This is a genomic window from Ornithinicoccus halotolerans (genome assembly GCF_009602535.1).
Lineage (GTDB): Bacteria > Actinomycetota > Actinomycetes > Actinomycetales > Dermatophilaceae > Ornithinicoccus > Ornithinicoccus halotolerans.
This window is the reverse complement of sequence record NZ_WIQI01000006.1, coordinates 1-55,270: the sequence shown is the minus strand read 5'-3', so window position 1 is coordinate 55,270 and position 55,270 is coordinate 1. Positions and strand designations below refer to the sequence as shown.

Here is a 55,270-nt window from a genome sequence, read left to right as displayed (position 1 = left end):
TACCGCGCCGGGTCCACCCACAGCCCGACGGTGCGGCCCTGGTCGATCGGGCCGACGGGGACGATCGACAGCCCCGTGGTCTCCGCCGTGCGCATCGCCAGCGCGTTGGACAGCCCGATGCCCATCCCGGCCTTGACCAGGTTGGCGAGCGTCTGCGGCTGCTCGGTCCGCCACGACACCTCGGGAGCCACCCCCCACCGGTCGAAGACCGCTCGGGTGTCGGGGTCGATGTCGGCTCCGGGCTGCCCGATGGCGATGAACGGGTCGTCCAGCAGGTCGTGGGGGCCGAGGTGGTCCAGGGCGGCCAGGGGGTGGTCGGCGGGCAGGACGGCGACGTAGGGCTCGGTCCACAGCGGGCGCCAGTGCAGGCCCGGCGGGGGCACCCCGGCCGTGGTCGAGCGCAGCGCCAGATGCACTCGGCCGGAGAGCAGCGCATCGGCCATGCCCGCCGTCGTCCCCTCGGTGATCTCGACCGAGACCTGCGGGTGCCGCTGGCAGAAGTCGCGCAGCACCTCGGGCAGGAAGCCCGCGCTGATGCTGGGGTGGGCCCCGACCACGATGCTGCCGCGCAGCACTCCGGTCAGCGCGTCGACGCGGGCGGTGCCCTCCTCCAGCCGGGCCAGCACGTCCCGGGCGTAGGGCAGGAACGCCTCCCCGGCGTCGGTCAGCTCCACCGGGCGGTGCCGGCGGTCGAAGAGCGGCCGCCCGAGGGCTGCCTCGAGGGCGGCGATGTGGGCGCTGACGCGGGACTGCGAGCGGTGCACCGCGCGGGCGGCCCGACTGAAGGTCCCGTGGTCGGCGACCGCCACGAACGTGGTCAGCCACTCCAGGTTCTCGATCCGGCTCACGCGGGGGCGCCCTTCGGTCCCGGGTAACGGAACAGTAACTATCCGACTTACGGATAGAGGGTAGTCGACGTACGCGGACGTCCGATGATTGCTTTGGCGGATCGGGCGTGCTCCTCTGGGTGCAGCACCCGCCGTTCCGCTGCTCGCGGACGGCACACGACGACGTGGGAGTGATGGACATGGCGCGCAGCACGGCACTGGCAGGAAACGGCAGCGGCACCCGCTCCCGACCGTGGGCGCGCACCGTAGCGGCCGTCGGGGTCGCCGGCCTGGTGCTGGCCGCCTGCGGCGGTGAGGACGGTGACGGCGAGGGGTCCAGCGACGGGGACGGGGGCACCGCGGGCGCTGGCTCGGGCGGGGACTGCGACCTCGCTGCGGACTACCCGAGCGGGCCGATCGAGATGATCGTGCCGTGGGCCGCCGGCGGCGGCACCGACAGCGTCGCCCGCCTGGTCGGCGAGCAGCTGTCCACCGCGCTCGACACCCAGGTCAACGTCGTCAACCGCACCGGTGGTAGCGGCGTGGTCGGGCACCAGGCGATCGCCGATGCCGAGCCCGACGGGCAGACGCTGGGCCTGATCACCGTGGAGATCGGGATGATGCACCACCAGGGACTGACCGACCTCACCCACGAGGACCTCAGCCCGATCGCCCAGGTCAACTTCGACCCGGCCGGGCTGACCGTGGCCGCGGACGCGCCGTGGGACGACGCGCAGGCGCTGCTGGACCACATCGAGGCCAACCCCGGGACGCTGACCGCCTCGGGCACCGGGCAGGGCGGCATCTGGCACGTCGCCCTCATCGGCATGCTGCTCGAGGCCGGCCTGGAGCCGGACGCGGTGACCTTCGTGCCCTCCGATGGCGCCGCACCGGCGCTGCAGGAGCTGGTGGCCGGCGGCATCGACCTGTCGCCGTCCTCGCTGGGCGAGAACTACACGATGCTCGAGGCCGGCCGGGTCAAGGCGCTCGCGGCGATGGCCGCCGAGGGCGACCCGAACTTCCCCGACGTGCCCCCGCTGGCGGAGGAGACCGGCATCGAGTTCGAGATGGGGGCCTGGCGCGGCGTCGCCGGCCCGGCAGGCCTGGACGAGAACATCGTGGCCGAGGTGGAGTGCCACCTGGAGGGCATCGTGCAGGGCGAGGAGTACGCCAGCTTCATGGCGGACAGCCGGCTGGGCGTGCAGTGGCGCAACGCCGAGGAGTTCGCCCAGTTCATGGCCGAGGACGACGCGGCCAAGGGCGAGATCATGGAGCGAGCGGGCCTGGCGCAGTGACGCCGGAGGCCTCCAGCACCGGGACTCCCGATGCCGGTCCGAGCCGCTCCCCGCGACGGGTCAACCGTACCGACCTGATCGCGGGAGCGGCCTCGGCCGTGCTGGGGGTCGCGGTCCTGCCCGCAGCCGTCGGGATGCCCAGGATCGCCCAGGGCATGCCGGGCCCCGGGCTGTTCCCCGGCATCATCGGTGTCTTCCTGGTCCTGTTCGGGCTGGTGCTGGTGGTCGGCGCGCTGCGCGGGCGCCGCGTGGACGTCGAGGAGGAGGCCCCGGCCGTCGCCGGCCCCACCGTGTCGACCGGGCGCCGCTGGCTCAACGGCGGCGTCGTGCTGGCCGGTATCGCCTTCTACATCGTGGCGGCCGAGACGCTCGGCTTCCTCGTCACCATCACCCTGGTCGTCCTCGCCGTGATGATCACGCTCGGGGCCCGCTGGTGGGTCGCCCTGATCACCGCGGTGGCGGTGGCGTTCGCGCTGCTGCTGGTCTTCGAGGAAGGACTGCTGGTGCAGCTTCCGGACGGGCTGGTGGGCTGACCCGTGGCCGCCGACATCCAGGCCGGCCTGGAGCTGGTGCTCGACCCGACGACGCTGCTCGTCGTCGTGCTCGCCGGGATCTTCGGGCTGTTCATCGGTGCGCTGCCCGGCATGACCGCCACGCTCGCGGCTGCGCTGCTGATCCCGTTCACCTTCTTCCTCGACCCGGTGCCGGCGATCGCCTCCATCATCACGATGTCGGCGATGGCGATCTTCGCCGGCGACGTGCCCGGCGCGTTGCTGCGCATCCCTGGGACCCCCTCCAGCGCGGCCTACACCGAGGACGCCTTCCGGATGACGCAGGACGGCAAGGGCCCGGTCGCGCTCGGCGTCTCCCTCGTCGCCTCGGTCCTGGGCGGCCTGTTCGGGTCGGTCGTGCTGATCTTCGTGGCGCCGGTCCTCGGGGAGTTCGCGCTCCGGTTCACCTCCTACGAGTACTTCTGGGTGGCCGTCCTCGGCCTCACCGCGGCGGTGATCATCTCGCGCGGCTCGCAGATCAAGGGCGGCATCGCGCTGATGCTCGGTCTGCTGATCTCCACCATCGGGCTGGACGTCTCGATCGGCTATCCCCGGTTCACGTTCGGGGAGTCGGAGCTCTACCGGGGCGTGGACTTCATCCCCGCGATGATCGGCCTGTTCGGTGTCTCGGAGGTGCTGCGCAACGCCACCTCACCGATCCACCTGGGGCCGGTCCCGAAGGTGAGCAGCCGAGGCTCGATCCGGGAGTCGCTGCGGACGGTGTGGCGCTACAAGCACCGGGTCGGCTCGGGCAGCGTGATCGGCGGTGCGGTCGGCTCACTGCCGGGTGCCGGCGCGGACATCGCCGCGTGGGTCTCCTACGCGGTGACCAAGAACACCTCGCGCAACGCTCACCTGTTCGGCCGCGGCAAGGGCCACCCGGAGCCCATCGCCGGGGCGGCGGCGGCCAACAACGCCGGACTCGGCTCCGCGTTCATCCCGACGCTGGCCTTCGGCATCCCGGGCGACACCATCACCGCCATCCTCATCGGGGTGCTGCTGGTCAAGGGCGTCACGCCCGGGCCCCAGCTGTTCACGATGAACACCGACATGCTCTACGCCATCTACATCGTGTTCATCGTGGCGAACCTGCTGCTGCTGCCGCTGGGCTTCCTGCTCATCCGGGCCAGCTCGCTCGTGCTGCAGGTCCCGCGGGCCACGCTGCTGGCGATCATCGTGGCGATCTCGATCGTGGGCTCGTTCGCCATCAACAACGGCTACCTCGAGATCACGATCATGCTGCTGATGGGCGTGCTCGGGTTCCTGCTGGAACGGGCCAAGATCCCGCTGGCGCCGGTGGTGCTGGGGATCGTGCTGGGCCCGATCGTGGAGCGCAACTTCATCCAGAGCGTCATCAAGACCAACTGGGACCTGGGCCAGTTCTTCACCCGGCCCATCAGTGCGGGGCTGATCGTGCTCACGGCGATCCTGCTGTTCGCCCCGCCGGTGATCGCCACGCTCAAGCGACGAATGCGCGACTGATACCCCCCATCGGTAGCGGCACGGTGAGCACGCCGTTGCGGTGAGTCCCGCGGCGGGTGCTGTGGCAGGCTGACCGGATGGAGCGTGAGCAGGTCGAGGTCGCCGGGGAGGGGCTGGACCGCCCCGGCACGGTGATCCGGTACGGCCACTACGGCCGCCCGGTCCTGGCGTTCCCCTCCGAGGCCGGGCACGCCGGCGACTACGAGTCGCACGGCATGGTCGACGCGCTGGCACCGCTCATCGACGCCGGGCGGGTCAAGCTCTACTGCGTCGACTCCTTCGACCACCAGTCCTGGAGCGACTACGGCCTGCCGAGCGAGGAGCGCGCGCGGCGGCACGTCGCCTACGAGCAGTGGGTCGTCCGCCAGGTCGTGCCGCTCATTGACGGTGACTCCCCGGGCCACCCGGGGATCATCACGACCGGCTGCTCGCTCGGCGGCTACCACGCGGTCAACTTCGCGCTGAAGCGCGCTGACCTGTTCCCGGTCGCGATCTCGCTGTCGGGCAACTTCGACCCCTCGACCTGGCGCGGCTGGGGCGAGCTGGGCGACGCGACCTACTTCGCCAACCCGGTCGCCTACGTCGCCGGCATGGGCGGCGAGCATCTGGAGTGGCTGCGCCATCACGTGCAGGTGGTGCTCGTCGTGGGGCAGGGCGCGTTCGAGGTGCACCCGACCGGGTCGCTCCCCGGGGCGCACACGCTGGCGCGGCTGCTGGCGGAGAAGCAGATCCCGCACGAGCTGGACGTGTGGGGCCACGACGTGGCGCACGACTGGCCGTGGTGGCGGCAGCAGATCGCCCACCACCTGCCTCGGTTCTGCTGACGCCGTGACTCGGGCCGTACCGGCCCCATACGCTGGGCCCATGACCGAGGGCACGCAGCGCAACGACCAGGTCGACCCCCGGGTGGTGCAGCTCGCCCAGGACTGCCTGGACCTGGCGCGCGAGGGCCGCACCGAGGAGCTGGCCGCCTACGTCGACGCGGGCGTGCCCGTCGACCTCACCGACGCCAACGGCAACACCGTCCTGATGCTGGCCGCCTACCACGGCCACGCCGGCACGGTCCGTGCGCTGGCCCAGCGCGGCGCCGACCCGAACCGGCTCAACGACCGCGGCCAGTCCCCGCTGGCCGGGGCGGTCTTCAAGGCCGAGGACACGGTCGTGGCGGCGCTGCTGGAGGCCGGGGCCGACCCCGACCTGGGTCAGCCGAGCGCCCGCGTCACCGCGGAGATGTTCCACCGGGGCGACCTGTTCGGCTGAGGGCTCACCCCCAGGGCGGTGGCGCCGGTAGCGGCTCGCCACCGGCCACCTGCAACCCCTCGGCGTCGCCCCGTGCCAGCCAGAGCAGCAGTGCGGGTTCGGTCCCGGAGACGACCGGGCCGCCCGCGCCGAGCACCCACTGCTCATCCGGCGCGCGCAGCACCAGGTCGGGCGCGTCGTCCCGGGCGGCCCACCGACGGAGGCCGCGGGTCAGGGTGCGCCGGACCCAGCCGGGGTCGGCGTCCGCCAGCGAGTAACCGGTGCGCAGGTCGACGTGGTGCAGCACCAGCTCCTGCAGCCGCATCGCCGGCAGCTGCGTGCCGCGCACCGTGGTGCCGGCGCGGGTGGTGACCTCGGCGTCACCGGCGGGGCCGTGCAGCGACTCGAAGGCACGGTCCAGCCGCGCGGCGCTCTCCACGACGTCCGCCAGCAGCTCGGAGCGGCTGCGGGTGGCCCCCTCCTCGATGTCGCGCTCGCGCGCCTCGGGGGAGCGGTAGGCCGGTGTCTCCACCCCGGTGCGGGCCCAGGTGGCCAGGTTGACCAGCGAGTCGGCGTTGCGGGCCAGGTGCGCCAGCACGTGCGCCCGGCTCCAGCGAGCGCACCGGCTGGGGACGGCGAGGTCCGCGGGGGTGAGACGCTTCGCGTCGGCCACCAGCGCCTCGGTCTCGGCGGTGACCTGCGCGAGGGTGTCGGTCAGGTGCGGGTGCGGCACGGGCTCGTCCTCCTCGGGTCGGGCGTCCGCTCGGTCGGCCCGGGTCAGCCCGGGTCCGGGTGGTCGCGCAGCAGCGCGACGTCGGAGACCAGGGTGATGTGGTCCTCCATCGCCCGCGCCGCGGCACGCGGGTCCTGGGCACGGATGGCCTCGGCGATCTCCCGGTGCGAGGCCAGCGAGTCCTGCGGGCGGCCCGGCGTGGACAGCGACTCGATCCGGGTCTCCCGGATCAGCGCGGCGATCTCGCGCATCAGCCGGGCCAGCACGCCGGAGCGGGCCGCCTCGGTGACCGCCTCGTGGAAGGCCTGGTCGCCCTCCAGGCCGCGCTCGCCCTCCTGGACCTGGGCGGCCATCAGCGTCAGCGCGTCGTCGATCCGGCGCAGGTCCTCCTCGGTGCGCCGCTCGGCGGCCAGCGCCGCGATCCTGGTCTCCAGGGCGGAGCGGGCGTCGATGATGTCCGGCATCGTGCTGCGGTGCTCGCGGACCGCGCGCACCAGCGCGTCGTCGTCGGGGCTGGTGACCCTGGTGACGATGACCGCGCCCTCCCCGTGCCGGACCGAGATGGTGCCGAGCACCTCCAGGGCGACGAGGGCCTGCGCCAGCGTCGCCCGGCTCACGCCCAGCGAGGCGGCCAGCTCGCGCTCCGGGGGCAGCCGGTCGCCGGGCCCGAGCCCGGCGGCGCGGATGTGCTGGACCAGCTGCTGGACGATCTGCTCGTACAGCCGGGTGCGGGTCACCCGGCCGACGGGGGCGGGCCCGGCAGCGCTGCTCATGGGTCCCAGTCTATTGACACCTGCCCCAGTTGCCTATTGGCTAGGCCACTGAGCCCGAGGAGAGGATGACCATGGAGCCGCAGCCGCAGCAGTCCCCGCCCGACCAGCCGCCCGGCCCGCTGAGCGGCTACCTGGTGGTGGACCTGTCGCGGGCGCTGGCCGGCCCGCACGCGGGGATGATGCTGGGCGACCTGGGAGCGCGGGTGATCAAGATCGAGAACCCGCAGGGCGGGGACGAGACCCGCGGCTGGGGGCCGCCGTACGTGGAGCCACAGGGTGTCGGAGGACCCGGCGCCGAGGCCGACGGGGCGGCCGGGCCCGAGCGGGTGGCGACCTACTTCCTGTCGTGCAACCGCAACAAGCAGTCGGTCGCCCTCGACCTCAAGGACGCCGCTGACCTGCGGGTGCTGGAGGCGCTGGTGGCCCGGGCCGACGTGCTGGTCGAGAACTTCCGGCCGGGGGTGCTCGACCGGCTGGGGCTGTCGACCTCCCGGCTGGAGGAGCTCAACCCGCAGCTGGTCGTGCTCTCGATCAGCGGGTTCGGCCACGACGGGCCGGAGGGCGGTCGACCCGGCTACGACCAGATCGCCCAGGGTGAGGGCGGCCTGATGTCGCTGACCGGCTCCGGCCCCGAGGACCCGCAGCGGGTCGGTGTGCCGATCGGGGACCTGCTGGCGGGGATGTACGGCGCCTACGGGGTGCTGGCCGCGCTGCTGGAGCGGGAGCGCACCGGCCGCGGCCAGGTGGTGCGGACCAGCCTGCTGGCCGCGATCGTGGGGGTGCACGCCTTCCAGGGCACCCGGTGGACCGTGGCCGGGCAGCTGCCCGCCGCTCAGGGCAACCACCACCCGTCGCTGGCGCCCTACGGGCTGTTCGGCTGCGCCGACGGTGCGGTGCAGGTGGCCTGCGGCAACGAGTCGCTGTGGCGGCGGTTCTGCGCGGCGTTCGGGCTGGACCCGGCGGCCGAGGGGATGGCCAGCAACGCCGAGCGGGTCGCCAACCGCCCGCAGCTCATCGAGCTGCTCGAGGGCGCATTCGCGAGCAGCACCATGGAGCAGGTGCTGGCGCGGCTCGCCGAGGCCGGCGTCCCCGGTGGCCGGGTGCGTGACCTGCGGCAGGTCTACGAGTGGGAGCAGACCCGCTCCCAGGGGCTGCTCGTCGACGTCGAGCACCCCGGCTACGGCCGGGTCAGCCTGCCCGGGCCGCCGCTGCGGTTCTTCCGCCCCGGTGGCGACGGGACCGGCGAGGTGGAGACCACCTTCACCAGGCACACCGCGCCGCCGGCGCTGGACGAGGACGGCGCCCGGGTCCGGCGGTGGCTGGCGGAGGGGTGACGCCCGCGCCGGGGCCGCACGTGTCGCTGGTCGGTGCCCGGGCGCTGCTGGCCCGGACCCCGGGCGAGGGGTGCCGCCCTGGCCGTGGGAACGGTAGCGTCTGGCCATGGCTGGCTCGCGTACGTCGCTGATCGGTCTGCTGCTCGGTGCCGAGGAGGACTGGCCGCGCGCCTTCGAGCACGTGCTGGGCCTGGTCGGGCCGCTGTCGCTGGAGGGCGGCCGGTTCGAGGTCAGCTGCCAGCGGCTGCGGATCACCCCCTTCGACCTGAGCGACCCGGTGCGCTCGGACCTGGTCATCGACCGGCTGGCGCACTGGTACTACCACCCGCGGGAGTGGCTGAAGAAGGCCGCCCTGATGAACGACACCTACCTGCTGAACAGCCCGTTCACGTTCCAGTCGATGGAGAAGCACAGCGCCTACTGCGCGATGCTCCGGCTGGGCATGAAGATCCCGCGCACGGTGCTGGTGCCCTACAAGAACCCGGTGGACAACGTGCGCTGGGCCTACACCTCCGCGCGCTACAACGACCCGTTCGACCTCGACGAGATCGCCGACGACCTCGGGTACCCGATGTACATGAAGCCCTTCGACGGCGGGGGCTGGCGGGGCGTCTCCCGCATCGACAACCGGGAGGCGCTGCACCGCTCCTACGACGCCTCCGGTGAGATGCTCATGCACCTGCAGGCCACCATCGACTACGAGCACTTCGCCCGGGCGCTGTCGATCGGCCCGGAGACGATGGTCATGGACTTCCGGCCCGAGAAGCCGATGCACGACCGGTACGCCGTCTCCTACGAGTTCCTCAGCGAGCAGGCCGGGTGGGAGGCCGAGACCGTCAGCAAGGTGGTCAACGCCTTCTTCGGCTGGGAGTTCAACTCCGCCGAGATGCTGGTCACCGGTGACGACGTGCACCCGATCGACTACGCGAACGCGTGCCCGGACGTGGCGCTGACCTCGCTGCACTACTACTTCCCGTGGGCGATCACCGCGCTGGTGCGCTGGTCGGTGTTCGCGCTCGCGACCGGCCGGGAGGCCTCGGTCGACCTGGAGACGCGACGCTACTTCGCCATCGCCGACCGGGAGGACCTCAGCTACGAGGAGAAGATGCGCGGTTACCGCGAGCTGGCCGACGCGCACTTCCAGACCGACCGCTACTGGGAGTTCTGCGACCGGCACCTGGCGCACCTGCCCGAGGCGGTGCTGGAGTGGGTGGACTCGCACACCTTCGACGACCTGCTCATCGACACCGTGATCAGCACCTACCCGGCGCACGAGCACGAGCGGTTCATCGCCCACCTGCGCGGGCTGGTCGGGCTGTGGGTGCGCGACCAGCGGTCGGTGACGGCCTCCGCCGGCTGAGGGTGGGTCCGGGAGGTCGCTGCGCCGGAAGGTGACCGCGGCGCGTCAGGGAGCTCTCGCAGCGGTCGCCTGTCGTACCACGTTGGTGAGCATGGTCGCGAGCACACCACTGGCGATCAGGACCCAGCCGGCGAGCTCCAGCGCCTCCTCCACCCCGCCCTGCACCGTGTGCACGAGGTTGGTCCCCGTGGACCAGGGGGCCGTCAGGACCTCGAGCGCGATGGCGGCCACCAGCAGACAGAGTCCCGCGACGACGTGCCGGAAGGCCGTCGGGGTGCCCACCCGGGTCAGCCGGAGGATGAGGACCGCTGTCAGGACGAGCAACGGGAGGTAGACGAGCGGCCAGATGACGCTGTCCCACGTGGGAGAGACCTCGGCCACGGTGACCATCTTGGCGCTGATCCGTTCGTGCAGCTCGGTCATGTCGTCCAGCGAGAGGAACGCGGCGGCGCAGGCGAGGACGACGTACGGGACGCGCGGACCGGTCATGACCGCGGCGACGACGGCCGCGACCGCCACTGCCGCGGTGGCCACGGCGCTGGCCCAGGTCAGGGCGGTCCCCTCGGCGTTGGCGTCCAGATCGGTGAACTCGTGACCGAGGACGAAGGCGTTGGTGAAGTGGACGACCAGGAGCAGGCCGGCCGCGACGGCGGCCAGCGCCCGTCCTGCGCGGAGGGTGGCCGCGATCCGGACCGCCGACAGCTCCTCGACGGGCGGGCGCGTGCCAGAGCCGGCGAGCCGGTCCAGCAGGTTTCGCAGGCTACCCGTTGAAGCAGTCACATCTCTCACCTGCTAGCGTCAGCCGGCTGACGCCCTCACGGAACTATCCTGATTCCCTGCTGTCGTGGCCAGCGCTCCTGCTCTACCGTCCGGGTCCCTCGAGCCGGGGCCGCGGGATTCCCCACAACCTACCGCACCCTGTGCGAGGTCGTCGTCCGGGCCCGAGCGACCGTGGGCGGCAGGAGCGAACCTCCTACACTTCCGCCATGAAGGTGCTCCTGACGCATTCCTCGGCGGACCTGTACGGCAGTGACCGGATGGCCGCCGAAGCGGCGGGCGCCCTGGTGGACCGAGGGCATGAGGTCTGCGTCGTGCTTCCCTCGGAGGGGCCCCTCACAGCTAGGATGCGACAGACGGGGGCGCAGGTCCGTGAGCTTGCCGTGCCAGTGCTACGCAAGGCCAACCTGCGTCCGCGCGGTTTCATCACTCTGCTCGGCGAGCTGGTGCGGACGGCGCCGGGGATGTGGGGGGTCATGCGGGACGTCCAACCTGACGTGGTCTACGTCAACACGGTCACCCAGCCCTGGTGGCTGGTGCTCTCCCGGCTGCGACGGCTGCCTTCGATCACGCACGTGCGGGAGGCGGAGCCACAGCTGCCCCGGGCAGTCGGCACGGCGCTCATGCTGCCTCTGCTGCTGAGCGACCTGGTCATCTGCAACTCCCGCTCGACGCAGCAGGAGGTCCGACGGGCCGTGCCGGCACCGTCCCGACGGGTCAGGGTCATCTACAACGGCAAGGACTGGAGCCGGTACGCACTCGAGGAGCAGCCACAGGCCCGCTCCGCCCCGAGTGGTGTCCTCACCATCGTGGTCGTGGGGCGGCTGAGCCCTCGGAAGGGCCAGGACGTCGTCGTGCGAGCCCTCGGCGAGATGGTCACTGCGGGGCTCGATGCGAGGCTACGGCTGGTCGGCGACGTCTTCCCGGGGTACGAGTGGTACGAGGAGGAGCTGAGGGACCTTGCGCGGTCGCTGGGAGTCGCCGACAGGGTCGAGCTCGTCGGCTTCCTGGACGACATCCTGCCCGAGCTCGGTGCGGCTGACATCGCGGTCGTCCCGTCAAGGATCGAGCCGTTCGGCACGGTGGCCGCCGAGTCCATGGCCGCGGGGGTGCTGACCATCGTCTCCGAGGTGCAGGGCCTGACCGAGATCGTCACGGACGGGCACACCGGGCTGACCTTCCCCAGCGAGGACGCCGGCGCCCTCGCGAAGCACTGCCTCTGGGCGGCGCGGAACGTCCGGGACGCGAGCCGGATCAGCCAGGCCGGGCGCGAGTCCGTGCGACGACGGTTCACGCTCCAGCTGTACCGCACCCAGATCGTCGAGGCCCTCGAAGGCGTCGCGTCCCCCCATCGTCCTGAGGAGTCATGATGCAGCCCGACCACGACCTGGAGCCGATCGCCATCTGCCTGGTGACCTACAACTCGGGTCGACTCATGCGCGAGTGCCTGCTGCCGTTCGAGGGCCGCGGCGCCGACGTCACGGTGAAGGTCTGGGACAACGGCTCTGACGACGGGGTCACGCCACGGCTGCTGGTCGCGCTCAAGGAGCGAGGACTGATCGACGAGCTGCACCTGAGCCCGGACGACCCAGGCTTCGCGGTCGGCGCCAACCATCTCATCCGGCGCTCCGCGGGGCAGGCGGTGCTGCTGCTCAACCCCGACGCCCGGCTCGAGCTGGAGGACCTGGCTCGTCTGCGACGCGCCGCGCACGACGACCCCACGGTCGGTGTGGTCTCGCCGGTCGTCAGCGGGGACGGGGACATTCAGGTGATGTCCGCCGGTCGTCAGCCACGGCTGTGGCCCTTGTTCACCCACTACTCCGGTCTGAGCAAGGTCTTTCCCAGGGTGAGGTTCCTCCGCGGGCGTCATCTCTTCCTCGCCAGTCACGGCGACGAGGACCAGGACGTGGAATGGACCTCGGGGGCGTGCCTACTCATCCCCCGGGCCACACTCGACGCGGTGGGACTGCTGTCGGAGCGGTGGTTCATGTACGGCGAGGACGTGGAGTACTGCCAGCGCGTCCTGGACGCGGGACTGAAGGTCAGGGTGCTCGCGTCGGCGAAGGCCTACCACGCGGTGGGTGCCTCCACCGTTGATGACGTCGACGACCTGCTGACGCAGGCGAACGCCTACGAGGTGGCCTACACCGAGGAAGGGGCAGGACACGGCGAGCCGCCGGACATCACCGGCATGTGGGCCCGGAACACCTACGACTACTACCTGAACCAGTTCGAGCCGAACGTCGTCGCGCGGCTGGCCTGGCGAGCCATCTTCTCCGGAGGGCTGGCCGGACGGGCGGTGCTCCGGATGGTGCGCGACCGCGACGACCGGATGGCCAGGAAGATGCTCCAGAACGCCGCGGCTGTGTGGTGAGGCAGCCGATGGGGGCACCTCAGCGCGTGCACGGCCGCACCTGGTGGTACTCCGACCGCGCACAGGAGGCGACACCGGGACCTGTGCCGCCCCGGATGCTGTCTCCCCTGTTGTACCTCGGCTTCGTCGCGGTGACCGCGGGGCTCGCGGTGGCCCAGTTCTACTTCCTCCCGCGCAACCTCGGTCCCGCCCAGTTCGCGCTGGCGGCGCTGGCGCTCTCAGTCATCCAGGGAGCTCAGCAGTTCGGGGACCTCGGGGCCCACAACGCCTCGTTGCGGGTGAGCCTTCCCCGTGAGGAGCGGGTCCGGCTGCGTGAGTCCGCTCTGCTGCTGAGCACTGTCGTGTGCCTGGCCGGTGTCGTGGTGGGGCTGGGGCTGGGCGTCGCAGGGGTGGGCTTCGGCTACCTCGCGGCGTGCGCCTGCGCGACGGCCTGGTTCCTGACGCCCGACAAGGTGCACTCCTCCGGTGCCGTCCAGCTGGGTGACGAACGGGCGGCGACCCGGCACAACCTCGTGTGGCAGAACGCCCCCAAGGTCGGCTCCGTCGTCGGCAGCTTCGGCGGGACGGCGTTGTCCACGGTCCTCGGTGCTCTGGCCAACGCACTGCTCTTCTACCGGCCGGCACTACCCCGCCTCGGGGCCGGACGCTTGCTGCTGTCCCAGGCGCACCTGATCCTTCCCGGTCTGGCCCTGTCGGTCAGCGCCTTCCTGATGATGTGGACCGACACCTATGCGCTGTCGGCTGTGGCCGGCCTGGCCGACGCGGGGCAGTACCAGGCTGTCGTCCGTCCCCTGACGGGCATCACCTACCTCTACCTTCCGGTGATCTCCCTGATCCAGGCGGCACACAACGCGGGTCTCGTGCGTCGGGAGCGACGCCTCATGATGATGGGTGCGCTGATGGGCGTGGGGGGCAGTCTCGGTGTCGGCCTCGGCCTCTACCTGTTCGGGCAGTCGATCTGGCCCGCGTTCACCTTCCCGGCGGACGTCGTGCTGGCCTGCGGCGCGGCGGCGGCGCTGGCCTGCGCATCCGCGGTGGTCGGCGGACAGCTCACTCTCCGGGGCCGGCAAGGAGTGGCTGCGGTGAACACCCTGCTCGGGGCCGGGCTGCTGCTCGTGCTGTCCCTGGTGCTGATCCCAGGCCTTGGCGCGGTTGGCGCCGGACTGGCGTCGGCCTCGGCATGGGCGCTCGTGGTGGTGTGCCATTCAGCGGCTCTACTGTGGACCCCACGTCCCCACGTTCCAGGGTTGAGCTGAGGAGGGCAACGTGCGCGGCACCATCCAGCGAGTCGTCCGGGCGGCGGGGCGCGAGTACGAGGTGGACCCTGCTCTGCCCCGCACGTTCGTCGTCGGCGAGTGCGTGCGTCGCGGGGTGCAGGCGGCCCGAGGCCTGGCGACGTGGCGGCGGCTCAGCTTCCGCGGGGCCGGCGTACGGGTGCGCTGTGCCGAGCGGCTGGTCGTCGGGCCCTTCGCGGCGATCGGGGAGGGGAGCCTGGTCGACGCCAGCGGGCGCCGGGGCGTCCGCCTGGGCCGAGGGGCCAAGCTGGGTCGGCGCGTCATCGTCACGACGACCAGCCAGCTGGGGAAACAGGGCGTGGGCCTCACGCTCGGGGACTTCACCGGCATCGGCGACTACGCCCACCTCGGCTGCAGCGGTGGCGTGACGTTCGGCACGAACGTGATCGCAGGGCCTTACCTGACCTGTCACTCGCAGGAGCACCTCACCGACGACCTGCACACCCCGATCCGGCTGCAGGGCACCAGAGAGGCGGAGGTCGTCGTGGGTGACGACGTCTGGATCGGTGCACGGGTCACCCTGCTGGCGGGCTCCCGGGTGGGTGACGGGTGCATCATCGCCGCCGGCAGCGTCGTCCGCGGCGAGTTCCCCCCGCGGTCGGTCATCGGCGGCGTCCCGGCCCGGGTGCTGAAGACACGGGATGGCGCCTGATGTGGCGAAGGCGGCTGCGCAGCACCGCCGCTGCAACGGCTCTCGCCGGCTTCGCCGCCTTGTTGCTGGCGGTGTCGGTCGGCGTTCTCGTCGCCTCGAGGCCGCAGGCCGATACGCGCACGTCCGCGAGCACCGTTCGAGTTCAACTCGGCGAGGACGAGGTGGCGCAGGTCACCTATGTGGGGGACTCCCTGGCAGCCGGTCTCTTCGCGAGCACGGAGGAGCGCACCTTCCGCGCGTTGACCACGGCCGCCGTGGCGGCGGGTGGTCCCTCCGAGGAGCAGGGCACGGCCATCGTGGGCGGGACGGTGCAGAGCAAGCTGGAGCTCAACGAGCAGCTGCCCCAGGACCAGCACCTCTACGTCGTCGAGCTGGGCACCAACGACGTCACGCAGGTGGACTACCAAACCTTCGCGGTGCAGTACGAGACGCTGCTGGAGCGGGTGCGGGAGGCCGCGCCCGAGGCCGCTCTGGTGTGCCTGGGCACCTGGCGTCCGCCGGCTCAGGGCGCCAACTTCGACCTCGTCATCCGGCAGCTGTGCGAGGAGTACGACGGCGTCTACCGGCAGCTGTCTGACCTGCAGGCGGAGCCGTCCTACCGAGGACCTGAGGGCGTGGACACCTTCGAGGGGACCTCCGACGACTTCCACCCCAACGATGCTGGTCACCAAGCCATCCACGAGCGTCTCATGAGCGCCATCACCGTCAGCAGGCAAGGGCAGCCGTGATGGTCACGACGGGGGTCAGCGGCAGCCGGCAGAGTCTCGGTGACAGCGACGGGCCTCCGGCAGCCCACCCGGTCCACGTGGAGCTGTACGGGCTCGCCGCGCTGCTGGGGCTGGCCATCCTCATCGGCGAGGGCAACGTCGCAGGTCCGATGGTTGCTTCCTTCCTGGCAGTGCTGACCGCATCCGGCGCGCTGGTGGTGTGGCTGGTCCGGCCGGGTCCGTCACCGGTGCCCGTGGGCCTCGCGTGGCTCCTGGCGATGCTGACGATCGGGAGCATGGCCGCGGTCGTGGCCACCGCCCACGGACGAGCAGGTGACCGGACAGACCTGGTGCGTGACGTCGCCATCGTGCTCTCCTACCTCGGCTTCATCGCTGCTGGCCACTCCTTCACGCGCGAGCGTCGTGCCCTGCGCGCGCTGTGGTGGCTCCTGCTGATCCTCGGTGGCGTGAGATCCGTGCACCACCTGTGGCTGTTCACCGGTCAGGTGAGCGCCGGCGTGTCGGACCTCTACCTCCTGCGTCTGGAGGCGGGCAGGGGAGAGCAGGTCCAGCTCGTCGCCGTCGTCGCTACCTACCTGCTGGTGCGGGGACGTCCGAGGAGAGGATGGTGGCAGAGGCTGGCGATCGGGGCGGCCGTCCTGTGCGCTCTGTCCATGACGCTCGCCATGTCGCGGATCCTGCTGCTGCAGCTCCTCATCGTCGCCATGGTCTTCGCGGCCACCCGCGTCGCCGCAGGGACCGGCACCCTACGGCTCGTCCTCGTCCGGGCCGTCACGGTGGTGGGCGGCGGGCTCGCGCTGCTCACCATCGTCTTCTTCTCGCTGCGGTTCGTGTCGGAACCGGCCTACACGGTCGCCTACGAGGGCTTCGTCGAGAAGCTGTTCAACTCCTGGAACGAGGTCGCCTCGACGTCGCAGCAGTCCGCCCAGGACATCGACCAGAACTACCGGGCCTTCGAGTCCGAACGTGGGGTCCGCCTCTTCTCGGACGCGGGGTGGTTCGAGCAGTGGTTCGGTCTGGGGTGGGGCACGGCGGTGCCGCTCGGGCTGGACACAGCGTCAACCAGGTCCGAGTTCGTGCGAACCGAGGCAGCTTTCCTGCACAACGGATACATCAACTACCTGGTCAAGACAGGCATGATCGGTCTCGCGTGCTATGTCGGCTTCATGCTGAGGCTGCTGTACCTCGCCGTCTTCCAGTCCAGCGCAGCGGTGGAGGACAGGCAGGACACGGCGAGGCGTCAGGCCCTGCTGGCCCTCGTGCTCTGCCTGGCGGCCGCCACTGTCGCCACCGGAGGCCTCGGCTTTCCTGCCGGGTTCCTCTCGCTGGCCCTGCTGCTGGGGACGTGCCTGTACACTCCTTTCGACCGGCCGCGTAGGGGCGGCGATCGACGGGGACTGCGGCTGGGCCAGGAGGTTCCATGCAGATCGATCGGCGGAGCATCTTCAGGGGTGGAGTCGTCGTCGGAGCGCTGACCGTGACTGCCGGTTGCACCAGCTGTCCGCCTCCGGAGGAGGCCGACCGGCCCGAGGCCGACCCGGTGATGGTGACGGGGGACCACGACGTGGGATGGCTGCTCAACGTCGAGGAGTTCGGGGTCACCAGCGGAGAAGCCGACCAGACCGAGAACTTTCAGCGCGCCATCGACGCCGCGCACGCCAGCGACCGGACGCTTTTCATCCCGGGTGGCCGCTACACCGCGGACGGGCTCGTGCTGCGCAACGGGTCCCGCCTCCTGGGTGCCGGCGCGGAGACCTCGGTCATCCACGCGGTACCCGGCAGCGAGAACGAAGCCCTGCTGCGGATCGGCCAGGGCGTCCTGCAGCACGTCCGGGTGGAGGGGCTCGGCCTGACGGGCGCGGGCAACCGAGGCCAGCACGGGCTCCTCATCAGGGCCGAGCGGGGCGAGGAGGGCGTGTCGGGACTCTGGCACTCCAGCTTCGCCAACATGCGGATCTATGACTTCGATGCCGCTCAGATCTGGCTCGCCGGCGGCGGCACGGAGGCTCGAGACCCGATCCAGTTCCTGGACCTGTACAACATGGTGGTCGAGCGAAAGCCCGGGACGGCCGAGTCCATCTGTGTGCTGATGTCCGGACAGGTCAACCAGACGACCTGGATCGGAGGGCGGATCGACGCCTTCGGCGCGGAGTCGGAGGGCTCCCCCGGGGTGAACCTCAAGATCTGTCCGCAGCTCGAGCGTTATACGCCGGGCCTGGAGCCGGCGGCCTACCTGTCGAACAAGGTGGGGCACACCCACGTCTTCTCGGGAACCACCTTCCAGCAGGCGCAGGTGGCTGTCTTCCTCGACGGTGCCGAGTCCGTCACCTTCGACACCTGTCACTTCGAGGGGCTGGGGAGCGCGATCCTCCTCCGCGGCGCCGAAGGCATTCGGGTCGACCGCTGCCACTTCGCGAACGCCACGGTCGCGAGCGCAGGGAGTGGGTACTGCGTGCGGGCCGAGGAGGATGCTCACGCGGTCGGGTACGGCAACATGTTCATCGGTCAGTTCGGAGACATGGCGGCGACCGATGGTAGCGGTGCCACGGTGCAGATGCACGGTTCGCAGGGCACCCAGGTGGCCGTCACCGCAGGTCTGACCCGATCGCTGGAGGCAACGAGCGTCCTCGGGATCGGGGCCGCGACCACGGTCGTGCTCACGGGCGCCGGCCAGGTCAGCACGATCGAGGGCAGCCACTTCCCCGGGGCAAGTATCCACATCAGGGCTGCCGGTGGTGAGGTCGTCTTCGAGGGCGGCGGCAACCTGCACCTCGGCGGGGGCGACTCACTTCGCCTGGCGGACGGCGGCACAGCCAGCTTCGTCCGGTTCGACGATGGACCGCAGTGGACCCTGACCTCGGTCGTCGGCGCGTTGTAAGGTGACGCGCACCCATACCGGTCATGGCTAGGAGATCGCATGGTACTCCCCACCCCCCCAGCTGGTCGAGTGACTGACGGACCGTCGATAGCGATCATCGGCAGCCGGGGGTACCCCAGCTTCTACGGTGGCTTCGAGACGCTGGTCCGGCACCTGGCTCCCCACCTCGTCGACCAGGGTTGGGACGTGGACGTCTACTGCCGTCGCGAGGCGGTCGTCACCGACCACCCGGGACACGACCCGCGCGTGCGGCAGGTCTTCACGCCGGGGTGGGAGGCCAAGTCCTTCAGCACCCTGAGCTACGGGCTGACGTCGGTCGGGCACACCGCCCGTCGGCGGCACGACGTGGCGTTCGTCATGAACGTCGCCAACGGCTACTGGCTGCCGCTTCTGCGTGCCCGCACCATTCCGAGCGTCGTCAACGTCGACGGGATCGAGTGGGAGCGGGAGAAGTGGAGCGCGGCAGGTCGGAAGATCTTCTTCTACGGCGCCAGGGCGACGGCCCGGTTCGCCGACCACATCGTCACCGACAGTCGCGCCATCGCCGACCGGTGGCGCGAGGAGTTCGGTCGTGAGGGCACCACCATCCCCTACGGCGGCACCGCCGTCGCTGCCCTACCACTCGTGGAGGACCTCACACCTGGCCGGTACGCCCTTCTCGTCGCGCGCCTGGTGCCGGAGAACTCGATCGGCGAGTTCCTCAGCGCTGCCGAGGCGCTCAGCGAGAAGTGGGACGTCGTCATCGTCGGCTCCTCCGGCTACGGCGGAGAGCTCGAGGAGCGGGTACGCCGGCTCGCGGCCACCAGGCCGAGGGTGCACTGGCTCGGCCACATCAGTGACGACGACCGGCTGTTCGCCCTGTGGCAGCACGCCGGCGTGTACTTCCACGGCCACTCCGTCGGGGGTACCAATCCTGCCCTGGTGCAGGCGATGGCCTGCGGGACGCCCGTCGTGGCGCGGGACACCGTGTACAACCGAGAAGTTCTCGGCACCACCGGTGCCTTCGTCCCACCCGAACCGGCTGCGATCCACCGCGCTCTGGACCGCGTCCTCGCCGACCCTGCCCTCCAGGACCAGATGCGGCAGGCTGCGCGGGCCCGGCAGCAGCGTCTCCTCACCTGGGAGCAGGTGGTGCGGGACTACGAACGCGTCTTCCGGGAGGCGCTGGCCAAGCGGTCTGCCGAGCTGCATATGGGGACGATGTGATCAGGAGGCTGCTGCAGGACGGCGTGACGCTGCGGCGCGGGCTCGTGGTCCTGGCGTGCGCGCTCCTGGGGATGGCGCTCGCCGCTCTGTACGCCGCCCAGATGCCGTTGACCTACCAGGCGTCCGCCACCGTGCTGGTCTCCTCGGTGACACGCGACGGCGAGAACAACCCGTTGACGGAGACCAATGACGCCCAGCAGAAGGTGCTGACGCTGGCGCAGCTGGCTACCTCGAACGTCGTCGTCTCGCGCGTCATCGACTCGATGGGCCTGGACCAGGTGCCGGAGTCGCTCCAGGCGAGCCTGCAGGCAGAGGCGGTTCCGCAGACGGTCCTCGTGGAGATCACGGCCCAGGACCCGGATCCCAGTCGTGCCCGGGAGATCGTCAACTTCGTCGCCCTCGAGCTCGACGGCTATGTCCAGGAGCTCAACGAGCTGAACCCCGGTGCAGCCGCGGAGACCTCGGTGCAGCTGGTGGATCCGGCACTGACGCCGACTGAGCCGGAGTCGCCCCAGCCGGCCATCATGCTGGCCCTCGGGCTTTTCGCGGGCCTGGGCGCAGGCATGACGCTCGTGCTCGCGCTGGCGCGCCGGGACGACTCCCCGCGGACGGAGGCCGCCGTCGAGCAGCTGACCGGACATCCCAGCATCGGGTCGGTGCCCTTCGTGCGGGGACGTCGTGTCGTCCCGCTGGAGGTCGCCACGCATCGCGCCACGGCCCAGAGCTTCAGCCGCATCCGCAACAACCTCCTGCAGCGCCTGCCCACGAGCCGTCCCGTGCTCGCGGTGGTCGGGCTGGAGGCCGGCGACGGCAAGACATCGGTGTCCGCCGGACTTGCTCGCGCGCTCGCGCAGCACGGCTATCACGTCCTCCTCGTCGACGCTGATCCGCGCGACCATCACCTGACGTCGGGTCTGGCGCTGGAGGACCAGCTGGGGTGGCTGAACTGGCCCGAGGACGTGAGCTCCGTCTCGGATCTCGTCGTGAAGGGTGTGTCGGACGGTCTGGACGTGGTCCCGGTCGGTGTGCCCGAGCCGCGCTCCCGGTACGAGGACGACCACCTCGCTCGCGCCAACACGGCGCTGCGGCCGGTTCTCGAGAAGCTGAGCCCCGACTACGACGTCGTGATCGTCGACACGGCCGACCTACGGACCCACGCGGACAGCGCACTGATCGCCCGGTACGCCGATGGAACAGTGCTGGTCGTCCCGGCCGGCCAGCTGCGCCAGCACCAGGTCGCGCTCGCGCTGGACACGGTCAGCAAGGCCGGCGGGGTGCTCCTGGGCAGCGTCCTGAACTTCTCGTCCGGACCCCTACGCTGACGGCGCCGCTGACCGTATGCTGTGACGCACCACAACGATGGGGGCACACCTGTGAAGGCTGTCATTCTGGCAGGGGGGCTTGGAACCCGGCTGAGTGAGGAGACCGCGCTCCGACCCAAGCCGATGGTCGAGATCGGCGGCCTGCCGGTGCTCTGGCACATCATGAAGACCTATGCCGCGCACGGCATCGACGACTTCATCGTGTGCTGCGGCTACAAGGGCACGGTCATCAAGGAGTGGTTCGTCACCTACCGCACCCGCATGTCCGACCTGACCATCGACCTGGGTCGCGACGAGGTCGTGGTGCACACCCCGCACACCGAGCCCTGGCGCGTCACCCTCGTGGACACCGGCGCCGACACGATGACTGGTGGCCGGTTGGCGCGGGTGCGGGATCACATCGGGGATGAGACCTTCTGCCTGACCTACGGCGACGGTGTCAGCGACGTGGACGTCACCGCCGAGATCGCCTTCCACCGGAGGGCCGGGCTGATGGCCACGATGCTGGCCGTGCAACCGCCCGGACGGTTCGGCGCGCTGGTCCTGGGACAGGACGAGACGCGGGTGACCCAGTTCCAGGAGAAACCCGACGGGGACGGTGCCTGGATCAACGGCGGCTATTTCGTGCTCGAGCCCGCCGCCATCGACTTCGTCGACGGTGACGAGACGGTGTGGGAGCAAGGGCCACTTCGTGCCCTCGCGCACGCCGGCCAGCTCAACGCCTTCAAGCACACGGGCTTCTGGCAGCCCATGGACACCCTGCGGGACAAGAACCTGCTCGAAGAGCTCTGGACCTCGGGACAAGCCCCCTGGAGGGTGTGGTGAGATGAAGATCCTCGTCACCGGTACGGACGGTTACCTCGGCTGCCTGCTGGCGCCGACCCTCGTCGCCGACGGCCACGAGGTAGTGGGCCTCGACACCGGCTTCTACAAGAACGGCTGGCTGTACAACGGGGTGTCCACCTCACCTCGCACCCTCAACAAGGACATGCGAGACCTGACGGCCACTGATCTCGAGGGCGTCGACGCGGTCGTGGCGATGGCCGAGCTGTCCAACGACCCGACCGGTGACCTGGTGGGGCCGATCACCTTCGACATCAACCACAAGGGATCTGCGCACGTGGCCCGGGTGGCCAAGGAGGCGGGTGTAAGTCGGTTCGTCTACATGAGCAGCTGCTCGGTCTACGGCGTGGCAGACGGCTGGGTCGACGAGACCTCTGCGGTCGACCCGCAGACGGCGTACGCCGAGTGCAAGGCGCTCACCGAGGCCGACCTGCACGAGCTGGCCGACGAGAGCTTCCATCCCACCTCGCTGCGCAACGCGACGGCCTTCGGGGCCTCTCCCCGCCAGCGGTTCGACATCGTGCTCAACAACCTCTGCGGGCTCGCGTGGGTGGAGGGGCAGATCGCGATGACCTCCGACGGGACGCCCTGGCGTCCCATGGTCCACGCGTTGGACATCGCCAAGGCGATCCGCATCGTGCTGGCCGCAGACGTGGCGAAGGTGCACGACCGGATATTCAACGTCGGCAGCAACGACAACAACTACACCGTCCGCCAGATCGCGGAGACGGTGGCCCAGGAGTTCCCCGGCTGCGGGCTGAGCTTCGGTGACCCCGGGCAGGACAACCGGTCCTACCGGGTCAACTTCGACCGGATCCACGAGGAGCTCGGCTTCGCGTGCGACTGGGACCTGGCACGTGGCGCCCGGCAGCTGCACGAGGTGTTCGAGCTGACCAAGCTGGACCGCGAGACCTTCTACGGCCGCGGACACACCAGGCTCAAGCAGATCCAGTACCTGCTGGACACCGAGCAGGTCGACGCGTCGCTCTTCTGGAAGGTGCCGGCTGTATGAGATTCCTGCCCACAGAGGTGGAGGGATGCATGGTCGTCGAGCTGGAGGCGCGTAGCGACGACCGTGGCTTCTTTGCCCGAACCTTCTGCACCGACGAGTTCGCGGCTGCTGGCCTCGACACGCAGGTTGTCCAGGCCAACATGTCGTTCAACCACCGGGCCGGCACTCTGCGCGGTATGCACCGACAGGTCCCGCCCCACGCCGAGGGCAAACTGGTCCGGTGCGTCCGTGGCGCGATTGTCGACGTCGCCCTGGACCTGCGGGAGGACAGCCCCACCTTCGGCCGGCACGCGATGGTGGAGCTGAGCGCCGACAACCGGCGCGCCCTATGGGTCCCGCCCTACGTGGCGCACGGCTACCAGACGCTCGTCGACGAGACCGAGGTGACCTACCAGGTCTCGGGTCCGTACGCGCCCGAGGGTGAGCGCGGCCAGCGGTACGACGACCCCGCGTTCGGCATCCGGTGGCCGCTCGAGGTGACGGTCATCTCCGAGAAGGACCGCAGCTGGCCGGACTGGGACGGGCGGCCGCTGCCGTGATCGTGACCGACAGCCTGCTGGCCCGGCGCGCCGAGGAGGGCGACCCGCTGCGCGTGGGCATCGTCGGGGCCGGGTTCATGGCCACCGGGCTGATCAACCACATCGTCAACACCGTGCCCGGGATGGAGGTGGCCGCCGTCTACGCTCGCCGCCCCGAGCAGGCCGTGACGGCCCTGGCAAAGGCGGGGGTCACCGGTGACCGGCTGGTCCGCGTCGAGCGGGCAGGGGACGTGGACCGGGCGGCCGCCACGGGCGCCGCCGCGGTGACGACCGACGTCGAGTCCCTCACCGAAGCGGCACGGGTGGACGTCGTGGTCGACTGCACGGGCGCGGTCGAGTTCGGGTGCCACCTCGCTCTGTCCGCGCTCGCGGGCGGCAAGCACTTGGTGCTGATGAACGCCGAGGTCGACGCGACGGTGGGGCCCGTCCTCAGCTCACGGTTCGAGGCTGCGGGGCTGGTCTACACCGGTTGTGACGGTGACCAGCCGGGCGTCCAGATGAACCTGGTGCGTTTCGTGCGCGGCCTGGGCCTGCGCCCACTCGTCGCCGGCAACGTCAAGGGGCTGCAGGATCCTTACCGCACGCCCACCACCCAGGAGGCCTTCGCCCGGCGCTGGGGGCAGGACCCTCACATGGTCACCAGCTTCGCCGACGGCACCAAGGTGTCCGTGGAGCAGGCGCTGGTGGCCAACGCCGCGGGCTTCTCGGTGCACCGCCGAGGCATGCTGCAGCGTGACCACGACGGCCATGTCGACGAGCTGACAGGCAGGTATGACGTCGACGAGCTGCGAGACCTGGGCGGTGCCGTCGACTACGTCGTCGGCGCGCGCCCCGGTCCGGGCGTCTACGTGCTCGCCGAGCACGACGACCCGCAGCAGCGCCACTACCTCAACCTCTACAAGCTCGGTGAGGGTCCGCTCTACAGCTTCTACGCGCCCTACCACCTGTGCCACTTCGAGGTGCCCAACACCGTCGCGCGCGCGGCGCTCCTCGGTGACGCCACGATCAAGCCCCTGCCCGGCCCCCCGCACGTGGACGTGGTCACGGTCGCCAAGCGCGACCTCAAGGCGGGAGAGACGCTCGACGCGCTCGGCGGCTACACCTACTACGGCGAGTGTGAGCGGGCCGAGGCGGTGCACCGCGACCGGCTGCTGCCGGTGGGTCTCGCCGAGGGGTGCGTGGTGAACCGCGATGTCGCCAGGGACGAGGTCATCGGCTACGCCGACGTGACCGTGCCCGGCGGTCGGCTCTGCGATGAGCTGCGTGCCGAGCTCGACGCCCTGTTCACGTCGGTGGCGACACCGTGAGCAGCACGGACGTTTACGACGTGGTCGTGGTCGGCGGAGGCATCGTCGGACTGTCGACGGCCATGACACTGCTGCGCCGCACGCCCGGGCTCGGGCTGCTGGTGCTGGAGAAGGAGCACGACGTCGCCCGCCACCAGACCGGGCACAACAGCGGCGTCATCCACGCCGGTGTCTACTACGCACCCGGCTCGCTCAAGGCCCGGCTGTGCACGGCCGGCGCCCGGGCCACCCGCGAGTTCTGCGACGAGCACGACATCCCCTACCGGGACACCGGCAAGCTGATCGTCGCCACGGACGAGGCGGAGCTGGCGCGGATGGAGGCTCTGCACGAGCGGGCGACGGCCAACGGGCTGTCCCTGGAGCGGGTGGACGCCGCCGAGCTGCGGCGCCGCGAGCCCGCGATCGCCGGCGTCGGGGCGTTGTACTCCCCGAGCACCGGGATCGTCGACTACCGGCAGGTCTGCCGCGCCATGGCCCGCGAGATCACGCGGATGGGCGGGGAGATCCGGCTCGGCGCCAAGGTGGAGAACATCGCCGAGTCGCTCAGCGAGGTCCGCGTCGACGTGCAGCTCTCCGGGGAGAGCGAGACGGTCCGCGTCCGCAGCCGGCGGCTGCTGGTGTGCGGCGGGATCCAGGCGGACCGGCTCGCCCGGCTCGCCGGTGTGTCGACCGACGTGCGGATGGTCCCGTTCCGAGGGGAGTACTACCGGCTGCCGGAGCACCGCAACGACATCGTCAGCACGCTCATCTACCCCGTGCCCGACCCCGCGCTGCCCTTCCTCGGCGTCCACCTCACGCTCATGATGGACGGAGGGGTGACGGTGGGCCCCAACGCCGTGCTGGGCCTCTCGCGAGAGGGTTACCCCCGGCTGTCGGTCACGCCGCGCGACGTCGCCGACATCGTGCGCTTCGGCGGCTTCTGGCGGTTCGCCCGCCGGCAGTTCAGGAACGGCATGGCCGAGCAGTGGAACTCGTTGTACCGCCCGGGCTACCTCGCCCTGGTGCGCAGGTACTGCCCGAGCCTGACGGTCGATGACCTGGGCCCTGAGGAGGCCGGCATCCGGGCGCAGGCGATCCGTGCCGACGGCTCGATGGTCGAGGACTTCCTGGTGCTGAGCACTGACCGGACGGTGCACGTCCTCAATGCGCCGTCTCCGGCGGCCACCTCGGCACTGCCGATCGGCGCCCTGATCGCCGACCGTGTCGTGCTCACCGCCTGACGCGGACGCCTCCATGGCCCCCGGGGTTGCCGTCGGGTCAGCCGGCCCGTGCGCCCAGCGCTCTTGGCGGCCTCGGTGAGCTTCTTGCGCGAGACCCTCCCGCAGGCTGTGCCGAACCGCTACGCTGGCCCCAAGGTCGCGTCACGAACAGCCCACGAAAGGGTCAAGTTTTCGTCTAGGACAGGGCCTCGGCTGGCGCGGTGACCTCCGGCCGGAGCGTGCTGCGGGGAGCGCAGCGGCCGGATCTGCGAGGGAGGGATGCGCGATGCACACCGGACAGCCGCTCTCGAGCGCGTTCTCGGGCCGGAACAACTCGATGGGCATGCTGCGGGTCGTCTTCGCGAGCCTCGTCATCGTCTCGCACGCGTTCCCGATCGGGGGCTGGGGCACCGACCCCGCGGACGACTGGTGGCACGGGCAGGCTGACATCAGCACGCTCGGGCTGCTCGGGTTCTTCGCTCTCAGCGGCTTCCTCGTCACCCGGAGCGCCCGCCGACGGGACGTCGTCCAGTACTTCTGGGCGCGGTTCCTACGGATCTACCCCGCCTACTTCGTGGTGCTGCTGGTGGGTGCCTTTCTCGTCGGGCCGTGGTTCTATGCCCGCGAGCACGGGAGCCTTGGTGGCTACTGGCGCAGCCATCCCGAGGGGCCGTTCACCTACGTCCTGCTCAACCTGGGGGTGGAGCAGCGGCAGCGTGGCATCGCCGACGTGTGGCGCGACCTTCCCCACGGGGAGATCAGCGAGGCCTCGGTCCTGAATATCCCCCTGTGGACCCTCTGGTGGGAGGTCGTCTGCTACGTCATGGTGGGCGGTCTCGCGGTCCTCGGCATCCTCAAGCTCGCCCGGTTCGTGGTGCCGCTGCTCGCCCTCGTGCTGATGGCGGGTGCCACCATCACCGAGTACGTGCCGGAGGTCGGCTGGTCGTACGCGCAGGGCAAGATCCTCTCGCTGGTCTGCATCTTCCTGCTCGGGGCCACCCTGGAGCTGTACGCGGACAAGGTCCCCATGGCTCGACGCTGGGGTCTGCTGGCGATCGGCGTCGTCGTGCTCACGCTCAGCACCGGGCTGTTCAGCTCCGTGGGCTACGCCGCCTTCGCCTACCTCGTGCTCTGGTTGTCCGTCCATCTGCCTGCCGCCCTTCACGGTGTAGGAAGGCGGACCGACCTCACCTACGGGTTGTACATCTACGGGTGGCCCGTCGCGATGGGTCTGGCCGACTACGGCGTGCCCCAGGCATGGGGCTACTGGGCGTTCGTCCTGATGACGTTCGCCCTCACCGTGCCCCTGGCCTGGCTCAGTTGGCACTACATCGAGAAGCCGGCGCTGGCGCTCAAGACCCGCGACGTGGGGCAAAGGGTGGCAGCCCTGCGCGCCCGGTGGCGGCCAACGGTCGACCAGCAGGCCTGACAGGGTGACAGCCTCGCCCCACCCTCACCCGTCCAGGGGCACCACTCGCCGATACTCCTTGCAACCGGGGACCGCGAGGGTCAGGGCCGGGCGTCGCCGCCGGAGGACTCCTCGTCGGCCTGCCCCTCGGGGCCTCCCTGCCGGCGCTGCCGGCGCGCGCGGCGGCGCTTCAGGTCCTGCTCGGTCAGCTGCGTCATGATCGCCGAGCGGCGGCCGCCGGCGTCGGCGAGCAACCGCAGGCCACGGCCGATGTTGCCGGTCCAGTCCTGTCCGCTCCACTGTCGGATCGGCAGCCGCTCGCGGTAGGGCAGGCTCGCCCGGCCCAGCAGCGCCAGCACGAGCAGGCCTACCAGGAGGAACAGCAGGACGACCGTCATCGCCCCATCATCGCAGGTATGACGGCGCCGGGCCGCGTGTCGTCACGGCCCGGCGCGAGGTGGTCGGTGGCCGGGGCGCCTGAGGCGCCCCGGCTGATACTCAGTGACCCAGACGGGTGAGCTGCTCGCCGCGCAGCCGACCCAGGTCGGCCACGACGTGGAAGCCCAGCCGCACCTTGGCGACCAGGTCCGCCGGGCTCCAACGGGTCACCGGCGTCCGCAGCGCGGAGGGGGTGGCCATGGTGCCGATGGCGGCCAGCAGAACGGTGGTCAGGACAGCGAAGGCGAGGAAGGTCGTCATGAGTAAAAGACTAATAGCCCCTGACGCTGCTGGATAGTGGCGGATATGCCACCTTTCGCAAGTTTCCTGCCAGTTCGCGCGGATCCGTGGCATGATGGCGGTCATGATGCGGTCGGTCGGCGTGCTCCTGCTCCCCGGGCTGGAGCTGTTCGAGTTCGGGGTGCTCACCGAGGTCTTCGGGATCGACCGCCGCGACCTGGGGGTGCCCCGGTTCGACTTCCAGGTCTGCTCGCCCCGGCCGGGAGAGCCGATCATCACCCAGGGGGTGAGCGTGACCGCCCAGCACGGGCTGGACGCGCTGACCGGGAAGGACCTGGTGGCGGTGCCGGCGTGCGCGCCGCAGGCCACCTACAGCCCGGAGGTGCACGACGCGCTCCGGGCGGCCGCCGACTCCGGCGCCATCTTGCTGTCGGTGTGCTCCGGGGTGTTCGCCCTCGGGGCGGCGGGCCTGCTCGACGGGCGCCCCTGCACGGGGCACTGGGCGCACATCGAACAGCTGCGGGAGATGTACCCGCTGGCGGACGTGCGGCCCGACGTGCTGTTCGTCGACGACGGCGACCTGGTCACCAGCGCGGGCACCGCCGCCGGCATCGATGCCTGCCTGCACCTGGTGCGGCGGGAGCTGGGCAGCCGCATCGCCACCGTCATCGCCCGCCGGATGGTGGTGCCGCCGCAGCGGCAGGGCGGGCAGAAGCAGTACGTGCTCGACCCGGTCCCGGAGCGCTCCGGCGACAGCCTCGAGCCGGTCATGGCCTGGGTGCGCTCCCGGCTGCACGAGCCCCACGACGTGCGCTCGATGTCGCGGCGGGCCGCGATGTCGGAGCGCACCTTCGCCCGGCGGTTCGTGGCCGAGACCGGGACCACCCCGCACCAGTGGTTGCTGGGGCAGCGGATCCTGCGGGCGCGGGACCTGCTGGAGACCACCACCCTGGACATCGAGTCGGTGGCCCAGCGCAGCGGCTTCGGCAGCGCCGCGACCCTGCGCCAGCAGTTCCGGCGAACGGTCGGCATCTCCCCGCACGCCTACCGGCAGAGCTTCTCCCGGCTCAGCAGCTGAGGAGGCGCTGGGCCCGAGGTGTCGGACGGCTGCGTCCGGTAGGCCTACCATGACGGCTATGTCGGTCACCGACGAGGCCATCCTCAAGATCAAGCAGATGATCATGTCCGGCGAGCTGGGCCCGGGCGACCGGCTCCCGCCGGAGCAGGAGCTGAGCGAGCGGCTGGGCCTGTCCCGCAGCTCGCTGCGGGAGGCAGTCAAGGCGCTGGGCATGTTCCGGGTGCTCGACGTCCGGCGGGGGGACGGCACCTACGTCACCAGCCTGCAGCCCTCGCTGCTGACCGAGGCGATGGCGTTCGTGGTCGACCTGCACCAGGACCGCACCGTGCTGGAGCTGATGGAGGTGCGCCGCTTCCTGGAGGCGGCCGCCGCCCGCAAGGCCGCCCCCACCGTGGCGGCCGGCACGCTGGAGGCGATGCGCGCCGAGATCGAGCTGGCCCGCGGCGCCGACGTGGAGTCCCTGGTGGAGCACGACCTCGCGTTCCACCGGCTGCTCGCCCAGGCGGCCGGCAACGACTACCTGGTCAGCCTGCTCGACGGGCTGTCCCCGAGCACGGTGCGCGCCCGGGTGTGGCGGGCGCTGACCCAGCACGGGGCCGTCGAGCGCACCATCGCCGAGCACGAGTCCATCGTGCGGGCGCTGGAGACCCGCGACCCCGACGTCGCCGAGGCCGCCGTGGTGGTGCACATCAGCGGCGTCGAGCAGTGGCTGCGGACCACGCTGGCCGCCCAGGAGGCCGCCGACGCCCGGATCGACGGGGCCGACGGGCCCGACGGCGCCGACGGGGCCGCTACGGGGCAGGCGGAGCGGGCAGGCTCCTGAGCGCCCGGGCGACCGCCTGCGGCGAGCCCGGTGGCAGCCCGCCGTCGCGCCAGAACAGGTGCACCTCGCGCCAGCAGCCCGGGCCCTGGACCGGCAGCACCCGCAGCCCGGTGTGGTCGGCGGTGTGCACCGCCAGCCAGTTGGTGACCCCGACGCCCAGCCCCTGGGCCACCATCGCCAGCAGCGTCTGCGGCTGGTTGGTGCGGAAGGCCACCTGCGGCGTCACCCCGGCCAGCGCGAACGCCTGGGTGCACTCGAACTGCTGCCGCTCGGCGGCGCCCTCGTCGCCGCTCCCGATCGTGACCACCGGCCGCCCGGCCAGGTCGGCCACCTCCAGCGCGCCGCCGTCGGGTGCGGGGTCCTGCGGCGGCAGCACCGCCACCAGCGGCTCGGTCCACAGCCGCGCGGACTTGAGCCGGTCGGCGCCCCTGGGCTCGGGCGCGGCCGGGCGGACAGCCAGGTCCACCTCGCCGGCCAGCAGCGCCGGGTCGAGGTCCAGCGTCGCACCTTCCCACAGCCGGACCGTCACCCCCGGGTGCTCGGCCCGCAGCGCCTGCACCAGGCGGGGGAACAGGTAGGCCGCCGCCGAGGGGTACATGCCCACGGTGACGGTGCCGGTCAGCCCGCCGTGCTCGACCTGCGCCAGCTCCAGTTGCGCGGCGTGCAGCCGCTCCAGCACCGCCCGGGCGTGCGGCAGCAGCGCCCGCCCGGCGTCGGTCAGCCCGACCGGCTGCCGGGAGCGGTCGAACAGCACGGTCCCGAACACCCGCTCCAGCTCGGCGATGTGGGCGCTGACCCGGGACTGCGACAGGTAGAGCCGCTCGCCGGCGGCGGAGAAGCTGCCGTGCTGCACGACCGCGAGGAAGGTGCGCACCCGGTCCAGGCGCAGCTGGGCCAGCCGCTCGCTGAGCTGGGGCATGCGCGGGCGTCACCTCCGGTCCTCGGTGGCGCCACCCTAGCCGCTACCCGAGCGGCCCTCGTCTCAGCGCACGAACTGGTCGACGTAGTCGGCGCCCAGCCCGTTCTTGGCGTAGTGGTCCCGGCACAGCTGCAGCTTGGTGAAGGTGTCCTCGTAGCCGATCTGCTTGCCGTCGTCGTCGACGTAGATCATCGCGCCGGTGATGTTGAAGAAGGTGATCATCTCCTCGCAGTGCTCCGGCACCTCCAGGGTGTGGATCTCCCCGGGCGGCTCGTAGACGAAGCTGCCCTCGCGGGCCACCCAGTCGTGCTCGTGGTAGCTCCACTCGCCCTTGACCACGTAGCCGAGCACCACCGAGGGGTGGCGGTGGCGGGAGACGATGCCGGCGCGGGTGACCTTGAGCAGGTTGCACCACTGTCCGGTGACGGTGTTGAGCAGCAGCGGGCGGAAGTAGACGCCCTCGGCCTGCGGCACCCACACCCGGTCGTCGTCGGGCATCGCCGGCACGGCGATCTCCAGCGGCACCTCGGGGGAGATCGGGATGATCGGGCTGTCGTCGCTCATGGTGCGTCCTTTCGTGTCGGTTGCTGTCGTTGCTGTCGGGGTTTCCGGCCGGCCGGTCCGCCGGGTCAGGAGGTCAGGAAGCCGCCGTCGACCACCAGCACGGAGCCGGTGACGAACCGGGCGGCGGGAGAGGCCAGGAAGACGACCGCGTCGGCGACCTCCGCCGGCGAGGCCCACCGTCCCAGCGGGGTGCGCGCCCGGATCGCCTCACCGGCGTCCGTGCGTTCCAGCGCGGCGGTCAGCGGCGTGCTCACCCAGCCGGGGGCGACCGCGTTGACCCGCACTCCCGCCGGACCGTAGGCGCCGGCGAGCGCCTTGGTGAGCTGGGTCACGCCACCCTTGCTGGCGCTGTACCCCGGCACCCGGGGCCCGGCGATGAAGCTGTGCATCGAGGCCGTGGTGACGACGCTGCCGCCGGAGGCCTCCAGCAGCGGCCGGGCCGCGGCGCAGGCGCGCATGGTGCCGGTGAGGTTGACCTCCAGCACCTCGGCGAACACCGCCGGGTCGTGCTCCACGTCCCGCTTGATCACCCCCGCGCAGGTGACCAGGGCATCCAACCGGTCCAGCGACCCCACCAGGTCCGTCAGCCCCCCGGCGTCGGTGACGTCCAGCTCGGCGGTGGTCACCCCGGCCGGCGGGCTCGCGGCCTCGCTGGCCAGTCCCGCGGCCACCACCTCGGCGCCGAGCGCCGCGAAGGCGGCTGCCACGGCGGCCCCGATCCCGCTGGTGCCGCCGGTGACCAGCACCTGCTGCCCGGCGAAGAGGTCGGCGCGGTAGGTGCGCAGCAGCGCGTCGGTGTCGGTGGTCCGCATCACGGGTGCGCCTCCTGCCGGGAGCCGGTGACGAGTGGGCCGGTCTCCAGGGCCTCCAGCGCGGCGCGCAGCCGGCCGGCCGTCACCCGGGGCGTGGTGTGGCGGGCGTGCGGGGAGGCCAGCGTGCCCTCCACCACCGCGTCGGCGTCCGCGTCGGTCAGCGGTGGCAGTCCCAGGTCGGCGGGCGACCGCGGCAGACCGAGCGCGTCGTAGAGGGCGGTGACCTCGGCGAGCCGCTCCGGCGGGGCGCCGGTGGCGTGCAGCTGCACCAGCAGCCCGAGCGCGACCTGCTCGCCGTGCAGCGCGCCGGCGGCCCCGGGAAGGCGGGACAGCCCCCAGGTCAGCGCGTGCGCCAGCGACAGTCCGCAGGCCTCGAACGCCACGCCGGACCAGAGCGTGGTCGCCTCCACCACCTGCTCGAAACCGGCGGCATCGGCCTCGGCGGACTCGGCGGTGTCGGACGCGCTGGTGCCGGCGACGGCGTCGTCCGCGCCACGGCGGGCGGCCTGGACGTGGCGCAGCGCGCCGGGTCCGTGCTCGCGCAGGGTGGGCTCGATCGCCTCGGCGGCCATCAGCGCGAGCCGGGAGGGAGCGCCGCCGAGCAGCGCGCGGCCGCCACTGGCTGCTACCTGGCGGGCCTCGTCAGCCTTGGAGAGCGCGTCGCCCATGCCCGCCCGCAGCAGCCGGACCGGGGCGGTGGCCATCAGCGTGGTGTCAGCGGCCACGACCACCGGACCGCGCGGCAGCACCCGCGGCCCGAGCAGCCGGTGGTCCTCGTCGTAGAGCACCAGCCGCCGGCTGGTGGGGGCGTCGCTGGAGGCGGCGCTCGGCGCGCAGGCGACCTCGACGCCGGCGTGCAGCGCGGCGCCCTTGGCCAGGTCCAGCACGCTGCCGCCGCCCACGCCGACCACGCCCGGTGCCAGCGAGCGGGCAGCGCGCGCGCCGAGCCGGCGGACGGCGTCCTCGGTGCAGGCGGGGTCCACCTCCACCACCTCGCCGGTGCGCGGCGAGCCGGTCAGGGCGGCCAGCGCATCCGGGTGGTGCCGGGCCACGGTGGCGTCGACGACGACGAGCCAGCCGTTCCCGCCGGGCAGCTCCGCGGGTAGCCGTGCGAGCACGCCGGGCCCCTGCAGGTAGCTGCCCGGGAAGCCGGTGACCGTCGTCGCTGCCACGTGGCCACGGTAGGCCGGTACCGGCCGGTGCAGAACCCACCGGAACCGGATGCCCCCTATCCGGGAGCCGGGAGCACCCGGTCGCTGCCGGGCCCGGGGTCAGTGGTGGGCGATGGTGGCGTTGGCGTGGACCCGGTCGCGGATGAACCGGTTGGCGTGCGCGCCGAGGTCGGCACCGTCCTCCCAGAGGTTGCGCCAGATGCCCAGCGTCCGGGTCAGCGAGGGGGAGACCACCGCCGAGGAGAACGACTCGAACACGACCGGGCCGTCGTAGCCGATGTGGTGCAGCGCGCGGAACAGGCCGTCGAAGTCGACGTTGCCGGTGCCGAGGTAGCCCCGGTGGGACTCCCCGATGTGGACGTAGCCGAGCTCGCCGGCGGTCTCCAGCACGGGGGTGACCATGTCGGTCTCCTCGATGTTCATGTGGTAGCTGTCGAGGTGGACCCGCACGTTCCCGCGCGCCACCGCGGCGGCGAACTCGCGGGCCTGCCGGGCCGTGTTGAGCACGTTGGACTCGTAGCGGTTGGTGACCTCCAGGCTCAGCTGGATGCCGGCGGCGGCCGCGTGGTCGGCGACCCGGCCGATGACCTGCTGGCTGGTGGCGACGCCCTCCGGGGTGGCCGGCTGCATGTACTTCTGCATCGCGCTGTAGACGATGCCGCACAGGTGCCGCGCGCCCATCTCGGCGAGCGCGTCGACGGCCCGCAGCAGCAGCTCCTCCCCGGCGTGGGCAGCCTGCGGGTCGCCGCTGCTGATGTCGGTCTCCGGCGCCAGGCCCAGGCTGCCGCTGGCGGCCACACCGTGCTCGTCGAGGGCGGCACGGGCGGTGGTGGCGTCGAAGGTGGCCGGGTCCATCAGCGGGAACTCGACCAGGTCGAAACCGGCGGCGGCGGTCGAGGCGACCGCGTGCCGGATCCCGGCCGGGTCGTACTCGCCGGTCCACACCAGGCCGTGGCATCCGATCTGCATGGGTCTCCTCTGCTCAGCGTGGGTAGGGGTGGCCGTCAGCGGGCGTCGGCGGTGGCCGGCTCGTCCTCCGGCAGCGGCGGTTGCGCCCCGTGGTGCAGCACGCAGGCGGTCGCGGCTTCGGCGGCGGCCGTCATCGCCGCGCGGCGGTCGGCGCCGAGGACCAGCCGGGCGGCCAGGGTGCCGCAGTAGGCGTCACCGGCACCGGTGGTGTCGACGGGGGACACCTCCCTGGAGGGCACCTCGATCTCGCCCCAGCGGGAGCCGCGGGCACCGAGGGTGGTCAGCAGCGAGGGCACCTCGAGCCCGGCGCGGGCCAGCAGGCCGGCCTCGTGCTCGTTCACCACCACCGGGTCGCAGCCGGCCAGCACCTCGGCGGGCAGGGCGGCGTAGGGCGCCATGTTCAGCACGATGCGGGCGCCGCGCTCCCGGGCCCGCTCCACCGCCGCGATGATCACCTCGTGGCGCAGCTCCAGCGGCATCAGCAGCACGTCGTCGGGGGTGAGGTCGTCCAGCCGGTCCACGTCCGCCAGCGCCATCCGGTGGTTGGCGCCGGGGGCGACCACGATCATGTTCTCGCCGGTGGCGTCGTTGTAGATGATCGCGGTGCCGGTGGGCGCGTCGGGCACCACCTCCATCCGGCAGGTGTCCACCCCGAAGGCGGCCAGCCGGCGCAGGTACTCGTGACCCTGCGGGTCGTCCCCCACCTTGCCGATGAACACCGACGTCGCCCCGGCACGGGCCGCGGCCACCGCCTGGTTGGCACCCTTGCCGCCGAACCGGTACTCGATGTCCCCGGACATCACGGTCTCCCCGGTGCCGGGGTGGCGCTCCATCGGCAGGTGCAGGTCCTGACTGAGAGAGCCGAACACGATCACTCTGCCGGCCATGGGGCAGTCCTCCTCGTCCGCGCTGTCGCCACCCGGTGTCGGAGGCCAGGCTACCCCCGCTAGGCTGGCAGACATCGGAGGTCTCCTGGTGGGGCGTCCCCTGTGCCACCAGGAGACCTCCGTCCACGTCACCGCCCGGACCGTGACGGTCCTGCCCGCCCGAGCCGACGGAGGTGCTCATGGCGTCGCTGAAGTGGGGAGTCCTGGGGGCTGCCCGGATCGCCCGCGAACAGGTCGTGCCCGCCATCCAGCGCAGCGGCACCGGCGAGGTGGTCGCCGTCAGCAGCGCCAGCGGCCGTGCCGCCGAGTTCGCCGCCGCGGCGGGGATCGGGCGCCACTACGGATCCCACGAGGAGCTGCTGGCCGATCCCGAGGTGCAGGCGGTCTACGTGCCACTGCCCAACGCCGCCCACGCGGCCTGGACCGAGGCCGCGGCCACCGCGGGCAAGCACGTGCTGTGCGAGAAGCCGATCGTGCTCAGCAGCGCCGAGCTGGCCCGGGTCGAGGAGGCCGCGCGCGGCGCCGGTGTCCACGTGGCCGAGGCCTTCATGTACCGCCACCACCCGCAGCTGGCGCGGGTGCGCGAGCTCATCGCCGACGGCGCCGTGGGGGACGTCGTGGCGCTGCAGGCGCGGCTGCACTTCGCCCTCGAGCGGACCTCCGAACCCGACATCCGGCTCCGGGCCGACCTGGGCGGCGGCAGCCTGCGGGACCTGGGCTGCTACCCGGTGGACCTGTTCGGCACGCTGCTCGACGCGGAGCCGGACGAGGTGCGCGCGGTGGCCGTCCGGGAGGGCGCCGGCGAGCCCGACGCCGGTAGCGGCGTGGACCGTCGGCTGTCGGCCAGCCTGCGCTACGGCGACGTGGTGGCCTCGCTGGACTGCAGCTTCGACGTGCCGTTCACCAACACCGCGACCGTGCTGGGCACGCGCGGGCGGCTGTCACTGACCGACGCGTTCCGGGCCGACCGGCAGCTCGAGGGCGCCGGCACGCTGGTGCTGGAGCGCGACGGCGAGCGCAGCGAGGAGCAGGTGCCCGGCGACCAGTACGCCGCCGAGGTCGCCGCCTTCGCCGAGGCGGTCGCCGGTGCCGGCGCTGGCTCCGGCGCACGGGACTGGGACACCACGGTGCGGACCGTGCGCACCGTGGAGCGGATCGCCGAGGCCGCCGGGCTGCCCGGCGCCGGGACGGAGGGCCGGGCGTGAGCCTCTACATCGACTCCGCGGACCGGGAGCTGCTGGCCGAGCTGTGGCCCTCCGGCGCGTTCGCCGGCGTCACCACGAACCCGACCATCCTGGCGCGCTCCGGGCTGGGGCAGGCCGACCTGCCGGGCCTCTACCGGTGGCTGACCGCCGAGCTTGGCGTGCCCCGCGTCTACGCGCAGGTGCTCGGCACCTCCACCGCCGAGATGCTGGCCTCGGCCGGGCAGCTCGCCGCGCTCGGCCCGCTGGTGGTGAAGGTGCCGGCGACGTCCGCCGGGTTCGCCGCGGCCAAGCAGCTGGTCGCCGACGGTGCCGAGGTGCTGCTCACCGCCGTCTACCACCCGGTCCAGGGGGTCGCCGCCCGCGACCTGGGCATCCAGGGCGTGGCCCCCTACGTCGGCCGGATGACGGACGCGGGTCGCCGCGGCGTGGAGTCGGTGGTGGCCATGCAGCAGGCGATCGGCAGCGAGCCGACCCGCATCCTGGCGGCATCGCTGCGGTCGCTGGACGACGTGACGACGCTGGCGGCCGCCGGCGTCCCTGACTTCACGCTGGGCGCGGCGGTGGCCCGGGCCGTGGTGCAGGACGAGCTGACCGAGCAGGCAGTCACCGCCTTCGAGGCGGACGCCGCCCAGGCGGCCGCCCGGTAGCAGCGCCGTCGCCAGTGGCGCGGCCGGACGGGGAGCGACCCGGCAGCTGGGGAGTTCCTCCCGCGTCCCGGTGCCTGGGCGCGTGAGCAACTGCACACTCGTCCGCCTCGCTCACCGGATCCGGCCCGTGGGGCGTCAACGCGCCGCCACTCGCGCGCCTTGCTCACCACGTGAGGTCGCTCCGGTGCGAGCAGGCCGCTGACGGTCGCGGCCGGGCCTGTCGAGCCCGGCCGGTTCCAGGTGGCCTCAGACCAGTCGGACGATCGGCCGCGCCGGCTGTCCCTGGGCGGAGCGGGCGAGGCTGACCTCGAACCGGGACCGGTCGGCGCGGTGGAAGGCCACGAACGTCTCGATCGCCAGGTCGTCCTGGTCGTAGGTGACGTTGACCAGCGCCAGCACGGGGTCGCCGGCGGAGACCTGCAGGTCGCGGGCCAGCTTCGGGTCCGCGCTGCGGGCCTCCACCACCCGCTCGCTGCGCATCACCTCGTGGCCGTAGCGGTCCCGCAGCAGGTGGTAGAGGCTCTGCTCGGTGAGGTCCTGGCCGACCAGGTCCGGTGCGATCGCCTCGGGCACGTGGCTGACGGTGTGCACCCACGGCTCGTCGTCGACGAAGCGCAGCCGCTCCAGCTGCACGACCGGGCTCTCCGGGACCAGCTGCAGCCGGTGGGCGACGTCGGCGTCGGCCGGCACCACCTCCAGTCGGCGCACCTCGCTGCGCAGCGTGCGGCCCATCGACTGCACGTCCTCCCACAGCCCGTTAAGGGACTGCACCAAGCTCTGTGAGGTGCGCACGGGGGCCACGAACGTCCCGCGGCCCTTGCGCCGGTCCAGCACCGACTCGCGCTGCAGGTCGGTCAGCGCCTGCCGCACCACGGTCCGGGACACCCCGTAGCGCTCGCAGAGCACGTGCTCCCCGTCGAGCTGGTCGCCGGGGCGCAGCTGACCGCTGGTCACCTGGGCGCGCAGGATCTCCTTGAGCTGGTGGTAGTACGGCACCGGGGAGCTGCGGTCGATCACCGCGGGGATCGGTCCCGAGACCGGGCCGTCCGGTCTGGACGGTCCGGGTGTGCCGTCCGCGGTCACATCAGCCTCCTAGCGCGGCGGCCTCGGCTGCCAGCTGCTGGATCCGGTCCCAGTCGCCCTCGGCCACGGCGTCGTCCGGCGTCAGCCAGGAGCCCCCGACGCAGACCACGTTCGGCAGGGCGAGGTAGTCGCCGGCGTTGTCGGCGGTGACGCCGCCGGTCGGGCAGAACTCCAGGCCGGGCAGCGGGCCGTGCACGGCCTGCAGGTAGCGCGAGCCGCCGGCGGCCTCGGCCGGGAAGAACTTCTGGGCGAGGATGCCCTTCTCGCGCAGCGTCATCATCTCGGTGAGTGTGCTGGCCCCCGCGAGCACGGCGAGGCCGGTGCCGATCGCGGCGTCCGTCAGCGCGCCCGGGCTACCGGGGGTGACCAGGAACTGGGCGCCCCGGCGCGCGGCCTCCCACGCCTGCGCGGGGTCCAGCACGGTTCCGGCGCCGACGATGATGTCGGGCACCTCGGCCGCGATCCGCTCGATGGCGTCCATGCCGGCGTCGGTGCGCAGGGTGACCTCGATCATCCCGATGCCGCCGCGGCACAGCGCCTGCGCGAGCGGGACGGCGGCGTCGGCGTCGTGCAGCACGACGACGGGGATGACCGGGCTGACGCGCATCAGCTCGGCGCCGGTGGTGGGAATGGTGGGGTGAGTGGTCATCGCGTCGTCCTCCGATGGTCGGGTTCGGGCAGGTGGTGGGTGCCATGGTGGCCCGTGTCGTCGGCCCCGTCCTGCTGCCGCGCCTCAGCGGCCAGGCCGAGCCGGCGCAGCAGGGCGGTGTGGTCGCCGGTGCCGACCCCGGCCGGCCCGTCGTCGGGGTGGGGGGCTCGGCTGCCCGCCTCGACCAGCCGCCCGACCTGGACCCCGGCGGCGTCGACCCGGTGCTGGGCATCCCACGGCTCAAGGACGCCTACGAGGCGCGCCCGGACGGCTACCGGCCCGGGGTGACGGTGCCGGCGATCGTGGACACCACCACCGGCCAGGTGGTCACCAACCACTTCCGGCAGCTCACCGAGGACTTCGCCACGCAGTGGACCGCCTTCCACCGGGACGGCGCGCCCGAGCTGTACCCGCAGCAGTGGCGCGAGGAGATCGACGACGTGGCCCAGCGGGTCTACGAGGACGTCAACAACGGCGTCTACCGGTGCGGGTTCGCCGGCCAGCAGGACTCCTATGAGCGGGCCTACCACCAGCTGTGGGACCGGCTGGACTGGCTGGAGGAGCGGCTGTCCACCCGCCGCTACCTGGTCGGGGACCACATCACCGAGGCCGACATCCGGCTGTTCACGACGCTGGTGCGGTTCGACGCCGTCTACCACGGCCACTTCAAGTGCAACCGGCAGAAGCTGACCGAGATGCCCGCGTTGTGGGGCTACGCGCGTGACCTGTTCCAGACGCCCGGGTTCGGCGACACGGTCAACTTCGACCACATCAAGCGGCACTACTACGAGGTGCACCGCGACATCAACCCCACCGGGGTGGTGCCGGCCGGGCCGGACCCGCGTGGCTGGCTCAGCGCGCACGGCCGGGAGGAGCTGGGCGGCACGCCGTTCGGCGACGGCACCCCGCCGGGACCGGTCCCGCCGGGGGAGCAGGTGCCGCCGCTGGTGTAGCGGCCGGGCCGGCGGGCTCCGGGGCCACGGTCGTCGCGGGCGTGCCGGCCGGTGGCGTACCATCGTCGCCGTCATGACGACCGACACCAGCCCACCCTCGGTGACACCGACGGACGCCCAGCGCCCCGACGAGGACGGCGACGCGCTCGCCGAGTCGACCTCGGCCGCCTCGTTGGCGCGCACGGTGGCACGGTCGGCCCAGATCGAGACCGAGATCGACACCGACCCGGGCCGGTTCCGGGTGCTGACCGGTGACCGGCCGACCGGGCACCTGCACCTGGGCCACTACTTCGGCACCCTCGCCAACCGGGTGCAGCTGCAGCGCCGCGGCGTCGAGACGTTCGTGCTGATCGCCGACTACCAGGTCATCACTGACCGGGACGGGGTCGGCCCGATCCGGGAGCGGGTCTACTCGCTGCTGGCCGACTACCTGGCCGTCGGGCTGGACCCGGAGCGGACCACGATCTTCGCGCACTCGGCGGTGCCGGCGCTGAACCAGCTGATGCTGCCGTTCCTGTCCGTGGTCACCGACTCCGAGCTGCGGCGCAACCCCACCGTCAAGGCCGAGTACGACGCCACCGGCGGCCGCCCGATGTCCGGGCTGCTGCTCACCTACCCGGTGCACCAGGCCGCCGACATCCTGTTCTGCAAGGCCAACCTGGTGCCGGTCGGCAAGGACCAGGTGCCGCACGTCGAGCAGGCCCGGGTGGTCGCCCGCCGGTTCGACGAGCGCTACGGCCGGGTGTGGGCCGACCGGCCCGTCTTCCGCGCCCCCGAGGTGCTGCTGTCGCAGGCGGCCAGCCTGCTGGGCACCGACGGGCACAAGATGAGCAAGTCCCGGGGCAACACCATCGAGATCGGCATGGACGCCGACACCACCGCCGCCCGGCTCAAGAAGGCGGTCACCGACGCCGACCGGCACATCACCTACGACCCGGAGAACCGGCCGGAGGTGTCCAACCTGGTGCTGCTGGCCGCGCTGGCCTCCGGGCGCGACCCGCACGAGGTAGCGGCCGAGGTGGGCGACGGCGGGGGCGGCACCCTGAAGCGGGTCGCCACCGAGGCGGTCAACGAGCACTTCGCCCCGATCCGCGCCCGCCGCGCCGAGCTGGTGGCCGACCCCGGCTACCTGGAGGACGTGCTGGCCCGCGGCAACGCCCGCGCCAACGAGATCGCCGAGGCCACCCTCGACGAGGTGCGGCAGGCGATGCAGATGCGCTACCACGCCTGAGGACGGTCCGGCGTGCGCGTGGTGATGGCGGTCGGCCCGTTCGCCGACCCGCTGGAAGGGCAGCAGGCCCTCACCGGCCTGGCCCGCGGCTGGCGCCGGCAGGCCGGCCACGACACCGTCACCGCCCGGCTGCTGTCCGACGGCGGGCCAGGGTTCCTCACCGCGCTGGGCGCCGCCCTCACGCCAGGACCCGACGCCGCGGGCGGTCCGCCGGCGGAGGCGCCAGCGGCCGAACCGGCAGCCGAGGCCGAGCGGTCGGCGCTGGAGACCCCGCTGCCCGCGCCGCCGCAGGCGGTCGTGGTGACCGGGCCGACCGGTGACCCCGTCCCGGCCGAGATGCTGCTGCGGGACCACCGCAACGGGGCGGGACGCACCGCCTACCTGGAGGCGGCCCACGCCGCCGGCCGGCACCTGGTGGGTCCCGACCGGCTCGCGGACCCGGGCGCGCTGACCAGCCGCGGGGTGGGCGAGCTGGTCGCCGCCGCGCGGGACGCCGGCGCCACCCGCATCGTCGTGGGCGTGGGCGACCTCGCCTGCCACGACGGCGGGCTGGGCCTGCTGCAGGCGCTCGGGGCGGGGGCCGACCTCGCCGACCTGGAGGCCGTGCGCGAGGACCTGCTCGGCACCGAGCTGGTGCTCGCGGCGGCGACCGAGCTGCCGCTGCTGGGCTTCCACGGTGCGAGCGCGGCGCTCGGCAGCGAGCACGGCGTCGACCCGGTCACCACCCAGGAGCTGGAGCAGCGCACCGGCCGGCTCGTCGAGCGCGTCTCGGCGGTGCTGCCGCCGCGGCACGACCTGCTGACCGGGCGTCGGCTGCGGCCGGAGCGGGAGCCCTCGGCCGGTGTCGGCGGCGGCGTCGGCTACGGTCTGCTGCTGCTCGGCGCCCGGCGGGTCCCGGGGGCGCGGCTGGTGCTGGAGGCGGCCGGGCTGCCGGCCCTTCTCCGCGGCTCGCTCGTGGTCATCGGCACCCCCTCCTACGACTGGCGCAGCGTCCACGAGGGAGTCGTGCCCGAGGTGGCGCACGCCGCCCTGGACGCCGCCGCCCCCACCGTGGTGCTGGCCCGCTCGGTGGAGGTGGGCCGGCGGGAGGGGATGTCGCTCGGGGTGTCCGGCTCCTACGGCGCCCGCGACGGCGAGGACTGGGAGGACCTGGCCGCCCGGGTGGCCCGTACCTGGTCGCCGCCCCCACGCGGGTGAGCCCGGGCTGACCCAGCCGGTTCCAGCGCTGCCGGTGCCGCCATGTGGGAGCACCTGCTCCCGGGGCGTACGCTGGTGCGTGGGAACAACGGCGCGCCGACGAGGCGTTGCCTGCACGCAGCACTCCCGAGAGGACAGGACGCAGCGCGATGAGCCTTCAGGACAGCCCGACCACCACGCAGGCACCGAGCGACGCCGGCCACGGCGTCGTCCTCACCGACCTGGCCGCCGAGAAGGTCAAGAGCCTGCTGGAACAGGAAGGCCGCGACGACCTGCGGCTGCGGGTCGGCGTGCAGCCCGGCGGCTGCTCCGGCCTGATCTACCAGCTGTACTTCGACGAGCGCACCCTGGACGGTGACCTGCTCGCCGACTTCAACGGGGTGGAGGTCGTCGTCGACCGGATGAGCGCGCCCTACCTCGATGGCGCCACCATCGACTTCGCCGACACCATCGAGAAGCAGGGCTTCACCATCGACAACCCCAACGCGGGCAGCTCCTGCGCCTGCGGCGACAGCTTCGGCTGAGCCACGACCGGCGGGTCGCCACCCGCCGCCGCCACGGCACACCGCGGCCGGGTCTCATCGGAGGCCCGGCCGCGATAGTTTGCGCACGTGAGCACCTCCGCCGGCACGGCCCGCGGGCACTGCCGGGCACGGCCGCCCGAGCGGGGCTGACCGGCCATGCCGCTCGAGCCGCTGCCGACCGCGTGGGACCTCAGCCTGGAGCGCGCCGTTCCGGGGGAGGACCTGGTCGGCGTGGGCGCCGACCTGGAGCCGGGCACGCTGCTGGCCGCCTACCGGGCCGGGCTGTTCCCCATGGGGGTGGGCAGGCACGGCGGGCCGCCGATGGGCTGGTGGTCCCCGGACCCGCGCGGGGTGCTGCTGCCCGGGGACCTGCACGTGAGCCGCTCGCTGCGCCGCACCCGGTCCCGCTTCGAGACCCGGGTGGACACCGCGTTCGGCCAGGTGGTGGCCGGCTGCGCCGACCCCTCCCGGCCTGGTCGGTGGATCACGCCCGCCGTCGGCGGCGCCTACGCGCGGCTGCACGAGCTCGGCTGGGCGCACTCGGTGGAGAGCTGGCAGGACGGCCGGCTGGTCGGCGGGCTCTACGGGATCGCGATCGGCGGGCTGTTCGCAGGGGAGTCGATGTTCCACCACGCCACAGACGCGTCCAAGGCGGCGCTGGTGGGGCTGGTGCGGCTGCTGGAGGCAGAGCTGGGGGACCGGTGGCTGGTGGACGTGCAGTGGCACACCCGGCACCTGGGCTCGCTGGGGGTCCGGGAGGTGCCGCGCAGCCGCTACCTGCAGCTGCTGGGGGCGGCCCTGCAGCAGCCGCTGCCGCAGGTCTGGTCGGGTGCCACGCAGGAGCCACCCACACCGCGCATGCCCCGGGGGGCGAGGTAGAGTTCTCGGTGTCCTGTCAGGCCTGAAGGTGAGGTGTGCATTGCCACGGCCCGTTGAGCGTGCCCCCCGGCGCACCAGGAGATTCTCCCTGGTCGCGGCCGCGGTCGCAGCGGCCCTGCTGCTGTCCGGGTGCGGCGCCCAGCTGCAGCGCGGTTACCTACCCGAGCCGGTCACCGAGATCGGGCCCGACACCATCGCCTTCTGGAACGGCACCTGGATCGCCGCGCTGGGCGTGGGCGTCGTCGTGTGGGGGCTGATCCTGTGGTGCCTGGTGGCCTACCGGCGCCGCGAGCACGACACCGAGCTGCCGACCCAGGTGCGCTACAACGTGCCGCTGGAGATCCTCTACACGATCGTCCCGGTGCTCATGGTGGCGGTGCTCTTCGGCAAGACCGTTGAGCTGCAGAACGCCCAGTTGCACCACGACGAGGAGCCCGACGTCATCGTCAACGTCGTCGGCAAGAAGTGGTCCTGGGACTTCAACTACCTCAACGAGGACGTGCACGTCACCGGGACCCAGGCGATCGACCTGAGCAAGGGCGAGCCGGGGCTGCGGGAGACGCTGCCCACGATGGTGCTGCCGGTCGACAGCCGGGTGGAGTTCGTGCTGACCGCGCGCGACGTCATCCACTCCTTCTTCGTCCCCCAGTTCCTGCAGAAGCTGGACGTGATGCCCGGCCGGATCAACACCTTCCAGGTGACCACCACCGAGGAGGGGCGCTACACCGGCAAGTGCGCCGAGCTGTGCGGCGCCTACCACGCGCAGATGCTCTTCGAGGTCGAGGTGGTCTCCCAGGAGGAGTACCAGGCGTTCATCGAGCAGCAGCGCCAGTCCGGCCACGACGGGCTGCTGGGCAGCGAGCTGAATCAGTACGACTACTACAAGGACCCGTTCGGGGACGAGTTCGACGAGGACCTGAACCGGGTCCCGCCGGAGCAGAGGCAGGAGGACTGATGGCCACCATCGTCGGGCCGGAGACCCGTGGCCGCGTGGACGAGCCTCCCCGGAGCCCGCGCAAGGAGTCGATGGGCTCGCTGGCGGTGAAGGTGCTCACCACCACCGACCACAAGGTCATCGGCAACCTCTACTTCGTGACGTCGGTGATCTTCTTCATGCTCGCCGGCGCGATGGCGCTGATCATCCGCGCCGAGCTGTTCACCCCGGGGCTGGACGTCGTGGACAACCCCGAGCAGTTCAACCAGATGTTCACCATGCACGGCACGGTGATGCTGCTGCTGTTCGCGACACCGCTGTTCGCCGGGTTCGCGAACGCGCTGATGCCGCTGCAGATCGGCGCCCCGGACGTGGCGTTCCCGCGGCTGAACATGCTCGCCTACTGGCTGTACCTGTTCGGCGGCATGATCGTCATGGCCGGCTTCCTGACCCCGGGCGGCGCGGCCTCGTTCGGCTGGTTCGCCTACCAACCGCTGTCGGGGGCCGCGCACAGCCCCGGCCTGGGCGGTGACCTGTGGGTGATGGGGCTGGCGCTGTCCGGCTTCGGCACCATCATGGGCGCGGTCAACTTCATCACCACCATCATGTGCATGCGCGCGCCCGGCATGACGATGTTCCGGATGCCGATGTTCACCTGGAACGTGCTGATCACCTCGCTCCTGGTGATCATGGTGTTCCCGGTGCTGGCCACCGCCCTGTTCGGCATGGCCGCCGACCGGATGTTCGGCGCGCACGTCTTCGATCCCTCCAACGGGGGAGCGATGCTGTGGCAGCACCTGTTCTGGTTCTTCGGCCATCCCGAGGTCTACATCATCGCACTGCCGTTCTTCGGGATCATCACCGAGATCATCCCCGTCTTCAGCCGCAAGCCGCTGTTCGGCTACAAGACGCTGGTCTTCGCCACGGTCACCATCGGCGCGCTGTCGGCCACGGTCTGGGCCCACCACATGTACGCCACCGGTGCGGTGCTGCTGGAGTTCTTCGCGATCATGTCGATGCTGATCGCGGTGCCCACCGGCATCAAGTTCTTCAACTGGATCGGCACCATGTGGGGCGGGAAGCTGTCCTTCGAGACCCCGATGCTGTGGGCGGTCGGGTTCCTGGTGACCTTCCTCTTCGGCGGTCTCACCGGCGTGATCCTGGCCAGCCCGGCCCTGGACTTCCACCTGACCGACACCTACTTCGTCGTCGCGCACTTCCACTACGTCGTGTTCGGCACCGTGGTGTTCGCGATGTTCGCCGGCTTCTACTTCTGGTGGCCGAAGCTCACCGGGCACATGCTGCACGAGGGGATCGGGAAGCTGCACTTCTGGATGCTGTTCCTCGGCTTCCACGGCACCTTCCTCATCCAGCACTGGCTGGGCGCCGCCGGTATGCCCCGCCGCTACGCCGACTACATGGTCGGAGAGGGCTTCACCTGGATGAACCAGCTGAGCACCGTCTCCTCGTTCCTGCTGGGTGCCTCGATGGTGCCGTTCCTGTGGAACGTCTGGGCGAGCTTCAAGACGCCCAAGATCCAGGTGGACGACCCGTGGGGCTACGGCGGTGGCCTGGAGTGGGCGACCTCCTGCCCACCCCCGCGACACAACTTCGTCACCATCCCGCGGATCCGCTCCGAGCGCCCCGCGTTCGACCTGCACCACCCGGACGTGGCAACCATGGAGTCGCCTGAACCTGACAAGAACGTGATGGAGGAGCTGCTGGGCGGTCCGGAGACTGATCCCGCCGGCCAGACCGGGACCGACTCCGGCGGCCGCGAGGGTCACAGCGAGGAGGGTCGGCGATGAGGACCGAGATCAAGATGTGGGCCTGGTTCGTCCCGTTCTTCGTGGTGGTCACCTACATCTACGGCCACTTCACCGGCTGGAACGAGTGGGTCGGGATGACGGGACTGGCGCTGGCGGCGATCTTCCCGGCCTTCATCGCGGTCTACCTGTGGATGACCGCGCGGCGGCTGGACCCGCGCCCCGATGACAACCCGCACGGGGAGATCTCCGACCAGGAGGGTCCGTACGGGTTCTTCAGCCCCTACTCGTGGTGGCCGCTCTGGCTCGGGCTGGGCAGTGCCGTGGTGTTCCTGGGCCTGGCCGTGGGCTGGTGGATGGTCATCATCGCGGTTCCTTTCACGGCGATCGCCACCGTCGGCTGGACGATGGAGTACTTCAAGGGCGACAAGGCCGTCTGACGTTCACCGGCCGGGGCGTCCCCGCTGGTCAGTAAGGGTTGGCGAGCCTCAGTGAGGTTCGCCAACCCTTGCTGGTGCCCGGGTCGGCAGCGCACTACCGTCGGGCCCATGAGACTCAGCGACACGCTCCTGAAGACCTTCTCCGAGCAGATCACGCTGGAGCTGGAGTCCAGCATCGTCTACCTCCAGCTGGCGGTCATCCTCGACGGCCAAGGCCTGCCCGGCATGGCCGGGTGGATGCGCCACCAGTCCAACGAGGAGCGCGACCACGCGGGGCGCTTCATCAGCCACGTCACCGACCGGGGCGGCAGCCCGCAGATCGGCGCCATCGAGGCACCCACCAACCTCGGCGACTCCGTGCAGGACGTGTTCCGGGCCTCGCTGGCCCACGAGGAGAAGGTCTCGGAGTCGATTCGCAACCTCTACCGGCAGGCGCAGTCCGAGGGAGACATCGACTCGATGCCGCTGCTGCACTGGTTCATCGACGAGCAGATCGAGGAGGAGGCCACGGTCTCGGAGATCCTCGGCCGGCTGGCGCTGATCGGCAGCGACGGCGCCGGGCTGCTGCGGCTGGACGCCGACCTCGCGGGACGCGGCGGGGGCGGCCGAGACGGCTCCGAGTGAGCGGGCGGGCCCGGCGGCTGCGCCGGCCGCCGGGCCCGGCCGGCTCAGAACACCGGCTTGCCGCCGGTGACGCCCACGACGGTGCCGGAGACGTAGCTGGCCTCCCTGGGGGAGGCGAGGAACACGAACGCCCCCGCTAGCTCGGCGGGCTGCCCGGCGCGGCCGATCGGGGTGTCCCCGCCGAACTTCTCCAGCTTCTCGCCGTCCTGGGTCGCCGGCTGCAGCGGCGTCCAGATCGGGCCGGGCAGCACCGCGTTGACACGCACCCCGCGCTCGCCGACGGTGGCGGCCAGGTTGACGGTGAAGTTGTTGATCGCGGCCTTGGTGCTGGCGTAGTCCAGCAGCGTGGGGGAGGGCTCGAAGGCCTGGATGGAGCTGACGTTGATGACGCTGGCGCCCTTGTGCAGGTGCGGCAGCACTGCCTTGGTGAGCCAGAACATGGCGTACAGGTTGGTCTTGAAGACGCGGTCCATGTCCTCACTGCGCAGCTCCTCCAGCCCCGTGGTGCGGGCCATCTGGAAGCCGGCGTTGTTCACGAGCACGTCGATGCCGCCCAGCCCCTCCACGGCCTGCTGGGCGACCTGCTGGCAGGTCTCCTCCTCCCGCAGGTCCCCGGGGACCAGGACAGCCTTGCGCCCGGCCTTCTCGACCCACTGGGCGGTCTCCTCGGCGTCCTTCTGCTCCTCGGGCAGGTAGTTGACGGCGACGTCCGCACCCTCCCGGGCGTAGGCGATCGCCACTGCCCGGCCGATGCCGGAGTCACCGCCGGTGATGAGGGCACGCAGGCCGGCCAGCCGGTCGTGGCCGGTGTAGGAGGACTCGCCGTGGTCGGGCAGCGGCTCCATGCGGCCGGTCAGGCCCGGGGGCTGCTGCTCCTGGGCGGGGAACCCACCCTGCTCGTTGGCGAGCCGCTCGGCGTTGCGCACGATCTCGGGAACGAGCACGTCGTCATCACTGCGCTCTGGTGTCGTCATGGCTCCTGTCTAGCGTGCGGGGCAGGAGCCCGCATCCGCAGTCGCAGGCGTGCGGCAGGAGCGCGGGAGCAGCCGACCGGTCAGTCCCAGCCCAGCTCGTGCAGCCGCGCGTCGTCGATGCCGAAATGGTGGGCGATCTCGTGCACCACGGTGACGGCGACCTCCTCGACGACCTCCTCCCGGTCCTGGCACATCCGCAGCGTCGGCCCGCGGAAGATGAGGATCCGGTCAGGGAGGGTGCCGCCCCAGGTGGCGTCGCGGTCGGTGAGCGGGGTGCCGTCGTAGAGGCCGAGCAGGTCCGGCTCCTCGGTCTCCGGGGGTTCCTCCTCGACGAGGAACACCACGTTGTCCATCAGGCCGAGCAGCTGCTGCGGGACGGTGTCGAGGGCGTCGGCGACGGCTGCCTCGAACTCCGCCACCGACATGGGCAGCGGGCGGTCCGGGTGCTCCGGGCCGCCCGCTGCGTGTGGTGGCTCAGTGATCGTCGTGGTGCCGCCCGTGCGGCACCTCGCCCGGGATGGCGTTGACCGGGTCGCTGTGCTGCTCGATGGCCTCGATCGCCTCCTGCTCGCCGTGGTGGTGCGCCGCGGCCAGCTCGGCCGGGGTGACCGGCTCGACGCGGTCGGCGAAGTAGAAGTCCGACATGGACCGGCGCAGCCGGTGCGTCATCTGCCGACGCCGGCTGACGCCGCGCTCGTTGACGTCCGGACCCTCGGTGAGCGACAGCGGCCGGATGGGCTCGTACTGCACCAGCGGCCAGCGGGTGTAGGGGTCGAGCTCCTCGTGCTCCTCCTCGAACCGCCCCTCGGCCGAGCGCATGATGATGCCGGCCTCGCGGCCGTGCAGGACCTTGTCGCGGTCGGCGCGCTGCAGCGCCAGGCAGAGCCGCTTGGTGATCCAGAAGCTCACCACCGGGGCCACGAAGAACAGCGTCCGGAAGGCGATCGTGATGTCGTTGATGGACAGGTTGAGCTTGATCGCCAGGATGTCGTTCACCGTCGCCAGCGCCAGCACCGTGTACATCGAGATCGCCGCGACGCCGACCGCGGTGCGGACCGGGTTGTTGCGCGGCCGGTCCAGGATGTGGTGCTCGCGCTTGTCGCCGGTGATCCACTGCTCCACGAACGGGTAGACGCCCGCGATCGTCCACACCAGCGGCAGCAGCAGCAGCGACCCCAGGAAGATGTTGAAGCTCCACGTGGTGCCGAAGACGGTGAACTCCAGCCAGCCGGGGAGCAGCCGCAGCGCGCCGTCGGAAAACCACATGTAGAAGTCGGGCTGGGAGCCGGCGGTGACCTGGGTCGGGTCGTAGGGCCCGAACACCCACACCGGGTTGATCGCCACGAACGCCGAGATGAGCGCGGTCATGCCGAACACGATGAAGAAGAATCCGCCGGCCTTGGCCGTGTACACCGGCAGCAGCGGGAACCCGACGACGTTGTCGTTGGTGCGGCCGGGGCCGGGGTACTGGGTGTGCTTGTGCACCACGACCAGCATGATGTGCAGCGTGAACAGCCCGACGAGCAGCGCCGGCAGCAGCAGCACGTGGGCGATGTAGAGCCGGGGAATGATCAGCTCACCGGGGAACTCGCCGCCGAAGACCATGAACGTCATGTAGGTGCCGATGACCGGCGCCGACTGCATGAAGCCGGCCATGGCGCGGATGCCGGTGCCGGAGAGCAGGTCGTCCGGCAGCGAGTAACCGGCGAAGCCCTCGATGACGGCCAGCAGCGACAGCACCGTCCCGATGACCCAGTTGATCTCGCGGGGCTTGCGGAAGGCGCCGGTGAAGAACACCCGTGCCATGTGCAGCGCGATGCCGACGATGAACAGCAGCGCCGCCCAGTGGTGCAGCTGCCGGATCAGCAGCCCGCCCTTGATCTCGAAGGAGATGTCCAGGGTGGACTTGTAGGCCTCGCTCATCCCGACGCCCTGCAGCGGGGCGTACTGCCCGTCGTAGACGGTGTGGCCCATCGAGGGCACGAACCAGAAGGTCAGGAACGTCCCGGTGATCAGGCAGATGATCATCGAGTACATCGCGATCTCGCCCAGCAGGAACGACCAGTGGTCCGGGAACACCTTGTTGAGCAGGAACCGCATGCCCTTGGCCGCGCCGACCCGCTCGTCGGCCCAGCCGACTCCCGGCGGCAGGGTGGGCTTGGTGGGGGGCGCGCCAGCGGTGGTCCTGCCATGCCTGCGCAGGTGGTCCGCGCCCTGGGGCACTCGGGTCGTCGTCATCAGCCACGCTCCCAGTAGCTCGGGCCGACGGGCTCCTCGAAGTCACCCTCGGCCTGCAGGTAGCCCTCCTCGTCGACCGAGATCCGCAGCTGCGGCAGCGGTCGCTTGGCGGGACCGAAGATCACCTTGCAGTCATCGGTCATGTCGAACGTCGACTGGTGGCACGGGCACAGCAGGTGGTGCGTCTGCTGCTCGTACAGCGCCACCGGGCAGCCCACGTGGGTGCAGACCTTGGAGTAGGCCACGATGCCCTCGTAGCCCCAGTCGAGCTCCTTCTGGCTCCGGATGTCCTCGGGGTTGAGCCGGACCAGGATGACGGAGTCCTTGCCCTTGGCGACGAGCAGCTCGTCGGCGTCGAGCTCGTGCTCGGCCTCCTCGCCCACGAAGCCCTCGGGCATGACGTGGAACACCGAGCCCTGGGTGACGTGCTCGGGCCGGATCGGCGTCCCGGCCGGGTCCACCATCAGCCGGGTGCCCTGGCGCCAGTGGGTGCGGGCGAGCCGGTCACCCGGCAGCGGGCCGAGACCGCCGACCACCTGCACCGCCAGCGGCAGCGCGAACAGCGCCAGCGCGCCCCCGGCGGTGAACAGCAGCAGCGGGCGCCGGTGCAGCTGGGCACCGCGGTAGCCGTCGGACAAGATCTGCGCCGCGGCGTCCCTGGTCTCCTCGTCGGAGCGCTGCGGGTGCCGTTCCTCGGCGATCTCCTCGCCAGGCATGAGGGTCTTGGCCCAGTGCACGGCGCCGAAGCCGATCCCCAGCAGCGAGATCGCCAGCGTGAGGCCCAACGCCAAGTGGTAGAGGCTCATCAGGCCGATGCCGGGCACGTGACCGCGGGCCTCGGGGTCGATGGCGAAGTAGGCCACCAGGAAGCCCAGCGTCCCCAGGATCGACAGCAGGAACAGGCTCGCGACCTGGCGCTCGGCCCGCTTGGCCGCCCGCGGGTCCACGTCGGCTCGCCGCGGCGCGTGCGGGGGCATCCCCGGGTTCTCGAACCGGTCCGGCACCGCGAGGGAGCGGTCGGAGTGTCCCTCCGTCGTCGCCGGGACCGCCGTCCCGTGCGGGGTGTCAGGCAGGTTGCTCACTCAGGACGCCTTCCTTCCGAGCCAGACCGCCGCGCCGATGATCAACGCGATGCCGAAGGTCCACACGAACAAGGCGTCACCGGCCGGGCCGAGGGAGCCCAGGCTGTGCCCGCCGTAGCTGCTACCGCCCTCCTCGATGTCCTTGATGAAGGCGATGACGTCGCGCTTCTCCTCGGGGGTGATGTTGTCGTCGTTGAAGACCGGCATCGACTGCGGTCCGGTCTGCATCGCCTCGTAGATGTGGGCCGGCGTGACGTTCATCAGGTCCGGGGCGTACTTGCCGCGGGTCAGCGCCCCACCGGAGCCGGAGGAGTTGTGGCACATGGCGCAGTTGGTGCGGAACAGCTTGCCGCCGTTGGCCGGGTCACCCTGCGAGGCGTCGAGGTACTCCGGCTCGGGCACGTCCGGGCCCGGGCCGAGAGAGTGCACGAACGCCGCCATCTGGTAGATCTCCTCCTCGGAGAAGTTCACCGCGCGGGCATTGCGGGGCGCCTGGACGCCCGGCTCGGCCAGCGGCATCCGCCCGGTGCTGACCTGGAAGTCCACGGCCGCCGCGCCCACGCCCACCAGCGAGGGGCCGGCGGTGCCGTTGCCCTGGGCGTTGGTGCCGTGGCAGGAGGCGCAGTTGGCCAGGAACAGCTTGCGGCCGGTCTCGATGTCCTCCTCAGAGGCGTTGGCCGCCTGCTCCATCGGGTTGACCGGGGCGGCCGGCTTGAAGGCGGCATAGGCCGTGCCGGTCATGGTCAGGCCCAGCAGGAGCAGCACCACGAGGGCGATCGGGCTGCGCCGGAGCGCGGGGAGCTTAGTCACTCGGTCGTCCTCACTTCACCACGTAGATCGTCAGGAACAGGGCGATCCAGACCACGTCGACGAAGTGCCAGTAGTACGACGTGACCACCGCCCCGGTGGTCTGGGCGTGCGTGTAGCGCTTCGCGGTGAAGCTGCGCCCGATAATGAGCAGGAACGCCAGCAGGCCACCGGTGACGTGCAGGCCGTGGAAGCCGGTCGTCATGTAGAAGACCGACCCGTAGGCGTCGGAAGCGAGGGTGACGCCCTCGCGGATCAGCTCGGCGTACTCCCAGACCTGGCCGGCGACGAACACCGATCCGAAGATGTAGGTGAGCACGTACCACTCGCGCATCCCCCAGGAGGCGACGTTCAGCAGCGAACCGGTGCGGGCCGGGACGCCGGCCTCGGCCTTGAAGACGCCCAGCTGGCACCAGATCGAGGAGATCACCAGCACCGTGGTGTTGGCCAGCGCGAACGGGAAGTTCAGCATCTCGGTGCGCTCGGCCCACAGCTCGGGGGAGATCGCGCGGATCGTGAAGTACATCGCGAACAGGCCGGCGAAGAACATGATCTCGCTGGCCAGCCACACGATGGTGCCCACCGAGGTCATGTTCGGTCTGGTGACCGGCCCTTGCGCCGGCGCAACCCCCACGGGCAGTGAGTCGGCTGTCGCTGCTGAAGTCGTCGCCACGCAGCCATTATGGCCTACGGGGGAGCGGCGCGGACACCGACCCTTCCGGCCGCGCGTCGGGTGTTCCCGCAGGTAGGTACCATCGTGCGCATGACCGTTTCCACCACGACCGGGCAGCCCACCGAGACTCGTCGGATCCGGGTCCTGCTGTTCAGCGACGACCGCACGACGCGCGACGCGGTGCGCTTCGCGGTGGGTACCCGGCCCGCTCCGGACGTGGAGGTCGAGGAGTGGCACGAGGTGGCCACCCCCACGATGGTGGAGATGGCGGTCAAGGACGAGAGCAACCACTACGACGTCCTCGTCCTCGACGGCGAGGCCCAGCCCTACGGCGGGCTCGGGCTGTGCCGCCAGCTGAAGAACGAGCTGTTCGAGTGCCCGCCGGTCCTGGTGCTCATCGGACGCCGGGAGGACGGCTGGCTGGCCGCCTGGTCGCAGGCTGACGCCGTGGTGACCCACCCGCTGGACCACACGGCCGTGGCGGAGGCGGTCGCCCGGCTGGCACGCTCGTGACCGACGCGTCCGCCACCACCTGGCCGGACGTGCTCAGCCGGCTCCTCGCCGGCACCGACCTGTCCACCGAGGACGCCGGCTGGGCGATGGACCAGGTGATGTCCGGGCTGGCCACCCCGGTGCAGATCGCCGGGTTCCTCACCGCGCTGCGCGCCAAGGGGGAGACCGTGCAGGAGATGCGCGGGCTGGCCGACACCATGCTCGCCCACGCGCGCCGCTTCCAGGTCGAGGGCCCGGCTCTGGACATCGTGGGCACCGGCGGTGACCGTGCCCACACCGTCAACATCTCCACCATGTCCTCCGTGGTCGCGGCCGGGGCCGGGGTCCGGGTCGTCAAGCACGGCAACCGGGCGGCGTCCTCCTCCTCGGGGTCGGCGGACGTCCTCGAGGCGCTGGGCCTGCGGCTGGACCTGGAGCCGGTGCGGGTGGAGCAGGTGCTGCACGACGTGGGGCTGACGTTCTGCTTCGCGCAGACCTTCCACCCCTCGATGCGGCACGCCGGCTCGGTGCGCCGCGAGCTGGGCGTGCCGACGGTCTTCAACTTCCTGGGGCCGCTGACCAACCCGGGGCAGCCGCGCTACGCCGCCGTCGGGGTCGCCGACCCGCGGATGGCGCCCCTCATCGCGGGCGTGTTCGCCGGACGGGGTCGCACCGCGGTCGTGTTCCGGGGGGACGACGGGCTGGACGAGATCACCCCGAGCACCACCAGCCGGCTGTGGTGGACCCACGGCGGCGAGCTGGTCACCGCGGAGGTGGACCCCGCGCGGGTGGGCATCGGGCCATATCCGCTGTCCGCGCTGCGGGGCGCCGACGCGGCCCACAACGCCCAGGTCGCCCGCCGGCTGCTCGACGGTGAGACCGGACCGGTGCGCGAGGCGGTGCTGCTCAACACCGGGCTGGCGCTGGCGCTGGTGCAGGCCGGGGAGGCCGACGAGGTGCCCAGCGGCAGCGAGGACCTGCACCGGCGACTGGGCGAGGGCATCGAGCGCGCCGCCGACGCCATCGACTCCGGCGCGGCCGCCTCGGTCCTCCAGCGCTGGGGGAGGGCCACCGCCGGCTGACCGGTCGGCTGGGCCCGGCGGGCCCGCGGACGGGCGGCTAGTCGCCGTCCTCGAGGCCGAGCGCGAAGCCGGCCTCGAGGTCACCGGAGGAGTAGGTCCGGAACGCGATGTGGGTGTCGGTCTCCAGCACTCCCGCCACCTTGTTGAGCCGGTCGGCGATCACGTCGTGGAAGTCCTCGTGGCTGGCGACCCGCGCCACGGCGATGAGGTCGACGCTGCCGGTGACCGAGTAGACCTCGCTGATCCCCTCGATCTCGGCGATCTCCTGGGCGGCCTCGGGGATGCGGGCCACCTCGGCCTTGATCATGACGATGGCGGAAATCACGAGCCCCAGCCTATGTCACCCGGCCAGCGCACCGGGCGGCTGCGACAGCGGGCGTGCCACACCGGCGTCGGCGAACGGCTCGACCTCGCCCCAGTGGCGCGCCATCGGGTCCAGCTCCGCCCGTGCCCGGCCCGCACCACCGACCGGGCAGGTCCACGGCAGCGACGGCTCGCTCAGGTCGACCAGCCGGGTGCCCGGCGTCTCCAGCCAACGCAGCACCAGCTCGGTCTCCTCCGGGTGCGTCGCCGGCGCCGGCGGGCACGGCCGGGGCACCGCCTCGGCGCTGGCGCGCATCGCGGCGATCGCCGGCATCGGGTCCGCCCCCGGCGGGGTGACCGTGGTGCCGGCGAGCTTGCCGTACCGCACGCAGACCACCTCCCAGCCGCCTCCGTCGCGGCGGCGGGCCGCGGTCAGCTCGGGCGCCTGCGC

The 55,270-nt window shown here is 71.7% G+C and carries 58 protein-coding genes and 1 pseudogene (1 of these 59 cut by a window edge); 37 read left to right on the top strand and 22 right to left on the bottom strand.

What is annotated here, in order from left to right:
- Positions 1–848: the 5' portion of a LysR family transcriptional regulator gene (locus GFJ45_RS02785; RefSeq protein ID WP_153393906.1), read on the bottom strand. 100 nt of this gene lie to the left of the window's left edge; 848 of the gene's 948 nt are visible here — the first part of the coding sequence; the start codon lies at positions 846–848; the stop codon falls past the left edge of the window.
- Positions 849–1,027: 179 nt separating this feature from the next.
- Here GFJ45_RS02785 and GFJ45_RS02780 point away from each other — a divergent pair, with 179 nt between their 5' ends.
- From GFJ45_RS02780 to GFJ45_RS02760, 5 genes are all read left to right on the top strand, one after another.
- A complete protein-coding gene (locus tag GFJ45_RS02780; RefSeq protein WP_228386393.1) occupies positions 1,028–2,122 on the top strand; it encodes a tripartite tricarboxylate transporter substrate binding protein in 1,095 nt (364 codons plus the stop codon).
- On the top strand, positions 2,119–2,655 hold the full coding sequence (locus tag GFJ45_RS02775; protein WP_194288479.1) for a tripartite tricarboxylate transporter TctB family protein: 537 nt from the start codon (positions 2,119–2,121) through the stop codon (positions 2,653–2,655). Before GFJ45_RS02780 ends, GFJ45_RS02775 begins: the two co-directional genes overlap by 4 nt.
- Positions 2,656–2,658: 3 nt before the next feature.
- Positions 2,659–4,155: a tripartite tricarboxylate transporter permease gene (locus GFJ45_RS02770; protein WP_228386391.1), complete on the top strand. Its 1,497-nt coding sequence runs from the start codon at positions 2,659–2,661 to the stop codon at positions 4,153–4,155.
- Between the two features lie 77 nt (positions 4,156–4,232).
- A complete protein-coding gene (locus tag GFJ45_RS02765; RefSeq protein ID WP_153393902.1) occupies positions 4,233–4,979 on the top strand; it encodes an esterase family protein in 747 nt (248 codons plus the stop codon).
- A gap of 40 nt (positions 4,980–5,019) precedes the next feature.
- Entirely contained in the window at positions 5,020–5,415 is a 396-nt protein-coding gene (locus GFJ45_RS02760) for an ankyrin repeat domain-containing protein (protein WP_153393900.1), read from the top strand.
- Between the two features lie 4 nt (positions 5,416–5,419).
- On the opposite strand, the gene GFJ45_RS02755 is transcribed toward GFJ45_RS02760, so the two are convergent.
- Positions 5,420–6,127, bottom strand: a complete 708-nt coding sequence (locus tag GFJ45_RS02755) for a maleylpyruvate isomerase family mycothiol-dependent enzyme (protein ID WP_194288478.1) — start codon at positions 6,125–6,127, stop codon at positions 5,420–5,422.
- 44 nt (positions 6,128–6,171) lie between these two features.
- The gene (locus GFJ45_RS02750; protein WP_153393896.1) at positions 6,172–6,900 is read right to left on the bottom strand and encodes a FadR/GntR family transcriptional regulator; all 729 of its coding nucleotides are present in this window, start codon (positions 6,898–6,900) and stop codon (positions 6,172–6,174) included.
- Positions 6,901–6,965: 65 nt separating this feature from the next.
- On the opposite strand from GFJ45_RS02750, the gene GFJ45_RS02745 reads away from it, so the two are divergent.
- Positions 6,966–8,234: a CaiB/BaiF CoA transferase family protein gene (locus GFJ45_RS02745; RefSeq protein WP_228386390.1), complete on the top strand. Its 1,269-nt coding sequence runs from the start codon at positions 6,966–6,968 to the stop codon at positions 8,232–8,234.
- 106 nt (positions 8,235–8,340) lie between these two features.
- On the top strand, positions 8,341–9,594 hold the full coding sequence (locus GFJ45_RS02740; RefSeq protein ID WP_153393892.1) for an ATP-grasp domain-containing protein: 1,254 nt from the start codon (positions 8,341–8,343) through the stop codon (positions 9,592–9,594).
- A gap of 45 nt (positions 9,595–9,639) precedes the next feature.
- Here GFJ45_RS02740 and GFJ45_RS02735 read toward each other — a convergent pair whose 3' ends face one another.
- The gene (locus GFJ45_RS02735; protein ID WP_153393890.1) at positions 9,640–10,374 is read right to left on the bottom strand and encodes a hypothetical protein; all 735 of its coding nucleotides are present in this window, start codon (positions 10,372–10,374) and stop codon (positions 9,640–9,642) included.
- Between the two features lie 206 nt (positions 10,375–10,580).
- Here GFJ45_RS02735 and GFJ45_RS02730 point away from each other — a divergent pair, with 206 nt between their 5' ends.
- The 15 genes from GFJ45_RS02730 (at position 10,581) to GFJ45_RS02660 (ending at position 27,155) form a co-directional block, all read left to right on the top strand.
- Positions 10,581–11,741, top strand: a complete 1,161-nt coding sequence (locus GFJ45_RS02730) for a glycosyltransferase family 4 protein (RefSeq protein ID WP_153393888.1) — start codon at positions 10,581–10,583, stop codon at positions 11,739–11,741.
- Positions 11,738–12,745: a glycosyltransferase gene (locus GFJ45_RS02725; RefSeq protein WP_153393886.1), complete on the top strand. Its 1,008-nt coding sequence runs from the start codon at positions 11,738–11,740 to the stop codon at positions 12,743–12,745. The genes GFJ45_RS02730 and GFJ45_RS02725 overlap by 4 nt, the downstream gene beginning before the upstream one ends.
- Before the next feature lie 95 nt (positions 12,746–12,840).
- Positions 12,841–14,001 (top strand): hypothetical protein, encoded by a 1,161-nt coding sequence (locus GFJ45_RS02720; RefSeq protein ID WP_153393884.1) that lies wholly within the window; start codon positions 12,841–12,843, stop codon positions 13,999–14,001.
- A 10-nt stretch (positions 14,002–14,011) separates the two neighbouring features.
- Positions 14,012–14,692, top strand: a complete 681-nt coding sequence (locus GFJ45_RS02715) for an acyltransferase (RefSeq protein WP_153393882.1) — start codon at positions 14,012–14,014, stop codon at positions 14,690–14,692.
- Positions 14,693–14,853: 161 nt separating this feature from the next.
- Positions 14,854–15,420 carry an SGNH/GDSL hydrolase family protein gene (locus GFJ45_RS02710; RefSeq protein WP_194288477.1) on the top strand — a complete coding sequence of 189 codons (567 nt, stop codon included), beginning with the start codon at positions 14,854–14,856 and terminating at the stop codon, positions 15,418–15,420.
- On the top strand, positions 15,420–16,895 hold the full coding sequence (locus GFJ45_RS02705) for an O-antigen ligase family protein (protein WP_194288476.1): 1,476 nt from the start codon (positions 15,420–15,422) through the stop codon (positions 16,893–16,895). The genes GFJ45_RS02710 and GFJ45_RS02705 overlap by 1 nt, the downstream gene beginning before the upstream one ends.
- A complete protein-coding gene (locus GFJ45_RS02700) occupies positions 16,841–18,298 on the top strand; it encodes a glycosyl hydrolase family 28-related protein (RefSeq protein ID WP_153393876.1) in 1,458 nt (485 codons plus the stop codon). The genes GFJ45_RS02705 and GFJ45_RS02700 overlap by 55 nt, the downstream gene beginning before the upstream one ends.
- 69 nt (positions 18,299–18,367) lie before the next feature.
- The gene (locus GFJ45_RS02695; protein ID WP_228386388.1) at positions 18,368–19,504 is read left to right on the top strand and encodes a glycosyltransferase; all 1,137 of its coding nucleotides are present in this window, start codon (positions 18,368–18,370) and stop codon (positions 19,502–19,504) included.
- Entirely contained in the window at positions 19,501–20,826 is a 1,326-nt protein-coding gene (locus GFJ45_RS02690) for a polysaccharide biosynthesis tyrosine autokinase (protein WP_153393871.1), read from the top strand. Before GFJ45_RS02695 ends, GFJ45_RS02690 begins: the two co-directional genes overlap by 4 nt.
- A gap of 51 nt (positions 20,827–20,877) precedes the next feature.
- On the top strand, positions 20,878–21,651 hold the full coding sequence (gene rfbF, locus GFJ45_RS02685; protein ID WP_153393869.1) for a glucose-1-phosphate cytidylyltransferase: 774 nt from the start codon (positions 20,878–20,880) through the stop codon (positions 21,649–21,651).
- Position 21,652: 1 nt separating this feature from the next.
- On the top strand, positions 21,653–22,681 hold the full coding sequence (locus GFJ45_RS02680) for an NAD-dependent epimerase/dehydratase family protein (RefSeq protein ID WP_153393867.1): 1,029 nt from the start codon (positions 21,653–21,655) through the stop codon (positions 22,679–22,681).
- The gene (gene rfbC, locus GFJ45_RS02675; protein WP_153393865.1) at positions 22,678–23,220 is read left to right on the top strand and encodes a dTDP-4-dehydrorhamnose 3,5-epimerase; all 543 of its coding nucleotides are present in this window, start codon (positions 22,678–22,680) and stop codon (positions 23,218–23,220) included. Before GFJ45_RS02680 ends, rfbC begins: the two co-directional genes overlap by 4 nt.
- A gap of 2 nt (positions 23,221–23,222) precedes the next feature.
- Positions 23,223–24,527: an NAD(P)H-dependent oxidoreductase gene (locus tag GFJ45_RS02670; RefSeq protein WP_228386386.1), complete on the top strand. Its 1,305-nt coding sequence runs from the start codon at positions 23,223–23,225 to the stop codon at positions 24,525–24,527.
- Positions 24,524–25,747 carry an L-2-hydroxyglutarate oxidase gene (gene lhgO / locus GFJ45_RS02665; protein WP_153393860.1) on the top strand — a complete coding sequence of 408 codons (1,224 nt, stop codon included), beginning with the start codon at positions 24,524–24,526 and terminating at the stop codon, positions 25,745–25,747. The genes GFJ45_RS02670 and lhgO overlap by 4 nt, the downstream gene beginning before the upstream one ends.
- Before the next feature lie 265 nt (positions 25,748–26,012).
- Complete coding sequence (locus GFJ45_RS02660; protein ID WP_153393858.1) at positions 26,013–27,155, top strand: acyltransferase family protein; 1,143 nt, start codon at positions 26,013–26,015, stop codon at positions 27,153–27,155.
- An 80-nt stretch (positions 27,156–27,235) separates the two neighbouring features.
- On the opposite strand, the gene GFJ45_RS02655 is transcribed toward GFJ45_RS02660, so the two are convergent.
- Together GFJ45_RS02655 and GFJ45_RS02650 are read right to left on the bottom strand one after the other, a co-directional pair.
- A complete protein-coding gene (locus GFJ45_RS02655; RefSeq protein WP_153393856.1) occupies positions 27,236–27,532 on the bottom strand; it encodes a hypothetical protein in 297 nt (98 codons plus the stop codon).
- 100 nt (positions 27,533–27,632) lie between these two features.
- Positions 27,633–27,833 carry a hypothetical protein gene (locus GFJ45_RS02650; protein WP_153393854.1) on the bottom strand — a complete coding sequence of 67 codons (201 nt, stop codon included), beginning with the start codon at positions 27,831–27,833 and terminating at the stop codon, positions 27,633–27,635.
- 103 nt (positions 27,834–27,936) lie between these two features.
- Between GFJ45_RS02650 and GFJ45_RS02645 the strand changes: the two genes are divergently transcribed.
- Both GFJ45_RS02645 and GFJ45_RS02640 read left to right on the top strand, forming a co-directional pair.
- Entirely contained in the window at positions 27,937–28,890 is a 954-nt protein-coding gene (locus GFJ45_RS02645) for a helix-turn-helix domain-containing protein (protein ID WP_153393852.1), read from the top strand.
- A gap of 58 nt (positions 28,891–28,948) precedes the next feature.
- Complete coding sequence (locus GFJ45_RS02640) at positions 28,949–29,713, top strand: FadR/GntR family transcriptional regulator (RefSeq protein ID WP_153393850.1); 765 nt, start codon at positions 28,949–28,951, stop codon at positions 29,711–29,713.
- On the opposite strand, the gene GFJ45_RS02635 is transcribed toward GFJ45_RS02640, so the two are convergent.
- The 6 genes from GFJ45_RS02635 to GFJ45_RS02610 all read right to left on the bottom strand — a co-directional run bounded on the left by GFJ45_RS02635 (position 29,682) and on the right by GFJ45_RS02610 (position 35,036).
- A complete protein-coding gene (locus GFJ45_RS02635; protein WP_153393848.1) occupies positions 29,682–30,632 on the bottom strand; it encodes a LysR family transcriptional regulator in 951 nt (316 codons plus the stop codon). The two genes, GFJ45_RS02640 and GFJ45_RS02635, sit on opposite strands and share 32 nt — an antisense overlap.
- A gap of 63 nt (positions 30,633–30,695) precedes the next feature.
- A complete protein-coding gene (locus GFJ45_RS02630) occupies positions 30,696–31,196 on the bottom strand; it encodes a 2,4'-dihydroxyacetophenone dioxygenase family protein (protein WP_153393846.1) in 501 nt (166 codons plus the stop codon).
- A 65-nt stretch (positions 31,197–31,261) separates the two neighbouring features.
- The gene (locus GFJ45_RS02625) at positions 31,262–32,008 is read right to left on the bottom strand and encodes an SDR family NAD(P)-dependent oxidoreductase (protein WP_153393957.1); all 747 of its coding nucleotides are present in this window, start codon (positions 32,006–32,008) and stop codon (positions 31,262–31,264) included.
- Entirely contained in the window at positions 32,008–33,180 is a 1,173-nt protein-coding gene (locus GFJ45_RS02620; RefSeq protein ID WP_194288475.1) for an iron-containing alcohol dehydrogenase, read from the bottom strand. Before GFJ45_RS02620 ends, GFJ45_RS02625 begins: the two co-directional genes overlap by 1 nt.
- Positions 33,181–33,279: 99 nt before the next feature.
- The gene (locus GFJ45_RS02615; RefSeq protein WP_153393842.1) at positions 33,280–34,149 is read right to left on the bottom strand and encodes a sugar phosphate isomerase/epimerase family protein; all 870 of its coding nucleotides are present in this window, start codon (positions 34,147–34,149) and stop codon (positions 33,280–33,282) included.
- 35 nt (positions 34,150–34,184) lie between these two features.
- Positions 34,185–35,036, bottom strand: coding sequence for a ribokinase (locus GFJ45_RS02610; RefSeq protein ID WP_153393840.1), 852 nt, complete (start codon positions 35,034–35,036; stop codon positions 34,185–34,187).
- Between the two features lie 179 nt (positions 35,037–35,215).
- Between GFJ45_RS02610 and GFJ45_RS02605 the strand changes: the two genes are divergently transcribed.
- Both GFJ45_RS02605 and GFJ45_RS02600 read left to right on the top strand, forming a co-directional pair.
- Positions 35,216–36,241 carry a Gfo/Idh/MocA family protein gene (locus GFJ45_RS02605; RefSeq protein WP_153393838.1) on the top strand — a complete coding sequence of 342 codons (1,026 nt, stop codon included), beginning with the start codon at positions 35,216–35,218 and terminating at the stop codon, positions 36,239–36,241.
- Positions 36,238–36,888, top strand: coding sequence for a transaldolase family protein (locus GFJ45_RS02600; protein ID WP_194288474.1), 651 nt, complete (start codon positions 36,238–36,240; stop codon positions 36,886–36,888). Before GFJ45_RS02605 ends, GFJ45_RS02600 begins: the two co-directional genes overlap by 4 nt.
- A 246-nt stretch (positions 36,889–37,134) precedes the next feature.
- Here GFJ45_RS02600 and GFJ45_RS02595 read toward each other — a convergent pair whose 3' ends face one another.
- The gene (locus GFJ45_RS02595; RefSeq protein ID WP_228386384.1) at positions 37,135–37,905 is read right to left on the bottom strand and encodes a GntR family transcriptional regulator; all 771 of its coding nucleotides are present in this window, start codon (positions 37,903–37,905) and stop codon (positions 37,135–37,137) included.
- A gap of 67 nt (positions 37,906–37,972) precedes the next feature.
- The gene (gene eda, locus GFJ45_RS02590; RefSeq protein WP_153393834.1) at positions 37,973–38,620 is read right to left on the bottom strand and encodes a bifunctional 4-hydroxy-2-oxoglutarate aldolase/2-dehydro-3-deoxy-phosphogluconate aldolase; all 648 of its coding nucleotides are present in this window, start codon (positions 38,618–38,620) and stop codon (positions 37,973–37,975) included.
- A gap of 14 nt (positions 38,621–38,634) precedes the next feature.
- Between eda and GFJ45_RS02585 the strand changes: the two genes are divergently transcribed.
- From GFJ45_RS02585 to GFJ45_RS02545, 9 genes are all read left to right on the top strand, one after another.
- Positions 38,635–39,573, top strand: a complete 939-nt coding sequence (locus GFJ45_RS02585; protein WP_153393832.1) for a glutathione S-transferase C-terminal domain-containing protein — start codon at positions 38,635–38,637, stop codon at positions 39,571–39,573.
- Positions 39,574–39,646: 73 nt separating this feature from the next.
- Positions 39,647–40,804 (top strand): tryptophan--tRNA ligase, encoded by a 1,158-nt coding sequence (gene trpS / locus GFJ45_RS02580; RefSeq protein WP_153393830.1) that lies wholly within the window; start codon positions 39,647–39,649, stop codon positions 40,802–40,804.
- Between the two features lie 12 nt (positions 40,805–40,816).
- Positions 40,817–42,001 (top strand): glycerate kinase, encoded by a 1,185-nt coding sequence (locus tag GFJ45_RS02575; RefSeq protein ID WP_153393828.1) that lies wholly within the window; start codon positions 40,817–40,819, stop codon positions 41,999–42,001.
- Positions 42,002–42,150: 149 nt separating this feature from the next.
- Complete coding sequence (locus GFJ45_RS02570; protein WP_153393826.1) at positions 42,151–42,525, top strand: HesB/IscA family protein; 375 nt, start codon at positions 42,151–42,153, stop codon at positions 42,523–42,525.
- Between the two features lie 156 nt (positions 42,526–42,681).
- Positions 42,682–43,404, top strand: a complete 723-nt coding sequence (gene aat, locus GFJ45_RS02565; RefSeq protein WP_153393824.1) for a leucyl/phenylalanyl-tRNA--protein transferase — start codon at positions 42,682–42,684, stop codon at positions 43,402–43,404.
- 40 nt (positions 43,405–43,444) lie between these two features.
- The gene (gene ctaC / locus GFJ45_RS02560; protein WP_153393822.1) at positions 43,445–44,359 is read left to right on the top strand and encodes an aa3-type cytochrome oxidase subunit II; all 915 of its coding nucleotides are present in this window, start codon (positions 43,445–43,447) and stop codon (positions 44,357–44,359) included.
- A gap of 71 nt (positions 44,360–44,430) precedes the next feature.
- On the top strand, positions 44,431–46,146 hold the full coding sequence (ctaD, locus tag GFJ45_RS02555) for an aa3-type cytochrome oxidase subunit I (protein ID WP_407670373.1): 1,716 nt from the start codon (positions 44,431–44,433) through the stop codon (positions 46,144–46,146).
- A complete protein-coding gene (locus GFJ45_RS02550) occupies positions 46,143–46,544 on the top strand; it encodes a cytochrome c oxidase subunit 4 (RefSeq protein ID WP_153393818.1) in 402 nt (133 codons plus the stop codon). The genes ctaD and GFJ45_RS02550 overlap by 4 nt, the downstream gene beginning before the upstream one ends.
- 108 nt (positions 46,545–46,652) lie before the next feature.
- The gene (locus GFJ45_RS02545) at positions 46,653–47,168 is read left to right on the top strand and encodes a ferritin (protein ID WP_153393816.1); all 516 of its coding nucleotides are present in this window, start codon (positions 46,653–46,655) and stop codon (positions 47,166–47,168) included.
- Positions 47,169–47,212: 44 nt separating this feature from the next.
- Here GFJ45_RS02545 and GFJ45_RS02540 read toward each other — a convergent pair whose 3' ends face one another.
- From GFJ45_RS02540 to ctaE, 6 genes are all read right to left on the bottom strand, one after another.
- Entirely contained in the window at positions 47,213–48,142 is a 930-nt protein-coding gene (locus tag GFJ45_RS02540; protein WP_153393814.1) for an SDR family oxidoreductase, read from the bottom strand.
- A gap of 80 nt (positions 48,143–48,222) precedes the next feature.
- Positions 48,223–48,567, bottom strand: coding sequence for a metallopeptidase family protein (locus tag GFJ45_RS02535; RefSeq protein ID WP_153393812.1), 345 nt, complete (start codon positions 48,565–48,567; stop codon positions 48,223–48,225).
- Positions 48,568–48,616: 49 nt separating this feature from the next.
- On the bottom strand, positions 48,617–50,380 hold the full coding sequence (gene qcrB / locus GFJ45_RS02530) for a cytochrome bc1 complex cytochrome b subunit (RefSeq protein WP_153393810.1): 1,764 nt from the start codon (positions 50,378–50,380) through the stop codon (positions 48,617–48,619).
- Positions 50,380–51,462 carry a cytochrome bc1 complex Rieske iron-sulfur subunit gene (qcrA, locus tag GFJ45_RS02525; RefSeq protein ID WP_407670372.1) on the bottom strand — a complete coding sequence of 361 codons (1,083 nt, stop codon included), beginning with the start codon at positions 51,460–51,462 and terminating at the stop codon, positions 50,380–50,382. Before qcrA ends, qcrB begins: the two co-directional genes overlap by 1 nt.
- Positions 51,463–52,272 carry a cytochrome bc1 complex diheme cytochrome c subunit gene (gene qcrC / locus GFJ45_RS02520; RefSeq protein WP_194288473.1) on the bottom strand — a complete coding sequence of 270 codons (810 nt, stop codon included), beginning with the start codon at positions 52,270–52,272 and terminating at the stop codon, positions 51,463–51,465.
- A 10-nt stretch (positions 52,273–52,282) separates the two neighbouring features.
- On the bottom strand, positions 52,283–52,942 hold the full coding sequence (gene ctaE, locus GFJ45_RS02515; protein ID WP_456093919.1) for an aa3-type cytochrome oxidase subunit III: 660 nt from the start codon (positions 52,940–52,942) through the stop codon (positions 52,283–52,285).
- A 90-nt stretch (positions 52,943–53,032) separates the two neighbouring features.
- On the opposite strand from ctaE, the gene GFJ45_RS02510 reads away from it, so the two are divergent.
- Together GFJ45_RS02510 and trpD are read left to right on the top strand one after the other, a co-directional pair.
- A complete protein-coding gene (locus tag GFJ45_RS02510; protein ID WP_153393806.1) occupies positions 53,033–53,455 on the top strand; it encodes a PleD family two-component system response regulator in 423 nt (140 codons plus the stop codon).
- Entirely contained in the window at positions 53,452–54,516 is a 1,065-nt protein-coding gene (trpD, locus tag GFJ45_RS02505; protein WP_153393804.1) for an anthranilate phosphoribosyltransferase, read from the top strand. The genes GFJ45_RS02510 and trpD overlap by 4 nt, the downstream gene beginning before the upstream one ends.
- 37 nt (positions 54,517–54,553) lie before the next feature.
- On the opposite strand, the gene GFJ45_RS02500 is transcribed toward trpD, so the two are convergent.
- Together GFJ45_RS02500 and GFJ45_RS16230 are read right to left on the bottom strand one after the other, a co-directional pair.
- Positions 54,554–54,841, bottom strand: coding sequence for an Lrp/AsnC family transcriptional regulator (locus tag GFJ45_RS02500; RefSeq protein WP_153393802.1), 288 nt, complete (start codon positions 54,839–54,841; stop codon positions 54,554–54,556).
- Between the two features lie 15 nt (positions 54,842–54,856).
- A pseudogene (locus GFJ45_RS16230) lies at positions 54,857–55,270 on the bottom strand (DEDD exonuclease domain-containing protein); the annotation flags it as partial.

What these genes read in the sequence shown, in the direction of transcription:
- GFJ45_RS02510 (WP_153393806.1), top strand. Translation starts at nt 53,033, where the DNA reads ATGACCGTTTCCACCACGACCGGGCAGCCCACCGAGACTCGTCGGATC.
- GFJ45_RS02640 (WP_153393850.1), top strand. Translation starts at nt 28,949, where the DNA reads ATGTCGGTCACCGACGAGGCCATCCTCAAGATCAAGCAGATGATCATG.
- GFJ45_RS02635 (WP_153393848.1), bottom strand. Translation starts at nt 30,632, where the DNA reads ATGCCCCAGCTCAGCGAGCGGCTGGCCCAGCTGCGCCTGGACCGGGTG.
- GFJ45_RS02725 (WP_153393886.1), top strand. Translation starts at nt 11,738, where the DNA reads ATGATGCAGCCCGACCACGACCTGGAGCCGATCGCCATCTGCCTGGTG.
- GFJ45_RS02625 (WP_153393957.1), bottom strand. Translation starts at nt 32,008, where the DNA reads ATGCGGACCACCGACACCGACGCGCTGCTGCGCACCTACCGCGCCGAC.
- GFJ45_RS02655 (WP_153393856.1), bottom strand. Translation starts at nt 27,532, where the DNA reads ATGACGGTCGTCCTGCTGTTCCTCCTGGTAGGCCTGCTCGTGCTGGCG.
- ctaD (WP_407670373.1), top strand. Translation starts at nt 44,431, where the DNA reads ATGGGCTCGCTGGCGGTGAAGGTGCTCACCACCACCGACCACAAGGTC.
- GFJ45_RS02780 (WP_228386393.1), top strand. Translation starts at nt 1,028, where the DNA reads ATGGCGCGCAGCACGGCACTGGCAGGAAACGGCAGCGGCACCCGCTCC.
- rfbC (WP_153393865.1), top strand. Translation starts at nt 22,678, where the DNA reads ATGAGATTCCTGCCCACAGAGGTGGAGGGATGCATGGTCGTCGAGCTG.
- GFJ45_RS02720 (WP_153393884.1), top strand. Translation starts at nt 12,841, where the DNA reads ATGCTGTCTCCCCTGTTGTACCTCGGCTTCGTCGCGGTGACCGCGGGG.
- GFJ45_RS02745 (WP_228386390.1), top strand. Translation starts at nt 6,966, where the DNA reads ATGACCATGGAGCCGCAGCCGCAGCAGTCCCCGCCCGACCAGCCGCCC.
- GFJ45_RS02660 (WP_153393858.1), top strand. Translation starts at nt 26,013, where the DNA reads ATGCACACCGGACAGCCGCTCTCGAGCGCGTTCTCGGGCCGGAACAAC.
- GFJ45_RS02705 (WP_194288476.1), top strand. Translation starts at nt 15,420, where the DNA reads ATGGTCACGACGGGGGTCAGCGGCAGCCGGCAGAGTCTCGGTGACAGC.
- GFJ45_RS02730 (WP_153393888.1), top strand. Translation starts at nt 10,581, where the DNA reads ATGAAGGTGCTCCTGACGCATTCCTCGGCGGACCTGTACGGCAGTGAC.
- GFJ45_RS02680 (WP_153393867.1), top strand. Translation starts at nt 21,653, where the DNA reads ATGAAGATCCTCGTCACCGGTACGGACGGTTACCTCGGCTGCCTGCTG.
- GFJ45_RS02535 (WP_153393812.1), bottom strand. Translation starts at nt 48,567, where the DNA reads ATGTCGGTGGCGGAGTTCGAGGCAGCCGTCGCCGACGCCCTCGACACC.
- GFJ45_RS02645 (WP_153393852.1), top strand. Translation starts at nt 27,937, where the DNA reads ATGATGCGGTCGGTCGGCGTGCTCCTGCTCCCCGGGCTGGAGCTGTTC.
- trpS (WP_153393830.1), top strand. Translation starts at nt 39,647, where the DNA reads ATGACGACCGACACCAGCCCACCCTCGGTGACACCGACGGACGCCCAG.
- aat (WP_153393824.1), top strand. Translation starts at nt 42,682, where the DNA reads ATGCCGCTCGAGCCGCTGCCGACCGCGTGGGACCTCAGCCTGGAGCGC.
- GFJ45_RS02615 (WP_153393842.1), bottom strand. Translation starts at nt 34,149, where the DNA reads ATGCAGATCGGATGCCACGGCCTGGTGTGGACCGGCGAGTACGACCCG.
- GFJ45_RS02585 (WP_153393832.1), top strand. Translation starts at nt 38,635, where the DNA reads ATGGTCGGGTTCGGGCAGGTGGTGGGTGCCATGGTGGCCCGTGTCGTC.
- GFJ45_RS02605 (WP_153393838.1), top strand. Translation starts at nt 35,216, where the DNA reads ATGGCGTCGCTGAAGTGGGGAGTCCTGGGGGCTGCCCGGATCGCCCGC.
- GFJ45_RS02750 (WP_153393896.1), bottom strand. Translation starts at nt 6,900, where the DNA reads ATGAGCAGCGCTGCCGGGCCCGCCCCCGTCGGCCGGGTGACCCGCACC.
- GFJ45_RS02740 (WP_153393892.1), top strand. Translation starts at nt 8,341, where the DNA reads ATGGCTGGCTCGCGTACGTCGCTGATCGGTCTGCTGCTCGGTGCCGAG.
- GFJ45_RS02630 (WP_153393846.1), bottom strand. Translation starts at nt 31,196, where the DNA reads ATGAGCGACGACAGCCCGATCATCCCGATCTCCCCCGAGGTGCCGCTG.
- GFJ45_RS02545 (WP_153393816.1), top strand. Translation starts at nt 46,653, where the DNA reads ATGAGACTCAGCGACACGCTCCTGAAGACCTTCTCCGAGCAGATCACG.
- GFJ45_RS02765 (WP_153393902.1), top strand. Translation starts at nt 4,233, where the DNA reads ATGGAGCGTGAGCAGGTCGAGGTCGCCGGGGAGGGGCTGGACCGCCCC.
- eda (WP_153393834.1), bottom strand. Translation starts at nt 38,620, where the DNA reads ATGACCACTCACCCCACCATTCCCACCACCGGCGCCGAGCTGATGCGC.
- GFJ45_RS02700 (WP_153393876.1), top strand. Translation starts at nt 16,841, where the DNA reads ATGCAGATCGATCGGCGGAGCATCTTCAGGGGTGGAGTCGTCGTCGGA.
- GFJ45_RS02610 (WP_153393840.1), bottom strand. Translation starts at nt 35,036, where the DNA reads ATGGCCGGCAGAGTGATCGTGTTCGGCTCTCTCAGTCAGGACCTGCAC.
- GFJ45_RS02650 (WP_153393854.1), bottom strand. Translation starts at nt 27,833, where the DNA reads ATGACGACCTTCCTCGCCTTCGCTGTCCTGACCACCGTTCTGCTGGCC.
- GFJ45_RS02570 (WP_153393826.1), top strand. Translation starts at nt 42,151, where the DNA reads ATGAGCCTTCAGGACAGCCCGACCACCACGCAGGCACCGAGCGACGCC.
- GFJ45_RS02760 (WP_153393900.1), top strand. Translation starts at nt 5,020, where the DNA reads ATGACCGAGGGCACGCAGCGCAACGACCAGGTCGACCCCCGGGTGGTG.
- qcrB (WP_153393810.1), bottom strand. Translation starts at nt 50,380, where the DNA reads ATGACGACGACCCGAGTGCCCCAGGGCGCGGACCACCTGCGCAGGCAT.
- GFJ45_RS02540 (WP_153393814.1), bottom strand. Translation starts at nt 48,142, where the DNA reads ATGACGACACCAGAGCGCAGTGATGACGACGTGCTCGTTCCCGAGATC.
- GFJ45_RS02550 (WP_153393818.1), top strand. Translation starts at nt 46,143, where the DNA reads ATGAGGACCGAGATCAAGATGTGGGCCTGGTTCGTCCCGTTCTTCGTG.